The organism is Streptomyces sp. BK022 (genome assembly GCF_004217355.1).
GTDB lineage: Bacteria > Actinomycetota > Actinomycetes > Streptomycetales > Streptomycetaceae > Streptomyces > Streptomyces griseoluteus.
Map to the genome: position 1 here is coordinate 113,879 of NZ_SHKU01000001.1, position 55,672 is coordinate 169,550.

The 55,672-nt window shown below is 72.9% G+C and carries 56 protein-coding genes and 1 tRNA gene (2 of these 57 cut by a window edge); 30 read left to right on the plus strand and 27 right to left on the minus strand.

Annotated elements, in window-relative coordinates:
- The 8 genes from EV284_RS00505 to EV284_RS00540 form a co-directional block, all read left to right on the plus strand.
- Positions 1-275, plus strand: the 3' portion of a protein-coding gene (locus EV284_RS00505; RefSeq protein ID WP_130329144.1) for an amino acid ABC transporter permease. Its footprint begins 730 nt before the window's first position; only the last 275 of its 1,005 coding nucleotides appear in the window; its start codon lies off the left edge, out of view; the stop codon is at positions 273-275.
- Positions 272-1,036 (plus strand): amino acid ABC transporter ATP-binding protein, encoded by a 765-nt coding sequence (locus tag EV284_RS00510; RefSeq protein ID WP_130329146.1) that lies wholly within the window; start codon positions 272-274, stop codon positions 1,034-1,036. Before EV284_RS00505 ends, EV284_RS00510 begins: the two co-directional genes overlap by 4 nt.
- A 37-nt stretch (positions 1,037-1,073) precedes the next feature.
- Positions 1,074-2,054: an ABC transporter substrate-binding protein gene (locus EV284_RS00515; protein WP_130329148.1), complete on the plus strand. Its 981-nt coding sequence runs from the start codon at positions 1,074-1,076 to the stop codon at positions 2,052-2,054.
- An 11-nt stretch (positions 2,055-2,065) separates the two neighbouring features.
- Entirely contained in the window at positions 2,066-3,058 is a 993-nt protein-coding gene (locus EV284_RS00520) for an LLM class flavin-dependent oxidoreductase (RefSeq protein WP_130329150.1), read from the plus strand.
- Positions 3,055-4,380 (plus strand): NtaA/DmoA family FMN-dependent monooxygenase, encoded by a 1,326-nt coding sequence (locus tag EV284_RS00525; protein WP_130329152.1) that lies wholly within the window; start codon positions 3,055-3,057, stop codon positions 4,378-4,380. Before EV284_RS00520 ends, EV284_RS00525 begins: the two co-directional genes overlap by 4 nt.
- On the plus strand, positions 4,377-5,444 hold the full coding sequence (locus EV284_RS00530; protein WP_130329154.1) for an LLM class flavin-dependent oxidoreductase: 1,068 nt from the start codon (positions 4,377-4,379) through the stop codon (positions 5,442-5,444). The genes EV284_RS00525 and EV284_RS00530 overlap by 4 nt, the downstream gene beginning before the upstream one ends.
- Before the next feature lie 63 nt (positions 5,445-5,507).
- Positions 5,508-6,062, plus strand: coding sequence for an NADPH-dependent FMN reductase (gene ssuE / locus EV284_RS00535; RefSeq protein WP_086693649.1), 555 nt, complete (start codon positions 5,508-5,510; stop codon positions 6,060-6,062).
- A 321-nt stretch (positions 6,063-6,383) separates the two neighbouring features.
- Entirely contained in the window at positions 6,384-6,728 is a 345-nt protein-coding gene (locus EV284_RS00540; protein WP_130329156.1) for a barstar family protein, read from the plus strand.
- A gap of 16 nt (positions 6,729-6,744) precedes the next feature.
- On the opposite strand, the gene EV284_RS00545 is transcribed toward EV284_RS00540, so the two are convergent.
- Positions 6,745-7,839: a hypothetical protein gene (locus EV284_RS00545; protein ID WP_130329158.1), complete on the minus strand. Its 1,095-nt coding sequence runs from the start codon at positions 7,837-7,839 to the stop codon at positions 6,745-6,747.
- Positions 7,840-8,168: 329 nt separating this feature from the next.
- Here EV284_RS00545 and EV284_RS00555 point away from each other — a divergent pair, with 329 nt between their 5' ends.
- The 9 genes from EV284_RS00555 to EV284_RS00595 all read left to right on the plus strand — a co-directional run bounded on the left by EV284_RS00555 (position 8,169) and on the right by EV284_RS00595 (position 16,141).
- Positions 8,169-10,292 carry an ATP-binding protein gene (locus EV284_RS00555; RefSeq protein WP_207228878.1) on the plus strand — a complete coding sequence of 708 codons (2,124 nt, stop codon included), beginning with the start codon at positions 8,169-8,171 and terminating at the stop codon, positions 10,290-10,292.
- A gap of 71 nt (positions 10,293-10,363) precedes the next feature.
- Positions 10,364-10,798, plus strand: a complete 435-nt coding sequence (locus tag EV284_RS00560) for a roadblock/LC7 domain-containing protein (protein WP_130329164.1) — start codon at positions 10,364-10,366, stop codon at positions 10,796-10,798.
- A gap of 2 nt (positions 10,799-10,800) precedes the next feature.
- Complete coding sequence (locus EV284_RS00565) at positions 10,801-11,172, plus strand: DUF742 domain-containing protein (RefSeq protein WP_130330919.1); 372 nt, start codon at positions 10,801-10,803, stop codon at positions 11,170-11,172.
- Positions 11,150-11,794 (plus strand): ATP/GTP-binding protein, encoded by a 645-nt coding sequence (locus EV284_RS00570; RefSeq protein ID WP_130329166.1) that lies wholly within the window; start codon positions 11,150-11,152, stop codon positions 11,792-11,794. Before EV284_RS00565 ends, EV284_RS00570 begins: the two co-directional genes overlap by 23 nt.
- On the plus strand, positions 11,791-12,354 hold the full coding sequence (locus tag EV284_RS00575; RefSeq protein ID WP_130329168.1) for a GAF domain-containing protein: 564 nt from the start codon (positions 11,791-11,793) through the stop codon (positions 12,352-12,354). The genes EV284_RS00570 and EV284_RS00575 overlap by 4 nt, the downstream gene beginning before the upstream one ends.
- Positions 12,355-12,547: 193 nt before the next feature.
- Positions 12,548-13,576, plus strand: a complete 1,029-nt coding sequence (tdh, locus tag EV284_RS00580; RefSeq protein ID WP_130329170.1) for an L-threonine 3-dehydrogenase — start codon at positions 12,548-12,550, stop codon at positions 13,574-13,576.
- Positions 13,577-13,605: 29 nt separating this feature from the next.
- Positions 13,606-14,805, plus strand: coding sequence for a glycine C-acetyltransferase (locus EV284_RS00585; RefSeq protein ID WP_130329172.1), 1,200 nt, complete (start codon positions 13,606-13,608; stop codon positions 14,803-14,805).
- A gap of 30 nt (positions 14,806-14,835) precedes the next feature.
- Positions 14,836-15,741, plus strand: a complete 906-nt coding sequence (locus EV284_RS00590; RefSeq protein ID WP_130329174.1) for a LysR family transcriptional regulator — start codon at positions 14,836-14,838, stop codon at positions 15,739-15,741.
- A 40-nt stretch (positions 15,742-15,781) separates the two neighbouring features.
- The gene (locus EV284_RS00595) at positions 15,782-16,141 is read left to right on the plus strand and encodes an MmcQ/YjbR family DNA-binding protein (RefSeq protein ID WP_130329176.1); all 360 of its coding nucleotides are present in this window, start codon (positions 15,782-15,784) and stop codon (positions 16,139-16,141) included.
- On the opposite strand, the gene EV284_RS00600 is transcribed toward EV284_RS00595, so the two are convergent.
- Positions 16,138-17,052 (minus strand): transketolase C-terminal domain-containing protein, encoded by a 915-nt coding sequence (locus EV284_RS00600; RefSeq protein WP_130329178.1) that lies wholly within the window; start codon positions 17,050-17,052, stop codon positions 16,138-16,140. The genes EV284_RS00595 and EV284_RS00600 overlap by 4 nt on opposite strands.
- Before the next feature lie 32 nt (positions 17,053-17,084).
- Positions 17,085-17,783, minus strand: a complete 699-nt coding sequence (locus tag EV284_RS00605; protein WP_130329180.1) for a transketolase — start codon at positions 17,781-17,783, stop codon at positions 17,085-17,087.
- Between the two features lie 124 nt (positions 17,784-17,907).
- On the opposite strand from EV284_RS00605, the gene EV284_RS00610 reads away from it, so the two are divergent.
- A tRNA-Pro gene (locus EV284_RS00610) sits at positions 17,908-17,981 on the plus strand.
- Between the two features lie 80 nt (positions 17,982-18,061).
- Here EV284_RS00610 and EV284_RS00615 read toward each other — a convergent pair.
- The 5 genes from EV284_RS00615 to ctaD all read right to left on the minus strand — a co-directional run bounded on the left by EV284_RS00615 (position 18,062) and on the right by ctaD (position 26,518).
- Positions 18,062-18,541: a hypothetical protein gene (locus tag EV284_RS00615; protein WP_130329181.1), complete on the minus strand. Its 480-nt coding sequence runs from the start codon at positions 18,539-18,541 to the stop codon at positions 18,062-18,064.
- Positions 18,542-18,587: 46 nt separating this feature from the next.
- Positions 18,588-23,258 carry a DUF6531 domain-containing protein gene (locus tag EV284_RS00620; protein ID WP_130329183.1) on the minus strand — a complete coding sequence of 1,557 codons (4,671 nt, stop codon included), beginning with the start codon at positions 23,256-23,258 and terminating at the stop codon, positions 18,588-18,590.
- A gap of 362 nt (positions 23,259-23,620) precedes the next feature.
- Positions 23,621-24,367, minus strand: coding sequence for an SDR family oxidoreductase (locus EV284_RS00625; RefSeq protein WP_130329185.1), 747 nt, complete (start codon positions 24,365-24,367; stop codon positions 23,621-23,623).
- Positions 24,368-24,455: 88 nt separating this feature from the next.
- A complete protein-coding gene (locus EV284_RS00630; protein WP_130329187.1) occupies positions 24,456-24,809 on the minus strand; it encodes a cytochrome C oxidase subunit I in 354 nt (117 codons plus the stop codon).
- A 14-nt stretch (positions 24,810-24,823) separates the two neighbouring features.
- Positions 24,824-26,518 (minus strand): cytochrome c oxidase subunit I, encoded by a 1,695-nt coding sequence (gene ctaD / locus EV284_RS00635; RefSeq protein ID WP_130329188.1) that lies wholly within the window; start codon positions 26,516-26,518, stop codon positions 24,824-24,826.
- 290 nt (positions 26,519-26,808) lie between these two features.
- Between ctaD and EV284_RS00640 the strand changes: the two genes are divergently transcribed.
- Complete coding sequence (locus tag EV284_RS00640) at positions 26,809-28,440, plus strand: alkaline phosphatase D family protein (protein WP_130329190.1); 1,632 nt, start codon at positions 26,809-26,811, stop codon at positions 28,438-28,440.
- On the opposite strand, the gene EV284_RS00645 is transcribed toward EV284_RS00640, so the two are convergent.
- The 8 genes from EV284_RS00645 to EV284_RS00680 form a co-directional block, all read right to left on the minus strand.
- Entirely contained in the window at positions 28,435-28,758 is a 324-nt protein-coding gene (locus tag EV284_RS00645; RefSeq protein ID WP_130329192.1) for a CU044_2847 family protein, read from the minus strand. The genes EV284_RS00640 and EV284_RS00645 overlap by 6 nt on opposite strands.
- A 15-nt stretch (positions 28,759-28,773) precedes the next feature.
- Positions 28,774-29,988, minus strand: coding sequence for an ABC transporter substrate-binding protein (locus EV284_RS00650; RefSeq protein WP_130329194.1), 1,215 nt, complete (start codon positions 29,986-29,988; stop codon positions 28,774-28,776).
- Positions 29,985-30,812, minus strand: coding sequence for a hypothetical protein (locus EV284_RS00655; RefSeq protein ID WP_130329196.1), 828 nt, complete (start codon positions 30,810-30,812; stop codon positions 29,985-29,987). Before EV284_RS00655 ends, EV284_RS00650 begins: the two co-directional genes overlap by 4 nt.
- A gap of 17 nt (positions 30,813-30,829) precedes the next feature.
- Positions 30,830-32,230 (minus strand): vWA domain-containing protein, encoded by a 1,401-nt coding sequence (locus EV284_RS00660; RefSeq protein ID WP_130329198.1) that lies wholly within the window; start codon positions 32,228-32,230, stop codon positions 30,830-30,832.
- 106 nt (positions 32,231-32,336) lie between these two features.
- The gene (locus EV284_RS00665) at positions 32,337-34,445 is read right to left on the minus strand and encodes a tetratricopeptide repeat protein (RefSeq protein WP_130329200.1); all 2,109 of its coding nucleotides are present in this window, start codon (positions 34,443-34,445) and stop codon (positions 32,337-32,339) included.
- A gap of 3 nt (positions 34,446-34,448) precedes the next feature.
- On the minus strand, positions 34,449-36,149 hold the full coding sequence (locus tag EV284_RS00670) for a trypsin-like peptidase domain-containing protein (protein ID WP_130329202.1): 1,701 nt from the start codon (positions 36,147-36,149) through the stop codon (positions 34,449-34,451).
- A 61-nt stretch (positions 36,150-36,210) separates the two neighbouring features.
- Positions 36,211-36,474 carry a DUF3253 domain-containing protein gene (locus EV284_RS00675; protein ID WP_278045799.1) on the minus strand — a complete coding sequence of 88 codons (264 nt, stop codon included), beginning with the start codon at positions 36,472-36,474 and terminating at the stop codon, positions 36,211-36,213.
- 18 nt (positions 36,475-36,492) lie between these two features.
- Positions 36,493-37,356, minus strand: a complete 864-nt coding sequence (locus tag EV284_RS00680; protein ID WP_130329204.1) for a LysR family transcriptional regulator — start codon at positions 37,354-37,356, stop codon at positions 36,493-36,495.
- Positions 37,357-37,449: 93 nt separating this feature from the next.
- Here EV284_RS00680 and EV284_RS00685 point away from each other — a divergent pair, with 93 nt between their 5' ends.
- The 6 genes from EV284_RS00685 (at position 37,450) to EV284_RS00710 (ending at position 41,477) form a co-directional block, all read left to right on the plus strand.
- A complete protein-coding gene (locus EV284_RS00685) occupies positions 37,450-38,187 on the plus strand; it encodes an SDR family oxidoreductase (protein ID WP_130329206.1) in 738 nt (245 codons plus the stop codon).
- Between the two features lie 363 nt (positions 38,188-38,550).
- Entirely contained in the window at positions 38,551-38,952 is a 402-nt protein-coding gene (locus tag EV284_RS00690) for a hypothetical protein (RefSeq protein ID WP_130329208.1), read from the plus strand.
- 113 nt (positions 38,953-39,065) lie between these two features.
- Positions 39,066-39,395 (plus strand): DUF3040 domain-containing protein, encoded by a 330-nt coding sequence (locus EV284_RS00695; RefSeq protein WP_130329210.1) that lies wholly within the window; start codon positions 39,066-39,068, stop codon positions 39,393-39,395.
- A 75-nt stretch (positions 39,396-39,470) separates the two neighbouring features.
- Complete coding sequence (locus tag EV284_RS00700) at positions 39,471-40,658, plus strand: PP2C family protein-serine/threonine phosphatase (protein WP_207228879.1); 1,188 nt, start codon at positions 39,471-39,473, stop codon at positions 40,656-40,658.
- A 187-nt stretch (positions 40,659-40,845) separates the two neighbouring features.
- Complete coding sequence (locus EV284_RS00705; RefSeq protein ID WP_207228880.1) at positions 40,846-41,166, plus strand: hypothetical protein; 321 nt, start codon at positions 40,846-40,848, stop codon at positions 41,164-41,166.
- 23 nt (positions 41,167-41,189) lie between these two features.
- On the plus strand, positions 41,190-41,477 hold the full coding sequence (locus tag EV284_RS00710) for a hypothetical protein (protein ID WP_207228881.1): 288 nt from the start codon (positions 41,190-41,192) through the stop codon (positions 41,475-41,477).
- Positions 41,478-41,533: 56 nt separating this feature from the next.
- Here EV284_RS00710 and EV284_RS00715 read toward each other — a convergent pair whose 3' ends face one another.
- The 3 genes from EV284_RS00715 to EV284_RS00725 all read right to left on the minus strand — a co-directional run bounded on the left by EV284_RS00715 (position 41,534) and on the right by EV284_RS00725 (position 44,322).
- Positions 41,534-41,839 (minus strand): antibiotic biosynthesis monooxygenase, encoded by a 306-nt coding sequence (locus tag EV284_RS00715; protein WP_130329212.1) that lies wholly within the window; start codon positions 41,837-41,839, stop codon positions 41,534-41,536.
- Between the two features lie 295 nt (positions 41,840-42,134).
- Positions 42,135-42,896 carry an IclR family transcriptional regulator gene (locus tag EV284_RS00720; protein ID WP_242625485.1) on the minus strand — a complete coding sequence of 254 codons (762 nt, stop codon included), beginning with the start codon at positions 42,894-42,896 and terminating at the stop codon, positions 42,135-42,137.
- A gap of 97 nt (positions 42,897-42,993) precedes the next feature.
- Entirely contained in the window at positions 42,994-44,322 is a 1,329-nt protein-coding gene (locus EV284_RS00725; protein WP_130329214.1) for an MFS transporter, read from the minus strand.
- A 74-nt stretch (positions 44,323-44,396) separates the two neighbouring features.
- On the opposite strand from EV284_RS00725, the gene EV284_RS00730 reads away from it, so the two are divergent.
- Entirely contained in the window at positions 44,397-45,347 is a 951-nt protein-coding gene (locus tag EV284_RS00730) for a 2-hydroxyacid dehydrogenase (RefSeq protein WP_130329216.1), read from the plus strand.
- Between the two features lie 24 nt (positions 45,348-45,371).
- Here EV284_RS00730 and EV284_RS00735 read toward each other — a convergent pair whose 3' ends face one another.
- On the minus strand, positions 45,372-46,196 hold the full coding sequence (locus EV284_RS00735; protein WP_130329218.1) for a DUF1684 domain-containing protein: 825 nt from the start codon (positions 46,194-46,196) through the stop codon (positions 45,372-45,374).
- A 50-nt stretch (positions 46,197-46,246) separates the two neighbouring features.
- Positions 46,247-47,170 (minus strand): LLM class F420-dependent oxidoreductase, encoded by a 924-nt coding sequence (locus tag EV284_RS00740; protein WP_130329220.1) that lies wholly within the window; start codon positions 47,168-47,170, stop codon positions 46,247-46,249.
- Between the two features lie 136 nt (positions 47,171-47,306).
- Between EV284_RS00740 and EV284_RS00745 the strand changes: the two genes are divergently transcribed.
- Together EV284_RS00745 and EV284_RS00750 are read left to right on the plus strand one after the other, a co-directional pair.
- Positions 47,307-47,771, plus strand: a complete 465-nt coding sequence (locus EV284_RS00745) for a hypothetical protein (RefSeq protein WP_130329222.1) — start codon at positions 47,307-47,309, stop codon at positions 47,769-47,771.
- Positions 47,772-47,937: 166 nt separating this feature from the next.
- Positions 47,938-48,201: a hypothetical protein gene (locus tag EV284_RS00750; protein ID WP_130329224.1), complete on the plus strand. Its 264-nt coding sequence runs from the start codon at positions 47,938-47,940 to the stop codon at positions 48,199-48,201.
- Between the two features lie 110 nt (positions 48,202-48,311).
- Here EV284_RS00750 and EV284_RS00755 read toward each other — a convergent pair whose 3' ends face one another.
- From EV284_RS00755 to EV284_RS00775, 5 genes are all read right to left on the minus strand, one after another.
- Positions 48,312-49,379, minus strand: coding sequence for an alcohol dehydrogenase catalytic domain-containing protein (locus tag EV284_RS00755; RefSeq protein WP_130329226.1), 1,068 nt, complete (start codon positions 49,377-49,379; stop codon positions 48,312-48,314).
- 212 nt (positions 49,380-49,591) lie between these two features.
- Complete coding sequence (locus EV284_RS00760) at positions 49,592-50,449, minus strand: universal stress protein (protein ID WP_130329228.1); 858 nt, start codon at positions 50,447-50,449, stop codon at positions 49,592-49,594.
- Between the two features lie 17 nt (positions 50,450-50,466).
- The gene (locus EV284_RS00765) at positions 50,467-51,393 is read right to left on the minus strand and encodes a universal stress protein (RefSeq protein WP_130329230.1); all 927 of its coding nucleotides are present in this window, start codon (positions 51,391-51,393) and stop codon (positions 50,467-50,469) included.
- A gap of 347 nt (positions 51,394-51,740) precedes the next feature.
- On the minus strand, positions 51,741-52,268 hold the full coding sequence (locus EV284_RS00770) for an NUDIX hydrolase family protein (RefSeq protein WP_165425462.1): 528 nt from the start codon (positions 52,266-52,268) through the stop codon (positions 51,741-51,743).
- A gap of 92 nt (positions 52,269-52,360) precedes the next feature.
- On the minus strand, positions 52,361-53,173 hold the full coding sequence (locus EV284_RS00775) for an SAM-dependent methyltransferase (RefSeq protein ID WP_130330927.1): 813 nt from the start codon (positions 53,171-53,173) through the stop codon (positions 52,361-52,363).
- Between the two features lie 202 nt (positions 53,174-53,375).
- On the opposite strand from EV284_RS00775, the gene EV284_RS00780 reads away from it, so the two are divergent.
- Positions 53,376-54,236 (plus strand): Cof-type HAD-IIB family hydrolase, encoded by an 861-nt coding sequence (locus tag EV284_RS00780; protein WP_130329234.1) that lies wholly within the window; start codon positions 53,376-53,378, stop codon positions 54,234-54,236.
- Here EV284_RS00780 and EV284_RS00785 read toward each other — a convergent pair.
- Complete coding sequence (locus EV284_RS00785) at positions 54,233-55,039, minus strand: alpha/beta hydrolase (protein ID WP_130329236.1); 807 nt, start codon at positions 55,037-55,039, stop codon at positions 54,233-54,235. The genes EV284_RS00780 and EV284_RS00785 overlap by 4 nt on opposite strands.
- Positions 55,040-55,213: 174 nt before the next feature.
- Between EV284_RS00785 and EV284_RS00790 the strand changes: the two genes are divergently transcribed.
- Positions 55,214-55,672, plus strand: the beginning of a protein-coding gene (locus EV284_RS00790; RefSeq protein WP_130329238.1) for a thiolase family protein. The gene runs 729 nt beyond the window's last position; the window shows 459 of its 1,188 coding nt (coding positions 1-459); it begins with the start codon at positions 55,214-55,216; its stop codon lies off the right edge, out of view.

Here is a 55,672-nt window from a genome sequence, read left to right on the forward strand (position 1 = left end):
TCGGCGAGCTGTTCTACCAGGTCCAGGTCGTCTACGGCCGCAACGGCCGGGTCATCCCGCTGCTGCTCGTCGCCACCGCCTGGTACGTCCTGCTGACCTCGCTGCTGTCCATCGCCCAGTACTACGTGGAGCGCCGCTACGCCCGCGGTGCCGACCGCACCCCGCCGCCCACCCCGCTCCAGCGGGCCCGCCGCCTCCTGCGGGAGCTCCGCGCGGCCGCCGCCCGGCGCGAGGCACCCGTCACCGCACTTCACCTCGGGGGAGAGAGCCGATGAACGACGTCATGGTGGACGTGCGCGGCGTCCACAAGAGCTTCGGCCCGCTGGAAGTCCTGCGGGGCGTCGACCTGACCGTACGGGCGGGCGAGGTCACCGTGATCCTCGGTCCCTCCGGCTCCGGCAAGTCCACCCTGCTGCGGACCATCAACCATCTGGAGAAGGTCGACAGCGGCTGGATCAGCATCGACGGCGAACTCGTCGGCTACCGCCGCGCCGGGAACAAGCTGCACGAACTGAAGGAACGTGACGTCCTCAAGCAGCGCACCCACATCGGGTTCGTGTTCCAGAACTTCAACCTGTTCCCGCACCTCACCGTCCTGGACAACCTCCTCGAAGCCCCCGTCTCCGCGCTGCGCCGCCCCAGGAAGGAGGCCGAGGCCACCGCGCGCCGCCTGCTGGACCGGGTCGGCCTCGCCGACAAGGCCGACGCCTACCCGCGCCAGCTCTCCGGCGGCCAGCAGCAGCGCGTCGCCATCGCCCGCGCCCTCGCCCTGGAGCCCAAGGTGCTCCTCTTCGACGAACCCACCTCCGCGCTCGACCCCGAGCTGGTCGGCGAGGTCCTGGACGTCATCAAGGACCTGGCCCGCACCGGCACCACCATGATCGTCGTCACTCACGAGATCGGCTTCGCCCGCGAGGTCGCCGACACCGTGGTCTTCATGGACGACGGCACCGTGGTCGAACAGGGGCCGCCCGCGGCCGTCCTGGACGACCCGCGGCGCGAACGCACCCGCGCCTTCCTCGCCAAGGTGCTCTGACCCTCCCGACTCCGCACCACCCCTAGGAGACTTCCGCGTGTCCACCACCGCCCGCCGTATCGCCGTCCCCGCACTCGGCCTCGCCTCCGCCCTCGTCCTGGCCGCCTGCGCCAACCCCACCGACGGCGGCACGGCCGAGGTCGCGGCCGGCAAGGGCACCACCACGAAGATCAACCTCGGCCCGGACCAGCACCGGATCACCACCGGCCGGGTCGCCTCCATCGCCGCCGAGGTCCCGGAGAAGATCCGCAAGAGAGGCACCCTGGAGATCGTCGACTCCTCCAACTCGGCCGCGCCCCTGGGCTTCCACGCCACCGACAACAAGACCGTCATCGGCGTCGAACCCGACATCGCCTACCTGGTCGCCGGGGTGCTCGGGCTCAAGCCGCACCTCAACACCGTCTCCTGGGAGAACATCTTCGTCGGCCTGGACAGCGCCAAGTACGACGTGGGCTTCAGCAACATCACGGTCACCGAGGAGCGCAAGGAGAAGTACGACTTCGCCACCTACCGCGAGGACAACCTCGGGTTCGCGGCGAAGAAGGGCAGCGGCCTGAAGGTCACCGGCCCCGCCGACCTCGCCGGGCGGAACGTCGCCGTCTCCAGCGGCACCAACCAGGAGAAGCTCCTGGTCGAGTGGAGCAAGGAGAACGAGAAGGCGGGCCGCGAGCCGATCCACATCAAGTACTACCAGGACGAGAGCGACACCTACCTCGCGCTCCGCTCCGGGCGCATCGACCTCTACGTCGGCCCCAACCCGACCGCCGCCTACCACGCGGCGACCACCGGCCAGACCGAGGTCGTCGGCACCTACTCCGGCGCCGGCGCCACCCTCCAGGGCCTCATCGCGGCCACCACCAAGAAGGACAGCGGCCTCGCCAAGCCGCTCGCCGACGCCCTCGACCACGTCATCGAGAACGGCACCTACGCGAAGGTGCTGAAGCGCTGGGGGCTGTCCGACGAGGCCGTGACCACGTCCGAGATCAACCCGCCCGGCCTGCCCAAGGCCGGGAAGTAGGCGAGGACAGCATGACCCGCGAACTCCATCTCTCCGTCGCCCTCGGCAGCGCCGGGCCGCGCTCCGCCGCCCACTGGACCGGCCTGGTCCAGCTCGCCGAACTCGGCGCCCTCGACTTCGTCACCCTCGACGACTCCCTGGACCCCGCCGACGGGGACGGCCGCCTCGACGCCGTCGCCGTACTGGCCCACGCCGCCGCCCGCACCAGCCGCATCGGCCTGGTCCCCACGGTCACCACCACCCACACCGAGCCCTTCCACACCTCCAGCGCCCTCGCCACCCTGGACTTCGTCAGCGAGGGCCGGGCCGGCTGGCTGGTCGACGTCTCCACCACCGGGGAGGCGGCCCGCGCCGTCGGCCGGCGTGATCCCGCGCCCGACGCCGAGCTGTGGGCGGAGGCGGCCGACGCCGCCGAGGTCGCCGCCCGGCTCTGGGACAGCTGGGAGGACGACGCCGAGATACGGGACGCCGGTACCGGCCGCTTCATCGACCGCGACAAGCTGCACCACATCGACTTCGACGGGCCGCACTTCTCGGTCCGGGGCCCGTCCATCGTGCCCAGGCCACCGCAGGGGCGGCCACCTGTCGCGGTCGCACTCGACGCCCAAGGCCGTGACGCCCGCTGGGAGTTGGCCGCACAGCACGCCGAGATCGTCCTGCTGGACGCGGGCGGCCCGGCCACCGCCCGCGAGGCCCGCACCGAACTGCTGGCCCGGGCCGGCCGGGACGACCTGCGCGTACTGATACGCGTCGGCGTCTCCGAGACCCCGGGCTCCCTGCCCGAGTTGCTCGCCGACTGGCACGCCGAGGCCGGCACGGACGGCTTCCACCTCGTCACCACCGACCCCACGGAGGAACTGCCCGCCGTGATCCACGACGTCGTACCCGCCCTGCGCGCCCGCGGCCTCTTCCGCGCCACCCACACCGGCCGCACCCTGCGCGACCATCTCGGCCTGACCCGGCCCGGCAGCCGCTACGCCGTACGGACGGAGGCCGCGCGGTGAGCGCCCCGACTCCGCGAGGACGCAAGCAGGTCCACCTCGCCGCACACTTCCCCGGCGTCAACAGCACCACCGTGTGGCGCGACCCCGACTCCCGCAGCCAGATCGACTTCTCCTCCTTCAAGCACCTGGCCCGCACCGCGGAGCGCGGCCGGTTCGACTTCTTCTTCCTCGCCGAGGGCCTGCGGCTGCGCGAACGCAAGGGCCGCATCCACGACTTGGACGTGGTGGGCCGTCCCGAGTCGCTGACGGTGCTCAACGCGCTCGCCGCCGTCACCGAGCATCTCGGACTGGCCGCCACCGTCAACGCCACCTTCAACGAGCCCTACGAACTCGCGCGCAGATTCGCCTCGCTGGACCACCTCTCCGGCGGCCGGGCGGCGTGGAACATCGTGACCTCCTCCGACGCGTTCACCGGCGAGAACTTCCGGCGCGGCGGCTACCTCGACCGGGCCGACCGCTACACGCGTGCCGCCGAGTTCGTGGAGGTCGCCCGCGCCCTCTGGGACTCCTGGCCCGGCGGCGGCACCCCGCGCACCGTCCGGCACAGCGGGCCCCAGTTCGACATCACCGCCCGCGCCACGCTGCCCCACTCGCCCCAGGTGCACCCCGTCCTCATCCAGGCCGGTGACTCCGACGAGGGCCGGGAGTTCGCCGCGCGCACCGCCGACATCGTCTTCAGCCGGCACGGCACCCTGGAAGCGGGCCGCGCCTTCCACGCCGACGTCAAGGGCCGCCTGGCCCGGTACGGGCGCACCCCGGACCAGCTCAAGATCCTGCCCGCCGCGACCGTCGTCCTCGGGGACAGCGAGGCAGACGCACAGGAGCGCGCCGCGCACATCCGGCGCCAGCAGGTCAGCCCGCAGACCGCCATCGCCACCCTGGAGAACGTCTGGGGCCGCGACCTCACCGGCTACGACCCCGACGGACCGCTCCCGGACGTCGACCCGGTACCGGACGGCGAACTCGCCCAGGGCTGGGCGCACATGAGCGACCGATTCGGCGTCGCGGCCCGCTGGCGCGCCCTCGCCGAGGAGAAGCACCTCTCCATCCGCGAACTGGCCATCGAACTCACCGCCCGCCAGTCCTTCATCGGCACCCCCGGCTCGGTCGCCGCCGCCATGGACGAACACGTGCGGACCGACGCGGCCGACGGCTTCATCCTCGTGCCCCACCTCACCCCCGGCGGGCTCGACGAGTTCGTCGACCGGGTCGTGCCGCTGCTCCAGGAACGCGGCGTCCTGCGCACCGAGTACGAAGGGCGCACCCTGCGCGACCACCTCGGCCTCGGCCGCCCCGCACCGCGCCAGGGGGAGTTTGCATGAGGTTCCAGGTCCTCACCATCGGCGGCCACGCCCCGCACCCCCTCACCGGCGAACAGGTGCCCGCGGCCGACCGGTTGACCGAGATCGTGGAGACCGGGGTGGCCGCCGAGGAGCTGGGCTTCGACGCGTACGCGATCGGGGAGCGGCACGCCGGGCCCTTCCTCTCCTCCAGCCCCACCGTGCTGCTCGGCGCGCTCGCCGCCCGCACCTTCCGCATCCGGCTGCTCACCGGCGTCACGGTCCTCGCCGTCCTCGACCCCGTCCGGGTCGCGGAGGACTACGCCACTCTCCACCAACTCTCCCGCGGCCGCCTCGAACTCGTCGTCGGCAAGGGCGCCGAGGCCGGCCACTTCGACCTCTTCGGCCTGGAAGAGGGCCTCCAGTGGGACTACCAGGCCGAGAAGTACGAGCTGCTGCGCCGGCTCTGGCGTGAGGAGGACGTCACCTGGCAGGGCAAGTTCCGCCCGCCCCTGACCGGCGTCACCACGCTGCCGCGCCCCTACGAGGGCCGCCCGCCCCGCGTCTGGCACGGCTCCGCCACCAGCCTCAACTCCCCGGAGCTGGCCGCCCGGCACGGCGACCCGCTGTTCAGCGCCAACGCCATCCAGCCCCGCGAGGCGTACACCCGGCTCATCGACCACTACCGGGAACGCTTCGCCGCCCACGGCCACGACCCGGACGGAGCCTACGTCGGGGCCGGCTCCGGCGGCCTGTTCATCGCCCGCACCAGCCAGCAGGCAGTCGCCGAGTTCAAGGACTTCTACGAGGCCCGCGTCCGCCAGTCGTACAAGCCGCACCTGGCCGGCAGGCCGGGCTACAACACACCGTTCCGCACGGTGGAGGAGGCCATCGCGGACGGGCCCCACCTGATCGGCAGCCCGCAGCAGGTCATCGACAAGATCCTCGGCTTCCACGCGGCCTACCGGCACGACCTGCAGTCCGTCACCGTCGACGGCTCCGGCCTCTCCCTGCCCCGGCAGATCGACCAGCTCCGCTGGTTCGCCGAGGAGATCGCACCCGTGGTGCGGACGGAAGCGCCCACCACCCTGTGGCAGCAGGCGTAAGGGGGGAATCGCCCAGACACCCCCCGGCTCCCGCCCATCGAACCCCGCCTGAAAGGTCCCCCCATGGCAACCGTCCTGTCCATCTCCGGCAGCCCCTCCGCCACCTCCCGCACCGGCCGTCTGCTGCGCCACCTGGACGAGCGGCTGAGCCGCCAGGGGCACCAGGTGGTCCCGCTGGACGTGCGCGGGCTGCCCGCCGACGCCCTGCTCGGCGCCGATGTCAGGCACCCGGCCATCGCGGCCGCCGCCGAACTGGTCGACCGGGCCGACGGCGTCGTGATCGGCACCCCCGTGTACAAGGCCGCGTACTCCGGGCTGCTCAAGTCCTTCCTCGACCTGCTCCCGCAGTACGCCCTCACGGGGAAGACGGTGCTGCCGCTCGCCACCGGCGGTACCACGGCACATGTCCTCGCCATCGACTACGCCCTGCGGCCGGTGCTCAGCTCCATGGGCGCGGCCCATATAGTCCAGGGCTGGTTCACCCTCGACAAGGACATAGTGGTGCGCGAGGACGGCACCCTGGCCGTCGCTCCCGGCACCGCAGAGGCGCTGGCCCAGATCACCGACCAGTTCTCCGTCGCCCTCGGCGGCCGCACCCTGCTGGCCGCGACCGGGTGAGGGGTCCGCGCCGGAGCGGGCCGGCGCGCGCTCAGCACCCTGCCCGCCGGCTCGCCGGTCAGGGTGCCGTGCGGGCGGGCGCCGCGCTCGTCCAGGCCGGTGACCCCGACCGTCGCGCCGTGCCCGGCGCACCGCGCCTCCACGGCGTCCCGCGCGGCCCCGGACGAGGTGGAGAACAGGCTGCCGGTCACCCGGTACACCACCTTCGAGCCGTCCGGGTGGCGGTCCTCCGGGCCCGGCCGGGCTGACCTGCGGATCCGCTCCGGCCGGGGCATCATGGGTGGACCGAGGCAGTCTCCGGACCCCGAAGGCGGTGCCGACATGCCCGCAGCCACCCTCGCCGAGGTCGTCCACCAGGCCGGCTGGAAGGTCATCCCGCTCGACCTCGCCGGCGTCACCGACCAGGCCGGATTCATGGACCGCGCCACCAAGGCCCTCGACCTGCCCGAGTTCGCCGGACGCAACTGGCAGGCGTTCCAGGACGCCTGCGGCGACATCGGCTGGGGCCCCGAGGTGCCGGGCCGCCTCCTGGTCGTCGTCGGCTGGCGGGACTACGCGAAGGCCCAGCCCGAGCAGTGGGAGAGCGCCCAGCAGGTCCTCGAATCGGTCGCGGGACGGCAGCAGAAGTACGACTCGACGCTCGCGGTGGTCCTGACCCTCCTCTGAGTCACTGGTCTTCGAGTCACTGGTCTTCGGCCGGCACGGGACCGGCCGTCAGCCGCAGCGTCACCGCGGCCAGCGCCCCCGCGACCAGCCCCCACAGCAGCGCGGCCGCGAGACCGGCGCCCAGATTGCCGACGATGTACCGCACGCCCCACTTCATGCCGCCCCCGACCGTCACCACCCGCAGCAGTTGCCCGGCCACCAGGCCGAGGACCGTGGCACACACCGCGCCGACCGCCATCGCCGGGACCGTGGCCCGGGTGAGCAGTCCGGGCAGCAGCCGGAGCGCCCACCACACCACCACGAGCACCAGCACGTCGGACAGCCGGGCGAGCAGCCAGTCGACGACCGGCGTGCCCGAGGGACCCGACCAGAAGCCGAGCAGCAGCAACTCGCGCAGCAGATCACCCGGCTCGGAGAAGAACCCACCGCCGTACGGCGCCGTCTGGATCGCGGCGGCGACCCGCTGGTACGACAGCACCACCAGCGACAGCGCGATCACCGCCGTGCCGGCCGTGGCCGCCAGCCGCGCGGGCCGCGCGGGCACCTCCCGCCGGGGCAGCGGGCCCGCGCCCTTGGCGGTGGCCCGTCCCACCAGCACCGTCGCGGCCGCCGCGACCAGTCCGACCACCACCACGAGCTGGCGTCCCCCGGCCATCACGCCCGCCAGATCGGGCAGGAAGCGATAGCTGCCGTGCCCGTACGCGGCGATCTGCCACGGCGCCGACACCGTCACCGCGAGCATGGCGGACACCAGCGCCCAGGCCCACGACGCGAGCAGCGCGGCGGTCACGCGCCCCGCGACCGGCGGCAGCCATCGCATGAGGAACAGCGCCCCGACGGTGAAGGACACGAAGAGTGCCCCGAACCGGATCTGCCTCCCGGTGTGGAACAGGTCCAGGTAGTGCGCGCTGTCACCGTCCGGCGCGAACTGCGGCGGGTCGTACGCCCACGGGCCGAGCCACTGCTGCAGATCGGACACCGCCTCGCCGCCCAGCAGATCGGTGCTCCCCGTCAGGTGCAGCGCGTCCGCACTCGCCCCCGCCCACCACAGCAACGCCGTGAGCAGCAGCCCGCCGACCAGCGCCGGTATCGCCGCACGTCCCCAAGTCATCCTGCGTCCCCCGTAGTTGTCGGGTGCTCGTGCACGCCCACCAGGCGGGAGCGTACGGGATGTCGATCACGTACGGATCACGGGAAATGATTTCTTCTGATCGTGGCGGACCGTTTTCTTTTCCCTATGGCGCGGAAATCCATCGGCTTTATCGATCGAATGTGCGACGCCTCATACCAGAGCGGGACGCAGGCCGGGAGAGTTTGTCAACTGCCCGCCGCACCTACCGCACAGGCAACTACCGTGAATTCCCGTCGGACAACTCAGGGCCCTTTTCTTTTCCCTTTTCTTTCCGACGTCAGGCCCGACGGACCAGTACGAGGACGCAGATGTCTCACCTCCGCGCACCGGTCGCCCGTGTCGACCGCCGAGAGGGCGGCAGGCACGGGCGACCGGTCGCCCGACCCGCTCCCGCACTGCCCGAGACGCTCATTCGGCCCCAGCTCATGCGGCTCGCCGTACTCCCACCCGTCGCGGTCGCCCTCGCCGCCACCGCGGCCGTCGTCTTCACCGTCCGCTCCAGCGGCGCGCACACCGGCCTCGCCCTGTGGGCGGTGCTCGCCCTCACCGTCGTGGTCGCCGGAGCCGCCGTCGCCATCGCCGCCGTCGCCGCCGACCGCGCCGCCCGCTCCGTCGGCGACCGCGTCGGCGCCCTGCGTCGCAACGCCGCCCGCGGCGAGGCCGATCTCCGCGCCCTGGTCGACGCGCTGCGCCGGGGCGAGCCGCCGCCCCGCGGCAAACCCCGTCGCCGGCCGCCCGAGGACGCCGACGACTTCGAACTTCTCGCCGCCGACCTGGCCCGCGCGCACGACGGCGCCGTCACCGCCGTCGTCCGCGCGGCCCAGCTCTCCAGCCAGGCCGCCAACGAACAGAAACTCGAGGTGTTCGTCAACCTCGCCCGGCGCCTCCAGTCCCTGGTGCACCGTGAGATCTCCATCCTCGACGAGCTGGAGAACGAGATCGAGGACCCCGATCTGCTCAAGGGGCTCTTCCACGTCGACCACCTCGCCACCCGCATCCGCCGCCACGCCGAGAACCTCGCCGTGCTCGGTGGTGCCGTCTCCCGGCGGCAGTGGAGCAACCCCGTCGACATGACCGAGGTGCTGCGCTCCGCCATCGCGGAGGTCGAACAGTACTCACGGGTCAAGCTCGTTCCGCCGGTCGAGGGCGAGCTGCGCGGGCACGCCGTCGCCGACGTCATCCATCTCCTTGCCGAACTCGTGGAGAACGCCACGGTGTTCTCCGCCCCGCAGACCCAAGTCCTGCTCCGCGCCAACCTGGTGACCTCCGGACTGGCCATCGAGGTCGAGGACCGGGGACTCGGGATGCCGGTCGAGGAACAGCACCGGATGAACGCCCTTCTCGCCGACCCCGACCAGGTCAACGTCGCCAGCCTGCTGGCCGACGGCCGCATCGGGCTGTACGTGGTCTCCCAACTGGCCCGTCGGCACGGGATCTCGGTACGCCTCCAGACCAACATCTACGGGGGCGTGCAGGCGGTGCTGGTGGTACCGCAAGGGTTGTTGGGGGCGTCGGCGGGAGTGGTGCCGGAGGTCGAGGGGGCTGCGGCTGGGCCCGGTCAGGAGGCTGCTGGTCAAGGGGCCGGGGCGGTGGGGGCAGCCGCTCCCGGTGCGTCGAGCGTTCCGGCCACCGGGCGGCATCGGCAGGTGGCTCGGCGGGGGAACGGTGCCACCGCGCCGCCTCCCTTGCCCCTGCGCGGGGCGCAGGAGCAGCGGGCCAACCCCGCCGAGGCGGTGCCCGGCATCGGCGCCGGGGAGCGGGCGTTGGCGGAGGCCGGTGCGGGGGTGCTGCCGGCCCCGCGAGTCGGTGCGGCGCCCCCGGCCGCGGAGCGGCCCTCGCTGCCCCGCCGCCGTGCCCAGGAGCACATCGTTCCGCAGCTCCGGGGCGGCCCCGTACCGCGTCAGGACAACGATGTTGTGGTGGGCCACGACCCCGGCCTGATGGCCGCCTTCCAGCGCGGGATCGGGCTGGCTGAGTCCCAGCAGAGCCTGGAGACGGCGGGGGAGGAGTTCGCGGAGGTGCCGCCCGGTGAGGGGGAGCCCTCGGAGACGGCGTACCCCTCGGAGACGGCGTACAGGGAGGGCGCGCATACGGAGCCCCGCCACATGGGCGACGAGGACATGGTTGCCGCGCACACGGGAGCCGGGCCACTGGAGGCGCCGCACGTGGAGGCGCCGCACCTGGAGGCGTCACACCTGGAGGTCCCGCCTATGGAGGCCGGCGACATGGAGCTTGGGCACATGGCGCTTGGACACATGGCGCCGTCCCCCATGGAGCCCGACCACACGGCACTGCCCTCCACGGCGCCGGACCACATGGCTCCCGCCCCCACGGAGCCCGACCACACCGTGCCGCCCCCTCAGGAGCCGAACCACCTGGAGCCGGACCACATGCCCCCCGGCCCCTTCGACAGGAGCGCGCCCCCCGCATGACGCACACCCCCACCGCCCCCACACCCCTCACCGCTCCCGCAGCCCCCCGTACCCCAAGGAGTCGATCCACCATGGCGAGCGATGCGCCGACCGCCCACGCATCCGACCTCGACTGGCTGCTGAGCGGCCTCGTGCAGCGCGTGCCGCACACCGGCAGCGCGGTGCTGCTGTCCTGCGACGGGCTGGTGAAGTCCGTGCACGGGCTGGACCCGGACAGCGCCGACCACATGGCCGCGCTCGCCTCCGGCCTGTACTCGCTGGGCCGCAGCGCGGGTGTCCGGTTCGGGGACGGCGGGGAGGTCCGGCAGGTCGTGGTCGAGCTGGACTCCACGCTGCTGTTCGTCACCACCGCCGGCTCCGGCACCTGTCTCGCCGTGCTCGCCGGGCGTGAGGCCGACGCCGCCGTGCTCGGCTACGAGATGGCGATGCTGGTCAAGAGCGTCCGCCCGTACCTCGTCACCGCGCCCCGCCAGGCCGCCGCCGACCCCACGGCGATGAGGCCGTGAGCGTGACCGCCGTGGGCGACGGGCCCTGGCTCGACGACGCGGCCGGACGGCTGGTGCGGCCGTTCACCGTCAGCAACGGCCGTACCGAACCCAGCGTGGCGCTGGACCTGATCTCCCAGGTGATGGCCACCGGGGTCTCCCCGCTCGGCTATCTCGGCCCCGAGCACGCGCAGGCGCTCGACCTGACCCGCGCGCCCGTGTCGGTGGCCGAGGTCGCCGCGCACCTGAGGCTGCCCGCCGTGGTCACCAAAGTGCTGCTCTCGGACCTCGTCGACTGCGGGGCGCTGACCACCAAGCCCCCCGCGTTCCACCACAACCCCACTGACCGGTCTCTGCTGGAGGCAGTGCTCGATGGACTACGACGACAGCTCTGACCCGTACAGCCCCGATCCGTTCCCCACCGCGCTCAAGATCCTGGTGGCGGGCGGATTCGGGGTGGGCAAGACGACCTTCGTGGGCGCGGTCAGCGAGATCGCGCCGCTCAGCACGGAGGAGCTGCTCACCACGGTCGGCGCGGCCACCGACAACCTGGACGGCGTCGAGAACAAGGTCGAGACGACCGTCGCCATGGACTTCGGCCGGATCACCCTCGACCCCCGGCACGTCCTGTACCTGTTCGGCACGCCCGGCCAGGAACGGTTCTGGTTCATGTGGGACGAGCTGTCCGAGGGCGCGCTCGGCGCGGTCATCCTCGCCGACACCCGCCGCCTGGAGGAGTGCTTCGCCGCCGTCGACTTCTTCGAGGAACGCGGCGTCGCCTTCATCGTGGCCGTCAACGAGTTCGACGGCGCCTTCCGCTACGCCCCCGACGAGGTACGCGCCGCCCTCGACCTGAGCCCCGCCGTCCCGGTCGTCCCCTGCGACGCCCGTATCTCCAGTTCAGGCGTGCAGACCCTGCTCACCCTCGTACGCCACCTCCTCGCCCACGTCCCGGCGGCCGCGCCCGTGCAGGGAGCCCCGGTCCAGGGAGCCCCCGTCCAGGGAGCGCGGTCATGATGTACGAACCGGTCCGCCGGGTCCGGGGCCTGCTGCTCACCCCGGAGGACAAGGAGGCACCGGCCCGCACCTCCCGGCTGCGCCGCCTCGGCCTCGGAGAGCGCGCCGAACCCGCACTGGACGCCTTCGCCGACCACCTCGCCCAGGTCACGGGCGCGCCGTACGCCATGGTCAACTTCATCGGCGAGCGGCGACAGTTCTTCGCCGGCCTCAGCGCTCCGCCCACCGCCCCGCTCACCCGCGAGGACGGCACCGGACGGGTACTGCCCCGCGAACACGGGTTCTGCCCCCATGTGGTCGTCCGCCACAAAGCCCTGGTGCTGGAGGACGTCCGGGACTACCCCCGCTTCGCCGGGAACCCGATCGTCGACGACCTCGGGATCCGCTCCTATATGGGCGCCCCACTCATCGACAGCTCCGGCATGGTGCTCGGCACCGTGTGCGCCGCCGACACCGAGCCGCGCACCTGGGGCAGGTCCGGGCTTGAGGCCATCAAGGGGATGGCCGCCGAACTCGCCGTACGCATCGAACGGGCCGCCGACGACGGTCTGCCCATCTGAACGAACGCCAATAGGACTGGAGTTGAGCCGAAGCCCCCGACGCGTGAAGGAAACCTGTGGCGCCGGTTAAGAAAAGCTCGATGGATTCCGGTCGGCGCATACGGCAGATTGCGGGGTGATTCCACCCCTCGGACCCGGTGCGGACGCCTCGGCGAGCCCGTACGGCCGGGCCTCACCCACAGGAGCCGTAGCGTTGAAGGCGCTGGTCAAGGAGAAGGCGGAGCCCGGTCTCCGGCTCACGGACGTGCCCGAGCCCGAAGTGGGTCCCGGTGACGTGCTCATCAAGGTCATGCGGACCGGTATCTGCGGCACCGACCTGCACATCCGGGCCTGGGACGGCTGGGCGCAGCAGGCCATCCGCACCCCGCTGATCGTGGGCCACGAGTTCGTCGGGCAGGTCGTGTCCACCGGCCGCGACGTCACCGACATCCGGGTGGGCGACCGGGTCAGCGGCGAGGGCCACCTGGTGTGCGGCAAGTGCCGCAACTGCCTCGCCGGCCGCCGCCACCTGTGCCGCTCCACCATCGGCCTGGGCGTGGGCCGTGACGGCGCGTTCGCCGAGTACGTGGCGCTGCCCGCGTCCAACGTGTGGGTGCACCGGGTCCCCGTGGACCTGGACATCGCCGCCGTGTTCGACCCGTTCGGCAACGCCGTGCACACCGCGCTGTCCTTCCCGCTGGTCGGCGAGGACGTGCTGATCACCGGCGCGGGCCCGATCGGCCTGATGGCCGCGGCCGTCGCCCGGCACGCGGGCGCCCGCAACGTCGTCGTCACCGACGTCAGCGAGGAGCGCCTCGAACTGGCCCGCAAGATAGGAGTGAGCCTGGCGCTGAACGTCTCGGACTCCACCATCGCGGACGGTCAGCGGGAGCTGGGCCTGCGTGAGGGCTTCGACATCGGCCTGGAGATGTCCGGCCGCCCCGAGGCCATGCGCGACATGATCGCCAACATGACGCACGGCGGCCGCATCGCCATGCTGGGCCTGCCGTCGCAGGAGTTCCCGGTGGACTGGTCCCGGATCGTCACCTCGATGATCACCATCAAGGGCATCTACGGCCGGGAGATGTTCGAGACCTGGTACGCCATGTCGGTCCTCCTGGAGGGCGGCCTCGACCTCGCCCCCGTGATCACCGGCCGGTACGACTACCGCGACTACGAGGCGGCCTTCGAGGACGCGGCCAGCGGCAAGGGCGGCAAAGTCATCCTGGACTGGACCGCGTAACCCCCGTCAGCACCTTCGAAGGAGCCCCCATGTTCGACACCGTCCGCGACGACCTCCGCGCCACCCTCGACGAGATCCGCGCCGCCGGACTGCACAAGCCCGAGCGCGTCATCAGCACCCCGCAGTCCGCGACCGTCGAGGTCACCCAGGGCGGCCGCCCCGGTGAGGTCCTCAACTTCTGCGCCAACAACTACCTGGGCCTGGCCGACCACCCCGAGGTGATCGCCGCCGCCCACGAGGCGCTCGACCGCTGGGGCTACGGCATGGCCTCCGTGCGCTTCATCTGCGGCACCCAGGAGGTCCACAAGGAGCTGGAGGCACGCCTCGCGGCGTTCCTCGGCCAGGAGGACACGATCCTCTACTCCTCCTGCTTCGACGCCAACGGCGGCGTCTTCGAGACCCTGCTCGGGGCGGAGGACGCGGTGATCTCCGACGCCCTCAACCACGCCTCCATCATCGACGGCATCCGCCTGTCCAAGGCCCGCCGCTTCAGGTACGCCAACCGTGACCTCGCCGACCTGGAGACCCAGCTCAAGGAGGCGAACGCGGGCGGCGCCCGGCGCAAGCTGATCGTCACCGACGGCGTCTTCTCCATGGACGGCTACGTCGCCCCGCTCGCCGAGATCTGCGACCTGGCCGACCGCTACGACGCGATGGTCATGGTCGACGACTCGCACGCCACCGGCTTCGTCGGCGCCGGCGGCCGCGGCACGGCCGAGCTGCACGGCGTCATGGACCGCGTCGACATCATCACCGGCACCCTCGGCAAGGCCCTCGGCGGCGCCTCCGGCGGCTTTGCCGCGGCCCGCGCCGAGATCGTCGCCCTGCTGCGCCAGCGCTCGCGCCCGTACCTGTTCTCCAACACCCTCGCGCCGGTGATCGCCGCCGCCTCCCTGAAGGTCCTCGACCTGCTGGAGTCCGCCGACGACCTGCGGGTGCGGCTCGCCGAGAACACCGCGCTGTTCCGCTCCCGCATGACCGAGGCCGGCTTCGACATCCTCCCCGGCGACCACGCCATCGCCCCGGTGATGATCGGCGACGCCTCCGAGGCGGCCCGGATGGCGGAACTGCTCCTGGAGCGCGGGGTGTACGTGATCGGCTTCTCGTACCCGGTGGTCCCGCAGGGCAAGGCGCGCATCCGCGTCCAGCTCTCCGCCGCGCACTCCACCGAGGACGTGAACCGCGCCGTGGACGCCTTCATCGCGGCCCGCGCCGAGCTGGCGGGCTGACCCGCACGGCCGCCTTGCGATAATGGCGGAATGATCGAGGCGCGGCGGCTCCACATCCTCCGTGCGGTGGCCGACCACCGCACGGTCACGGCGGCGGCCGCCGCGCTCTACCTCACCCCCTCCGCCGTCTCCCAGCAGCTCACCTCGCTGGAGCAGGAGACCGGCCACCGCCTGGTCGAGCGCGGCGCGAGGGGCGTACGGCTCACCCCGGCCGGCGAGATCCTGCTCAGCCACACCAACGCCGTCCTCGCCCAGCTGGAGCGGGCCGAGGCGGAGCTGGCGGCCTACGGCAAGGGCGAGGCCGGGACGGTCACCGTCGCCGCCTTCGCCACCGGCATCGCCCAGGTCGTGGCGCCCGCCCTGGCCCGGCTCGGCCGGTCGGCGCCCGGCATAGGAATCCGGGTCCAGGACGCGGAGGGCGACGCGAGCCTCAGGATGCTGCTGGACCGCCAGGTCGATGTGGCGGTGGCCGTCGAGTACCGGGGCGCGCCGCCCGCCGATGACCCCCGGCTGACCCATCTCCCGCTGTACGCCGAGCCGTTCGACGCCGTGGTCCCGCTCGGGCACCGGCTCGCCGGCGACGCCGAGGTGCCGCTCGCGGAGCTGTCCAAGGACCCGTGGATCGGCCCGTACCCCGGCAACCCCTGTCACGACGTGGTCGTGCTGGCCTGCGAGAGCGCGGGGTTCCAGCCGCGCCTGGAGCACTCCTCCGACGACTTCCGCGCGGTGGTCGCGCTGGCCTCGGCCGACGCGGGCGTGGCCCTCGTACCCCGCTCCGCGCTGCGCGGCATGGACCTGACGGGCGTGGTCGTGCGGCCGGTGGACGGGGTGGCCCCCACCCGGCGCGTGTTCGCGGCCGTGCGCCGGGGCGCGGAGGGGCATCCGCTCATCCGGCCGGTGCTGGAGGCGCTGGGCGAGGCCGCGGCCGAGGGCTGAGCCGGGGACGTTGTCAGTGCCGGGGGTTACGGTGCGTCGCATGCCGCACGCAGAAGACGTACGCCGTATCGCCCTGTCCCTGCCGGACACGACCGAGAAGACGGCCTGGAGCATGCCCACCTTCCGGGTGGCCGGGAAGATGTTCGCCACGCTCCCCGAGGAGGAGACCTCCCTCGCGGTGCGCTGCCCCAAGGAGGAGCGGGACGAACTGGTGCTGGCCGAGCCGGAGAAGTTCTGGATCGCGGACCACGAGGCGAACTTCGCCTGGGTGCGGGCGAGACTCGCGGCGCTGGACGGCGAGGACGAACTGCGGGACATCCTCGCCGACTCCTGGCGCCAGGCGGCCCCCGTACGGCTGCTGGAGGAGCATCCGGAGCTGGGGGTGCCGCAGGAGCGCTAGGCGCTGACCGCCCGGGCCCCGACGAAGGCGTCGATCCGTTCCCTCAGGCCGCGGGCGTCCAGCCCGTGTGCGGCGAGGTGCTCCTCCAGCGTGCCGTACCGGCGCAGCTCGCGGCGGCCCACGCCGAGACCGAGCACGCGGTGCGGCACGTCGGCAAGGGCCTTTGTGGCGGCGCGGGCCGAGGTGCCGGCGAGGTAGGGCTCGACGAGGACCACGTCGGTGCCGGCCGCCTCGGTGGCCCGGCGCAGGGCCGCCGCGTCGAAGGGGCGGACGGTCGTCGCGTAGAGCACCGTCACGTCCAGGCCCTCGGTCGCGGCGAGCACGGCGTCCAGCATCGGGCCGACCGCGACGACGACCCCGGCGCGGCCCTCGCGCACGGTGTGGAAGCGGGCGCCGTCGACCGGGAGCGGGAGCCGGTTGCGCTGGAGGGAGAGGCGTACGTACACCTTGTCGTCGCCGGCCGCGACGGCGTGCCGGAGCAGGGTCTCGGCCTCGTCGGGGTGGCCGGGGACGTGCACGGTCCAGCCGTCCAGGGTGTCCAGGAGAGCGACGTCACCGGGCGACATGTGGGTCTGCCCGCCGGCCGGCCAGTCGAAGGAGGCGCCCGCGCTGACCAGCACCGCGCCGGTGTCCTGGTGGCCGAGGTCCAGCTTGACCTGCTCGAAGGGGCGCTCCACGAGGAACGCGGCGAAGGTGTGCACGAGGGGCCGCATCCCGGTGAGCGACAGCCCGGCGGCGGCGCCGACGAGGAGCTGCTCGCGGATGCCGACGTTGATCAGCCGGTCGGGGTGGCGGCGGGCGGCGTCCGTGAACGCGTCCCGGCCGATCTCGGCGAGGACGACCGCGACCCGCGGGTCCTCGTCCAGCAGCCGGGAGGCGACGGCGCCGAACCGGTCACGCATGGTTTCCATGATTTCCACGAAGGTGGGCCTTTCTGATCCGGTCAGCGGGCGTTCTTGGGTTCCACCCGGGCGACGACCGCGTGCGGGCGGCCGGGGTGCGGGGCGGTGAAGGCTTCGTACAGCGCGGCGTGGTCGCGTCCGTCGACGGTGGCGGTGGACCAGTTCGCGGCCTCGAACCGGGCGGCGATGCCGCCGGGCAGCGCGTGGCTTGCGGAGGCGTTGTCCACGACGACGGTGTGCAGCCGGTCCAGGCCGGCCGCCCCGGCGTAGGCGATGGCCTCGTGGTTGCTGCCCTCGTCCAGCTCGGCGTCCCCGATCAGCACCCACACGGCCGGCTCGGTGAGCCCCTGCGCCCGCAGCCCGAGCGCGCTGCCGACGGCGAGCGGCAGCCCGTGCCCGAGCGACCCGCTGCCGATCTCGGCTCCCGGCACGAGCACCCGGTCCGGGTGGTGCCCGAGCGGCGAGTCGTACGACCCGAAGCCCGGCAGCCACTCCTCGGGCACGAACCCCTTCGCCGCGAGCACGGCGTAGTACGCCATCGGCCCGTGCCCCTTGCTCAGCAGGAACCGGTCCCGGTCCGGCGCCTCCGCCCGCCCGGGGGTGACATCGAGCACCCGGTCGTAGAGCACCCACAGCACGTCGAGCGTGGAGGTCGCGGCGAAGTCGTGCTTCTCGTCGCCGGTCATCAGGCTCATCAGCCGGGGCAGATCGTCGTAGCCGTGGTCCGCTGTGATCGTCATGTCGACGATCCTGCAACCTCAAGCCCGGTTGAGGTCAACAACCGAGCGGTGCGCGAGCACCGACCTGAGTGCGGTAGAGTTTCCCTGCGCGTTTCGACCAGGGAAACCCCAGGTCAAACAGCATCGGGACGTGGCGCAGCTTGGTAGCGCACTTGACTGGGGGTCAAGGGGTCGCAGGTTCAAATCCTGTCGTCCCGACTGGAGACAGTCGCAGATCAGGGCCGGTTTCGGAGCTATCCGAAACCGGCCCTGATCTTGTTCTGTCCTGTGCCGACCGCTCACGTCTGCTTCGGGTCGTAGAGCAGGACGTAGTCGTAGTAGAGCGGGTCGCCCTCTTCGTCGGTGGGATATTCGAAGCTGCTGTTGTTGGCGAAGCGAAGGCCGAGGGCGGGGACCTCGTCGAAGCCGTAGTCGCTCTCCACGACCTCGTGCCCCCGCGACTCCAGGAGCTGGGCGAGCTCCTCCGACGGTGTGCGGAAGACGTCGACGCCGTCGAGGAGGACCCGGAGGTCCGCGCTCTCCTCGCGGAAGCGCCACACCTCGATGCCGGTCAGCTCCTCATGCCGCTCGGACTCGAAGAGGAGGACGAACTCGAAGTCGTAGGGCTCGTTGACCACGACCCATTTGCCCGGTGGGCGTCCTCCGGCGGGCGCGTGTTCGACGTGTCCCCAGGCGGCTGCCTCGGTCATCGCCTGGTCGAACGGCATTCCGAGCCGGAACGAGGCGGTGCCGACGTGGGGGATCAGCTCGACGTCCATTCCGTCTTCCTCTCTGTCCTCAGTGGGTGCGGTGGTGTGGCCGGCATCATGCCAGCAGCGCGGCCTTGTCGATGGTCCAGCCGCGCTTCTTCAGCATCGCCTGGAGCGGCTTGTTGTGCTCCAGACTCTCCACCATGTCCTTGATGTGCTGGTCGTAGGTGCCGGGGAACTTGGCCTTGATGTCGTCGATGTCCATGCGCATCGCCTCGGTGATCCGGCCCTGGTTGATCAGCGCACGCTGGGTGGCGTGCCAGTTGATGGCCGTGTTGCTCGACCCCGTGCTGTTGAGCTGGGCGTGATGGGCCTTCTCCATGCGGATTGCCGGGCCGTTGTTGACCTTCTGCTTCTTGTGCGGCCGGTTGGCGATGTAGAGCCCCGGTTCCACGATGTCCTTCCAGGACGCCTTGGCCGGGATGTGGTTGACCTCCATCTTCTGGGGATACGGCCTGCCGTTGGCCATCTCGTTCGCCGGCAGCAGGCCGCCGTACCAGCCGCCGATCTGGGTACAGCCCTTGGCTATGAGGCCCTCGGGGTCCATCCACGTGAGCGGGTTGACGACGTACGCGGCAGGGTTCGGGGCCGGGACCAGCCCGTAGGGGTCCTGCGTGATGTAGCGGGCGGAACCAGGGTCGTAGTGCCGGAACAGGTTGTAGTTCAGGTCCGTCTCCTGGTCGGCGTACTGGCCGGGGAAGCGCAGTGGGGTGTACGCCTGCGCGTCGCGGTTCCAGGCAGTCAGGCCCCAGATCGTGGACCGGGCGTACCAGGCGGTCGCCCCGTCCTCGCCGACCAGCTCGACCGGGGTGCCGATGACGTCCGTCACAATCGCGAAGAAACGGCTGGCCGCCTCGTGGGGGCCGACTTCTCCGGTGAGCCTGCGTTCGAGCTGGCAGACCGGCCGCGTCCCCTCGTACTCCCAGGTCAGGGTGACGCCGGTCGTCGAGTCGGACTCCTCGGCGAGCAGCGTGCCGTCCCAGGCGAAGCGGACCGTGCCGGCGATCGTACGGCCGTCCTCACTCATCCGATGCTTGGCGGTACGGCGTCCCAGCGCGTCGTAGGTGTAGCGCCATACGGTGCCGTCCGGGGTGGTGCATGACTTCAGGCGGTCCTCGGCGTCCCAGACATAGCGCCAGGTGTCGGTGGCGCCGGACAGGCGTCGCTTCCGGCGCAGCACTACGCGTCCGGCCGCGTCGTAGTCGTACCGCATGCCGTCCCCGCCCGTCAGGCGGGTGCCGTCGTAACTGCGCTCGCCCCGGCTGTCCGTGTGCCCGGCCTGGTCGGGCCACCAAGCGCCGGTCTGGTTTCCGGCCGGGTCGTAGGTGTACCGCTCGCTCCAAGAGCCGGCGGTGACACCCCGAGGGCGGCCGACGGGGTCGAGGTCGAAGCGGCGCTCCTGTCCGGGCCCGTCCGCGACGGCGGACAGGAAGCCGTCGGCGCGGTAGGTGTAGCTCCGGGACCGCGACGCGCCGCAGGGTCCCGCCACCGACTGCCCGGAGAGACGGCCGTTCGCGTCCCACTGCGACGCGACGGTTACCGGCCCCCAGGCGCGGCGGGTCTCCCTGCCGAGCACGTCGCGGTCGAAGTCGATGGCCCGGCCGCCGCACTCGACCCGCGTCCGGTTGCCCGCGCCGTCGTGGGTGTACGACGTGAGGGCCGCCGTCGGTGTGGTGCGCGAGATCAGCTCGCCGCTCGGGTCGTAGCCGTAGCGCATAGTGCGGCCGTCGACCGTCTCCGCCAACAGCCGTCCCGTCGCGTCCCGTTCGACGGTGAGGGAGGAGGCAGGCGACACGGCCGAGACGAGCCGGTCGGCGTGGTCGTAGGAGTACCGGGTGAGCACACCGGCCGCGTCCTTCTCCAGGACGTTGCCGACGGGGTCGTAGGCGAAGCGGATGTGTTGTCCCAGGGGGGTCGTCCGCGCGACGAGCCGGCCCGCCGCGTCGTACGCGTACGACGCGGTGCGGCCGTCGAAGTCGGTCTGCGACTCGGTGAGGCCGGACGGGCCATACCGGTAAGTCCACTGCCTGCCCTGTGGGTTGCCCACCGAACTGAGGCGCAGCTCGGTGTCGTAGGCGAACGTGTGGCGGGCGCCGTCGGGGTCGGTGCGTGCTGCCAGCTCGTCGAACCACGTGTACGCGAAGCGGGTGACACCGCCCAACTCGTCGGTGTGAGTGAGGCAGTTACCCTCGTCGTCGTACGTCCACCGCTCGCCGGTGCCGTCGGGGGCACCGCGGCGGGTGAGCAGGCCGTCCGGCGTCCAGTCCAGGCGGATGACCGCACCGGCGGGGTCGACGGTCTCGCGGGGCCGACCGAAAGCATCGCGGCGCACCGTGTACACCGCGCCGTGTCCGTCCGCGACCGACAAGGGAAGCCCCAGGGGGTCGTTGACGCGGAACTCCGTCTCACCACCGGGGAAGACGACAGTGACCAGGGCGCCGGCGGCGTCGTGGGTGAACGTGGTGGTCGTGCCGTCGGGGGCCTCGACGCCGGTGCGGTTGCCGCGCTCGTCGAAGGTCTGCCGCCAGACCGTGCCGTCCGGGCCGGTCAGCGCGATGGGCTGGCGCATGGCGTTGTACTCGGTGGAGGCGTGGCGGCCGTCCGGGTAGTGGACACGTACCAGGTCGCCCGCGTGGTCGTAGTCGAATCTGGACACGTGGCCCAGCTCGTCCGTGCGGGCGAGGAGACGGTCGTGGCGGTCCCACTCGAAACGCACCGTGTGGCCGAGGGGATCGGTCTCGGCGACCGTTTGACCGAGCGAGTTGAGCCGGATGACCGTGACGGCGCCCGCGGAGTCGGTGAAGCGGGTCTCGAGCGCGGCCGTGTCGTAGGCGAACCGCGAGGACAGGGCGCCGTCCGGGCCGACCGTCCGCACGACGCGGCCCGCGCTGTCGTAGGCGTAGTGGTAGGCGTGGCCGTTGCGGTCGGTCCAAGAGGTGACGCGGTGCTCGGCGTCGTAGGTGAAGCGCAGCGGTACGCCCGCCGCGCCCGACACTGCGTCCAGGTCGTGGGTGGTGTCGTAGCCGAAGGAGGCGACACGGACGGGGCCTTCGGGTGTGGCCAGGTCGTAGGCGGTTATCCGGCCCAGGTCCGGGTCCCCAGTGATCTGCACCCGGTAGCCACCCTCGTGCACTACCGAGACGGGGAAGCCGTGCTCGTCCCGGTTGAACCGCAAGGCGTTGCCGTTGCGGTCCTCGATCTCGTCGAGCCAGTACAGGCTGCTGGAGGCGTACGGGCTGCCGGTGAACCGCCGGGTCAACCCCGCGGCCACGTCAGTCGTCGCGTACGTGACGGCGCCGAGGTCTGTGCGCTCCACGAAGCTGAGGGCGATCTGCTCACCCTCCAGGGGCAGCACCTCCTCGGCGGGCTCGTGCGGCAGTTGGGGGTAGACCAGCAGGGAGCCGTCCTCCCGGGCCCAGACCGCGCCGTTGCCGATCAGTTCCAGGCGCTCGTCCAGGGGCGACGCCCAACTCGGTCCGAAGCAGCCGCCGTAGTGGTAGCCGGATACATGGCAGCGCCCCAGCACCAGAGCGAGCGCGCCGGGCAGCGCCAGGTCAGTCTGGGTGAGCACCATCTCCCCGCTGGCGACGTCCACCGGGTCGGACTTGCACCGACGTGACTCCATGGCGACGGCCTTCGCGCGGGCGTCGCCGAGGACGTCCTTCATCGAGCCCGGCGGTCGCCGCACGCTGTCGGTACGGGTCCGGGCGCCAGAGCCGTCACGGTCCTCATGGCCCTTGCCGAGAGCCTTGAGCCGGTCTCGGACACCGAGATCCGTCTCCTTCTGTAGCCGAGAGGTCGCTTTGACCCCTTCGGGCAGGGTCTCGGTGATGTGCTTGGCCACCTTGCCGAGCGCCTTCTCCGAGCCTTTCAGCGCGCCGTGCAGAACGCTGTCGAAGGCTCTCGTGAACGGGTCGCGGCCCTTGCTGCGACCGAACGCGCCCTTGGCCCTGCCCAGCGGCGAGGAGGACGCGAGGTGCAACTCGCTGCCGTGCCGGGAGACTTTGCCCGCGCCGCCCTCGAACTCGGTGTGGTCGATGCTCGTGACGCGGGGAGCGCCGTCGGCGGAACCGCCCGCCGAGGCCAGCCGCATGCCCCCGGCATCGCCGTGCCGACCGACTGAGCCGCCGCCCTTGCCGTCGGCGGGCATCGAGAACGCGTCCTCGGCCAGGTCGAACACCATGTCCTCGACCATTGCCTCCAGCTTGGCGTTGATCGGCTCGGTGATCTTCGCCAGCACCTCGTCCACGATGCGGTCGACGGCCTCGTCGATGATCCGCTTGACGACCTGCCGCATCGCCGCGACCTCGGCGGCGCCGATCAGGGCGGACAGACCGCCGGTGACCACGGCCAGACCGGCGGTGATGCCCAACGACCCCGCCATGACGGCGAGCTCGATCTCGGCCTTGGTCTTCATCCCCCAGATGATCTCCGCGAGGACATCACAGGCATCGGCGAACAGCCTTGCCAGTTGCGGCAGTTTCTCGAGCTGACCGGCCTTGACCCGGTCCCAGTGCTTTTCGATGGCCTCGACCGCCAGGCCCTCGGACGAGGCCAGGATGCGGGAGACGGCCTTGTGCGCGTCCGCACCGTGTCCCTCAAAGGCGTCGGCGAAATCCCGCATGGCGTTCGCCATTTCGCGGTAGTCGTCCTCGTCCACATTGGGGAAGTTGATCCCGATGAAATCGAGGACCTCGTCCAGCCAGCCCGGGATCGTGTACCCCATCCGCGCCTCTCCCCGTGAGCGTCGCCCCTGCGATCAAATGCGATGCACGTGCGAGCAAGAACTCTAACGGGTGGGGCTGACAGCAGTGGTCACGTGAGAGCGAGCGTGGCTTCGGCCTCCGCCGGTCGGTCCGTGCGAGGGGCGCGGCGGTGACTCCGCCGCGTCCGCTTCCTATCGGTGACGAGTGAGAGCAGGGGCTTGCCCGGTTCGCAGATCAGGGTGGCCAGGAAGCGTAGCGGGGTGCGGGGTTGCCGGGAGCGTGGTCGGCTCGGGCGGTGACGACTTGGGCAGCCCTCGGGGAATATGGGGGGAGTGGCTTCGCCGAGTACGGTTACGGCCGCTTCCATGCCTCGGAAATGGGCTCAGGCATGGTGCCCCCGCCGGAGCCACTGCGCGTACGACGTAGTCCCCACGCGGGCGTCCGGGGGCGCGATGATGGCGTCGTGGGGGACCTGGCCGAAGAGGCCCGCGTTCTCGTCGACGGTCACCTCGCGGCCGTCGGGGTGGGCGCGGAGGGTGAGGCGGCCCAGGTCGGCCAGGGAGAAGACGTCCGGGCCCGCGACGTTGACGATGCCGTCGCGGGGAGGGGTGGTGGCGGCCTCGGCGAGGGTGTCGACCACGTCTTCGACGGCGACCGGCTGGAGGCGCGTGGTGGGGAGGCGCACGGTGTCGCCCGATGTCGTCCAGGACATGATCGGCTGGACGAAGTCCATGAACTGGGTCGCCCGCACGATCGTGTACGGGACGGGGCCCGCCTCCACCAGACGCTCCTGCTCCAGCTTCGCCCGGTAGTATGCGACGTCCGGCACCTGGTCGATGCCGACGATGGACAGGAGCACCACGTTCCCCACCCCGGCCTGTTCCGCCGCGGTCAGCAGCGTCTCGGTGGTGGTGCGGAAGAACGGGACGGCGGTCTCGTCGAAGCCGGGGGCGTTGATGGTGTTGACGACGGTGTCGGCCCCGGCCAGCGCCTCCGGGACGCCCTCGCCCGTCAGCAGGTCGACCCCGGTGGAACGGTCGTGCGCGGTGACCTCGTGGCCCTCCGACCGCAGCTTCCTCACCAGGCGTGATCCGACGAATCCGCCCGCTCCGACGACGGCGATCTTCATACGAGGGTCCTCTCCGGTCGGTGAAGAAGCGGCAAGAGCCTCAGCGGCAGGCGCTCAGCGGCTCGGCGCGCTCAGCAACTCGGCGCGCTCAGCGGCTCAGCGCCAGCGCGGCGGCCGCCGCCGAGGTGAGACCGGCCGCCGCGCCCAGCGTGTATCCGACACAGCGCAGCCGCAACACGCGATAGCGCTCCTCGTACTCGCTCCGCAGCGACCGGCAGCGGGCCGCGACGCGCTCCAGGTCCTGCTTGGCGCGGCGCAGGCTGTCGGAGACGTAGAGCTGCTCGATCTCCTCGCGCTGCGCCGTGGTGAGCCACTCCATGCGCTCGGCGAAGTCCCGTGCCCGCTGCTCGGCCACCGCGATCGTGGCCTGCCACAGCAGGTACCCCTCGACCTCGTTGCCGAGGCCGGCGCCTTCGGCTTCCTGCCCCGGCAGTCTGGTCATGGTGGTCTCCGGACTCAGTGCCCGATGGCGTACGCCTCGCGCTCCGCCCGGGCGATGTCCGGGTGGTGGAGGTCGAACGCCGGGGACTCGCTGCGGATACGGGGCAGGGTGACGAAGTTGTGCCGCGGCGGCGGGCAGGAGGTCGCCCACTCCAGCGAACGGCCGTAGCCCCACGGGTCGTCCACCTCGATCGGCTTGCCGTACTTCGCCGTCTTCCAGACGTTGTAGAAGAACGGGAGCATCGACAGGCCGAGCAGGAACGAGGCGATCGAGGAGACCGTGTTCAGGGCCGTGAAGCCGTCGGCCGCCAGGTAGTCGGCGTAGCGGCGGGGCATGCCCTCGGCGCCCAGCCAGTGCTGGACCAGGAAGGTGCCGTGGAAGCCGATGAACAGCGTCCAGAAGGTGATCTTGCCGAGCCGCTCGTCCAGCATCTTGCCGGTGAACTTGGGCCACCAGAAGTGGAAGCCGGCGAACATCGCGAAGACGACCGTGCCGAACACCACGTAGTGGAAGTGCGCCACCACGAAGTACGAGTCGGAGACGTGGAAGTCCATCGGGGGCGAGGCGAGGATGACACCGGTCAGGCCGCCGAAGAGGAACGTCACGAGGAAGCCGGTCGTCCAGAGCATCGGTGTCTCGAAGGAGACCGAGCCCTTCCACATCGTGCCGATCCAGTTGAAGAACTTGACGCCTGTGGGGACCGCGATGAGGAACGTCATGAAGGAGAAGAACGGCAGCAGCACACCGCCGGTGACGTACATGTGGTGCGCCCACACGGTCACGGACAGACCGGCGATGCCGATCGTGGCCGCGATGAGGCCCATGTAGCCGAAGATCGGCTTGCGCGAGAACACCGGGATGATCTCGGTGACGATGCCGAAGAACGGCAGCGCGATGATGTACACCTCGGGATGGCCGAAGAACCAGAAGAGGTGCTGCCACAGCAGGGGCCCGCCGTTGGCCGCTTCGAAGACGTGGGCGCCGAACTTGCGGTCCGCCTCCAGCGCCAGCAGCGCCGCCGCGAGCACGGGGAAGGCGAACAGCACCAGCACGCTGGTCAGCAGCACGTTCCACACGAAGATCGGCATCCGGAACATCGTCATGCCCGGCGCGCGCATGCAGATGATCGTGGTGATGAAGTTGACCGAGCCGAGGATCGTGCCGAAGCCGGAGAAGGCCAGGCCCATGATCCACAGGTCACCGCCGACCCCGGGGGAGCGGACCGCGTCCGTCAGCGGGGAGTAGGCGAACCAGCCGAAGTCGGCCGCGCCCTGCGGAGTGATGAAGCCGCTGACCGCGATGAGGGAGCCGAACAGGTACAGCCAGTAGGCCAGCATGTTCAGCCGGGGGAACGCCACGTCGGGCGCGCCGATCTGCAGCGGCATGATCCAGTTCGTGAATCCCGCGAACAGCGGGGTGGCGAACATCAGCAGCATCACGGTGCCGTGCATCGTGAACGCCTGGTTGAACTGCTCGTTGGACACGATCTGCATGCCCGGCCGCGCCAGCTCCGCCCGCATGACCAGCGCCATCACGCCGCCGAACAGGAAGAACGCGAAGGACGTCGTCAGATACAACGAGCCGATCGTCTTGTGGTCGGTGGTCGTCAGCCATTTGACGACGACATTGCCGGGCTGCCTGCGGTGGATGAGAAGCTCGTTCTCGCTCGAGTCCTCAGCCGCCGGCTCGGGCTGATTGATGATTGTCACAGGTCCCGCTTCTCCTGGTGCTCGAGTTCCACCCGCGCCGTGGCGTCAGTGACGGCCATCCTCGCGGCTCGGGCCCGACCCCGGCTCCCAGAGCGGCCGACACGCCGCCGATCGGGGGGTTTTGACACCCGCATGGAGTAGTGGGGGCGCCCGGTGCTGCCGACACGGCCGCGCGGCACGCCGGCCGGCGGTCACGGCCCGCCCCGGAGGGGGACTGTCGGCCCCGGTTCCTCGTTGACTACCGTACGGTCCGCCCCGCCCGCACCGGCCGGGGCGGGACGGAGGACATCTTGCCGAGCCTGATCCTGGGCCCACTGCTGCGTTACGTCGACGGCTCGTCCGCGACCGTCTGGGTCGAGACGAGCGGCCCCTGCACCGCGGAGGTGCGGTGCTCCGACGGCGCCAAGGGCGCCGCGCGCACCTTCCGGATAGCGGGCCACCACTACGCCCTGATACCGGTCACCGGCCTCACCCCCGGCACCGACGCGGAGTACGAGGTGCTGCTGGAGAGCGAGTCCGTGTGGCCGCCGGCCGACTCGCCCTTCCCCCCGTCCCGCATCCGGGTACCCGGTCCCGACGACGGTCTGAAGGTCGCCTTCGGCTCCTGCCGCTGGGCCGCGCCGCCCGCCGACGGCGGCCACGACCCGGCCGGCCCGGACGCCCTGGACACTCTCGCCACCCGGCTCGTCGCGGGTGGCGAGCGCCCCGACGTCCTCCTGCTGCTCGGTGACCAGGTCTACGCCGACGAGACCTCCGAGGCCACCCAGAAGCGGATCGCCGCCCGCCGTGACCTGGACGAGCCGCCCGGTTCGCAGGTGGCGGACTACGAGGAGTACTCCGGGCTGTACCGCGAGTCCTGGCTCGACCCCGAGGTGCGGTGGCTGCTGTCCACCGTGCCGAGCTGCATGATCTTCGACGACCACGACGTCATCGACGACTGGAACACCTCCGCCTCCTGGCTGGCCGACATGCGGTCCACCCCCTGGTGGCGCGAGCGGCTGCTGAGCGGCCTGATGTCCTACTGGGTCTACCAGCACATCGGCAACCTCGCCCCGGACGACCTGGCCGCCGACCCGCTGTACACCGCCGTCACCCAGGCCGCCGACGGCACCGACGCGCTGCGCGCCTTCGCCGCCGAGGCCGACGCCGACCCCGCCTCGACCCGCTGGAGCTACCGCCGCGACTTCGGCCGGGTACGCGTGCTGATCGTGGACTCACGGGCGGCGCGGGTGCTGGCCGAGGACGAGCGGGCGATGCTCGACCCGGACGAGGAGCGCTGGCTGCGCGACCAGGCGCTCGCCGACCGGGAGACGGTGGACCACCTGCTGATCGGGACCTCGCTGCCCTGGCTGATGCCCCACCTCGTGCACGACGCCGAGGCGTGGGACGCGGCGCTGTGCCGGGGCGAGCGGGGCCCGCGCTGGGCCAGGTTCGGGGAGTGGCTGCGCCGGGCGGCCGACCTGGAGCACTGGGCGGCGTTCCCGGCGTCGTTCACCGCGCTCGCGGACCTGATCGCCGAGGCCGGCTCGGGCCCCCAGGCACCGGCGACGATCAGCGTCCTGTCCGGCGACGTCCATCACGCCTATGTCGCCGAGCCGGCCTGGCGGTCCGCGAAGGTCGACTCCCGCGTCACTCAGCTCACCTGCTCGCCCGTGCACAACTCGGTACCCCGGTCGATGCGGTTCGGCTTCCGCTTCGGCTGGAGCCGGACGGCACGCGCGCTGGGACGCCTGCTCGCCCGGCACGGACGCTGCGCTCAACTCCCCGTCGTCTGGCGGCACACGGGTGGCCCCTGGTTCGGCAACCAGCTCATGACCCTGAACCTGCACGGCCGTTCCGCCCGGCTGCTGCTGGAGCAGGCGCAGTCGGCCAAGGGGGAGCGGGCCCGCCTGGAGAAAGTGGCGGAGCGGCAACTGTCATAGTGCGGGCCCGGAGCCGCTCCAGCGGAGCGTGACGTCCAGGTGGGCGCTGGTGCCCGCGCTGGTCAGGACCGCGCCGAGCTTGGCGTCCAGGGTGACACCGAAGGTGACCTCCACCTCGTCGGGCCGCTGCGCGACCTCACGGAACTGGCCGATCACCTCGGAGGCGGCGGCGGTGATCGGCCGCAGGGCCTCCCGCAGGCTCTCGCCCGCGCTCTCCAGCCGGGTGCCCAGGCCCACGGCCCCGGTTCCGGTGCGGGTGGGCGGGGCGACGAGAACGCGGGTTCCGTCGTCGAGGGTGAACTGGATGGCGTCCGCCACGGGGTCTCCTGGAGGTCAGCGGGGTTTCGGTGTGCTGCACAGCGGTGCGGGCGCGGACCCCGGCGAGGGATAACCGAGTTGCTGCTGGACCTTGTCGAGGGCGGCCAGCAGCGGCCCCGGCTCCTTGCCGTTCGCGTAGTCCAGCACCGCCCGGTAGAACGCGGCGGACACATCGGGGTCCATCGCGTCGGCGGCGCTGAAGCAGAGCGCGAAGTCGGGGGAGCGGAGTATCCCGGCGATCCGGCCCTGGACCGCGTTGTCGTACTCCGTCACCCTCCGGTCGGCGGAGACCGCGAAGCCGGGTTCGTTCACCCAGGTCCGCTGGGCCTCGGTGCTCGCCAGGTAGGTGATGAAGGCGTCGGCACCTTCGTTCCGGGTGAACTTGCCGACGAAGTCCGCCGAGACCTCCAGCGCGTCGCGCGAGGACGGTACGTAGGTGTACTGGTCGTCGCTCACCCGGGCCGAGTCGAACGGCATCGCGGAGAGGGAGCCGTGGCTCAGCGCACACCCCCGCGCGTCCTTGCCGCCCGCGGCCTGGCGGAAGTTCCGCGCGGTCGCGCCCTTCAGGGCGGCGCCCACCATGTGCCCCCACGCGGTCCACGCGTCCCTGACCGGTCCCTCGGCCCACGCCGCGTTGCCCGAGGCCCAGTCGGTGTAGGTGTCGACGCCCGCGTCGGAGAGCAGCAGGTCCGCGATCCAGTCGGCGCCCGGCCAGCCGGAGGTCGGCCCTGACTCCAGCCCGAGGCACCAGCGGTACCGGCCCGGCCGACCGGGTGAAGGCGGTTCGGTGGAGCGGGCGTCGTACCAGATCAGGCTCTTGAGGTCGGCCTTCACCGGGACCGCGTACACATCGCGGCCGTGCATGCCGAGCGCGCGGAAGGGCTCGGCGTACGCACCCGTGTCGACGTCCAGTTTCCGGAGCGCGCCCGCGGTCCGGTACTTGGTGATCGCGCCGACGCTGGGCAGCACGGCCAGATCGGGCTCGGCGCCGGCCCCCACCGCCGCGTCGAGCTGCTGGGTGAGAGCGCGGGTGATCTGGGGTTCGACGTCGATGCCGGGGTGGCCGCGCTCGAAGTCCTTGACGACCGCGTAGAACGCCTGGAACTCGGTGCCGGACCAGGGCACCATGATCGTCACCTTGCTGTGCTCCGGTCCGCCGCACGAGACGGACGCCAGGAGCAGCCCGAGGATCAGGGCGCAGCGCAGGAGGGGTGCCGTGGGCCGCCTCATGGGCGCGGGAACCTGTACTCGGCGAGTCGGGGACGGTAGGCCAGGTAGCCGAGCGCACCGGCCGCGGCGAGCACGGGCAGCGCGATCGCCACGTCCGGCGGATTGATCGTGCACATGGGAATGCCGATCGCCGCGGTGGCCAGCGGCGCCAGTACGAGGGCCGGGCCGGGGTAGCGCCGGAAGCGGTGGACCACGAGGCGGCCGGTGACGCCGGCCAGCAGCAGCATGACCGCCAGCGGGCCGAGGAACAGCGGCCGGAGGAGGGCGGGGTCCCGCCAGCCCGAGTGGCGCTGGCGGTCGCGGGCGTCGGCCTCCAGTGCCTTCAGGTCCATGAGCGACTGCTTGAGGCCGCCCGTGAAGGGGACCGGGTCCCCGTCGTCGTACTCCGGCTCGTCGTCCAGGGCGTCGCGGGCCCGGTCCAGCCCCGGTCTGCCGTCCAGGACCGCCGTGTTGGCCGACTGTACGCAGGTGGTCAACTGGCCCTGGACGAACTGGATGTGGCTGAGCCCCTGTTCCCCGGCCGCGTTGCCCTCGGTGGCCGAGGTGAGGTGGGAGCTGACGCGGGCGGTGGCGTTGGCGAAGTCGCCGCTGGTGCCGATCAGGTCGATCGCGCCGGTCCGGGAGACGGCCTTCAGCGCGGTGTCGGCGGCCCCGGCCTGGTCGTACGCCGCGCCGATGTGCCAGATGGCCGTCGTCGTACGGTCGGCGGCGGCGATCTGCTCCTCGGCCCCGTTCGCCACCACCAGGTACAGCAGCGCCGTCACCGCCACCATGGTCAGCAGGCCCGCGCGCAGCCACCGCAGCAGCACGACCGTATGGGGCACGCGCGGCCCTCCGCCGGTCACCACGCGTCCACCGGGCCCCCGGCCCCGAACGGGTGGCCGCACTCCTCGCAGAACCTGGCGGTGGGGGAGGCCGCCGTCGTGTCGCACCTGGGGCACACCCGGGGCAGACCGGTGTCCCGCAAGGGGAGTTCCCGCGACTCGGCCGGGTGGCTCACGGTCTTGGTGGAGTCGACACCGATGCGGAGCATCTGTCCACGGGAGGCGTCCCGCCGCAGCCGCGGCCGGCCGTCGGGGCCGGTGGTCGCCACCGCGCGCAGCAGCCGCAGGCGTGCCGTGTCCCCTAGGGACTCCGCGAGGCCCGTCGCCAGGCGCAGTTCACGGTCCGCGCGGTCGAGGTCGCCGCGCAACCCGGCGTCCGCGCAGGCGCGCATGGCCATGCCGAGTTCGCGCTCGTTCTCGACGCGGGTCAGGTCGGGGGAGCGGACGACGCCGAAACCGGGGGTCGCCCGGCGGCGGACGGCCATGGCCTCGGTCCCGGAGCACGGGCGGCGGGTGCCGTCGGGGAACTCGGCGTGCAGGGTGACACGGGCGGCGCGCATCAGCTCGTCGACGGTCAGGCTCTCGGGATCGAAGCGGAGGGAGACCTGGTACTGGCGGGATTCGGCGGGCCACGAGCCCAGCGGGACATGGGTTTCGCCGTCCAGAACCTGACGTACCGTCAAGTCGGCCTCGGTCGGGCGGGTCTGCCGTACGAACGCGAGCCGGAAGCGGCTGTTGAGGCGCAGGCCCAGATACAGCCGGGGGACCACGATGCGCCGGGCCTCCCGCATCAGGTGGGTGAAGTCCTCGGTGAGGTCCGCGATGGTGACGACCGCCTCGGCGGTGCCGTGCAACGCCTGCGTGATGCGCAGGAGTTCGTCGTGATGCCAGTCCTCGCCCAGGCCCCGCGCGTGGCAGATGAACCGGTCGGCGCACGAGGCGAGGATCTCCGCGAGCTGCTCGGGTGTCTCGTGCTCGTCCTTGCCGTCCGTGTAGAGCACGGCGTGGCGCACCGTGCCGGGGGAGTGGACCGAGGCGAAGAGATCACGGGCGCGGGCGAGCCACTGGCCGATCGCCGTGCCGCCCTCGGCGAGCTGACCTGCCACCCGGAGTTTGGCGTCCTCGCGGGACCGGGCGTCCACGACGGCCAGACCCTCCGTCGGCGGGAAGATCACCTCGGCCTGATGGTTGCCCGCGACGACGCCCAGCAGGGTGCCGTCGCGCAGGGTGTCGATGGCCGCGCACATCGCGCGCTTCGCCTCGTCGAGTTTGTGCCGGGACATCGACAGCGAACGGTCCATGATGAGCACTTGAGCGCTCTGGACCTGCGGTGACGGGCCGGCGGCGGAGTGTGCGGTGACGGTGATCAGCGCGTCCGCGCGCTGCTCGTCGTAGGCCAGGTCCGCGGGCGAGTCCACTTCCAGGGCAAAGCTGAGCCCCAAGGGTGTCCTGTCCCCCACCGGCACCACCCGATCTGTCGCTGCGCTTCGTTGCGGAGCGTGCTCCCGTCATCGACGGAACGTCTTACAAGCTTAACGGTCCGGGTGCGGCTCCGGAACGGGTGTGACCCGATCTGTCGCGCTTTCCCCACCACCCCCAACTCAGTCCAGGGCGGAGCTTGTTCGCCAGATCCACCAGGGCGACGTACTCACGTTCGGCGGGGGCGTGCGGGCCGAGGGCGCGGACGGCGCCGGACAGCTCCAGCCGGTCGCGGGTGCGCAGGAACTCCGCGTACTGGATCTCGGCGCGGAGCGCGGCGGCCGCCGCGTCGGTCACGTCGAGGCCGGGCAGTGCCGCCCGGGCCCGTTCCACGTCGTCCTCGGTGGGAGGCGGAAGGTCCGGGCGGACCATGACGCGCAGCCGCACGGCGGCCACGCGCGCCTCCCGCTCGTAGCGGAACTCCCCGGCCAGCTTCTCGGCGACCTCGACCGCCTTGGCGCGCTCACCGGCCAGCAGCAGTACGCGGGCCAGCCCGAACCCGGCCGCGCCGAGGGCGGGGGAGGTGTCGAAGACGGTGCCGTAGTGCGACCGGGCCGCGGTGCGGTCGCCGCGGAGTTCGGCGCACAGGCCGAGGGCGAGGCCCGGTATCAGCTCACCCGGCAGCGCCCTGCGCACCTCGGTGAAGGCGACGGCGGCCCGCCGCGGGTCCCCGTCGGCCAGGGCGATCAGGCCGCGGTACCAGCCGGTGAGCCAGTGCCAGTCGGGCAGGCCCGCCGCCGCGAGCCGCTCGGCCGCGCCCTCGGCGTCCCTGCGGCGCAGGGCCAGCCGGCTCTCGGTGAGCGCGCCTCCGGCGTCCGGGTCGTCGGGGTCGGACAGCGGGGCCGGGAGGGCGGCCGCCACATCGCGGGGGTCCGGTGTGCGGAACGGGGCGGCCATCTCCAGCAGCGCCTCCCGGTCCGGCCGCGCCTCGGCCCAGTGGGCGAGGGGGCGGGCGGTGCCCAGGCCGCCGTGCAGGGGCTCGGGTGCGGGGCCGAACAGGGCCGAGAGCCGCGTGACTTGGCGGCAGGTGGGAGGGGCGGCCACCACTTGCCGTACGACACCGCTGAGCTGCTCCGCGAACTGGCGGGCCGATCCGAACCGCCGCCACGGCTCGGGGTGGGTGGCGCGCTCCAGCAGCAGATGGAGGGAGTCGACGCCGGGAGCGGAGCGGTCGGTCCCGTAGGAGCGGCAGACCTCGCGGAGGGTCATGCCGAGTCCGTAGAGGTCGAAGCCCGGAGTCGGGCGCTGATGCTCGGGGTCGGACTCCGGGGGAGCGTACGCCCTGGTGAACGCCACCACCGGGCCGGTGTCCGTGGTCTGGCTGCGCACCGCGCCGAAGTCGATGAGCCGCACCCGGTCGAGCGCGCCCGCCGGGTTCTCCTCGCGGAAGCGGATGATGTTCAGCGGTTTGACGTCACAGTGCAACAGGCCGCGAGCGTGCAGGTAGTCGAGCGCCTGGAGGACGCGCACGCCGTGCGCCAGCAGGGTTTCGAGACGGTCACCCGGGCGGGCCGCGAGCGGTTCGCCCGGGACGTACTCGAGGACCAGGTGCGGGCCTTCGGCCTCGTAGCCGAGGATGCGGACGATGCTGTCGTGCCGCAGCTCGACCAGGATGTCCCGCTCGTGCAGCGCGGTCTTGGCCACCGACTTGTGCAGCGCCTTGAGGACGACGTCGGTCGCCAGGTTGCGGTCGTGGGCGAGGTAGGCGGCGCCGTACGCCCCCGAACCGAGGGTGCGCCGCACCTCGTAGCGGTCGGCGATGGTGAAGCCGCCCGGCTGGGTGAAGTCGAAGCCCGTGCCGCACTGCGGGCAGAACCCGGCGGTCCGGCCCGGCCCGCCGTCATGGCCGCGGCCGACCGGCTGCCCGCACACCGGGTTGGGGCAGAAGCGGTGCTGCTCGGCCACCGGCTCCAACGGCACGTCCGGGGGCGCGAGCGCCTCGGGTGCCTGGACGGGGTCGACCAGGCCGAGGCCGTACCAGGGGTCCGGGCGGACCTGCGCCACGCCCGCGCCCGCGCCGGTCCGCGCCGGGGGCTCGGGCACCGTGCCGTCAGCCGGCAGGGGCAGCCGGTCGCACCGGTCGCAGAACCCCTGTTCGTCGATGGCGCCGCGCCCGCAGTCGGGGCGGTTGCACTGTCGGCGGCTCGTCGTCACCCGTCACCTCTCCTCGAACCGGCGGTTCACCTCGTCGGCGTAGCGCCGCACCAGTTCGCGGGCGGCCGCCAGGTCGATCGGCTCGGTCTGGAGGGCGCGGGCGGCCGGGGCGTGGCGCTCGGCGAGCGGGCGGTCCTCGTCGCCGAAGTGCCGGGCGGCCCGGACGCGGTGCAGTTCCAGGGAGACGGTGAGGTCCTCGTGGGCCGTGACCATGCGGCGCAGGCCGTGCTCGAACCGGGTCAGGGCGGCGCGGGCGTCGGCGGCCCGGTCGAGGATCGCGCCGAGTTCGGGGTTGAGCTCGGTCGCCCGGGCCACGGCCAGCCGGACCCGTAGACGGGGCGCGACCAGCGGCGGCAGCCGGGGCGGGGCGAAGAACCTCAATCCCCAGTCCAGCTGGAGCGCCGAGGCGGCCTCCTCCTGGGCGGCGAGCCGGCCGACGGCCGCCTGGACCTCGGCCGCGCTCACACTGCGAGCGGGGTCTCCGCGCAGCGGTTCGGGGTCCAGGGAGACGTCGTAGGCCAGGCCGGGCGGGGGTGTGCCCTCGAAGCCGAGGACGAGGCGGAGGCCGCGCGGGCGGGCGCGGGCGGCCAGCCGCCCCAGCAACCGGTCCATGAGGGCCTCGGGGTCCTGGGCCCGGTCGACGCCGCCCACCACCAGGCACGCCGGTGGCCTGCGGCGCAGCAGCTGCCCCCGTACCTCGTGCGGGTCGCCGCCGGGGAGCCCGAAGCGGCGGGTGAGGTAGCCGGCGAAGTCGCCGACCGACCTGCCGCGGGCGTCGTAGGCCGCGTCGATGGTGCCGAGCCCGAGGACCGTGTCGCCGGGGGAGCCGGTCAGTTCGGCGTCCGTGACACCGACGCGGGCCGCCGGGTCGGCCGTGCGCACCAGCCGGACGAGCCAGGAGTCGCCCACGGCGGTCGTGCCGCCGGTGCCGACGACGGCGGTGCCCGACCAGCCGCTGTCGAGCAGCCGGGTGAGCTCCTGGGTCAGTGCGAGCCGCAGCGGGTCGCCGAGTACGTCCGCGGGCAACTCGCCGCGTGCGGGACCCAGTTCGTCGTTGCGGTCGCCGCCGGTGAATTCCTCGATCGCGGGGAGGTACCGGAGAATCGTCTCGGTCGGCAGCATCCATGCCGCCTTCTCGTCGCCGTTGACGTAGTCGGCCACCACGATGCCGATCACATGGCCGTCGAACTCCCCGCCCACCGCCATCGCACCGGCGCCCGAATACCCCGGCTCGATCCACGGAACGCCCTCGCGCATCCGGCTCAGCAGGCCCCACTCGCCCTGCCGGTGCCCCGACCCCGCCAGCCGGGCGTCGGCGCCCATGCCGTACCGCGCGTGCCGCGGGAAGCCGTACACCTGGACCGTGCCGCCGGAGATGGGCGCCTTCCACAGCCTGGTCCGGATGCCGCACCCGGCCGGCTCGTCGAGTACGAGCAGGGCCACGTCCCCGCGCTGCGTGCCCTCCTCGTGCACCCAGGTGCCCGGCGCCACGTGCGCGGTACGGCTCCACTCCGGGCGGCACGCCACGCTGGTGATCCGCAGGCGGGACGTGGTGCCGCCGGGTGCCGCCCCGGCGTCGCGCACCACATGGGCGCAGGTCAGCACGTGCCGGTCGTCCAGCAGCACGCCGGCGCCACAGGGCGTGCGCTCCTCGTCGTCCACTCGCACACGCCACGGCCGGTCACTGTGGTGATGCAGCGCCATGCGCCAACGGTATGGCAACCGGCGGGAGTTTGACCCCGGGCCGTCGGGAGGAGGGGGCGCGCTACCGGCGTGCGCGGCGGATGCGGACGGGTCCGCGCGCCTCGGACTCCTCGACCGGCCGCCCGGCCCGGGTCACCTCGACCTCGCCGGCCGCGACCAGCCGCCAGGCCGCCCGGCGGGCCGGTTCCATCAGGTCCCGCCAGCCGTCGTCGTCACCCTCGTAGGCCGCGCGGGCCGCGTCGGAGGGGCAGATCGAGGACGTGTCCGCACGCTGTTCCAGCAGGCGCATGATGGTCTGCTCGAGCCGCTGGTCCGGGTCCGTCACCCGACCAGTCTGGCACCGTCAGAGCCGGATCGCCGTACGGACCAGACCGGCCAGGGCGGCCGAGCGGCTGTGCGCGGGCCACGCGATGTGGGTGACGACCGGGGGCGCGTCGGTGAGGGGTACGGCGGCGTGCTCGGACCACAGCCAGGCGCGGGCGGACTCCGGGAAGACGGCCATCGTGCGGCCCAGCGCGATCAGTTGGGCCAACTGGGTCTGGTCGTGGATCTCGGGGCCCGGCCCCGGCGGATACGAGCCGTCGCGGGGCCAGCGGGCGTGCGGCAGGCCGGGCACACCGGTGATGTCGGCCAGGGTGAGGGTGTCGCGGGCGGCGAGCGGGTGCCCGGCGGGCAGCACGGCGATCTGGCCCTCGCTCATCAGCTCCTCGTGGTCGAACCCGGCGAGGGAGTTGAAGGGGGCGTGCATCAGCGCCACGTCGGCGCGGCCGTCGCGCAGCATCTCCTCCTGCTCGCACATCCCGCTGGGCAGCACCTCGATCTCGGCGGCGCCGGGCTCGGCCGCGTAGGCGGCGAGGAGCTTCTGCAGCAGGTCGTGGGAGGCCGCGGCCTTCACGGCCAGCACCAGGCGGTCACGGGCGCCGCCCGCACCGTCCGCGTCGCCCGCGCGGCGGGTGCGGCGGGCGGCGGCGGTGGCCGCGTCGAGCGCCACCCGGCCCTCGTGCAGCAGCACCTCACCGGCGCCGGTCAGGGAGACGCCCCGCCGGTCGCGGGCCAGCAGCAGCACCCCGAGGCGCCGCTCCAGCCGCTGGATCGCCCGCGACAGCGGCGGCTGGGCCATGCCGAGCCGCTCCGCGGCGCGGCCGAAGTGCAGCTCCTCCGCGACGGCCACGAAGTACCGCAGTTCACGCGTCTCCAATGCCTCCATGTCCTGAGCGTAGCCCCGGTGATACCCACCGGGTATCACAGGTCACCGAGTCGGTGTTGGCACCACCCCCGCCCGGCGAGCGAGCATCGGTACATGAGCGAAGCGAAGACCGCGCTGGTCACCGGCGCGAACAAGGGAATCGGGTACGAGATCGCGGCCGGCCTCGGCGGCCTCGGCTTCCGGGTGGGCGTCGGCGCCCGCGACGACGCGCGGCGCGAGGCGGCCGTGGAGAAGCTGCGCGCCGCCGGGGTGGACGCCTTCGGGGTGCCGCTGGACGTGACCGACGACCGGAGCGTGGCCGAGGCGGCGGCGCTGATCGAGCGGCAGGCGGGAGGCCTGGACGTCCTGGTCAACAACGCGGGCATCTCCGGCGACATGGGACCGGACTGGACCCAGGACCCGACCACGATCGACCTCGACCAGATCCGCACCGTCGTGGACACCAACGTCCTCGGCGTCGTCCGGGTCACCAACGCGATGCTGCCCCTGCTGCGCCGCTCGTCCGCGCCGCGCGTCGTCAACGTCTCCAGTTCCGTCGGCTCCCTGACCCGGCAGGCGGACCCGGACATCGAGGTCGGGCCGGTCATGGCGGCGTACGCCCCGTCGAAGACGTTCCTCAACGGCATGACCGTGCAGTACGCCCGGCAACTCGCCGGTACCGGCGTCCTGATCAACGCCATGTGCCCCGGCCTCGTGGCCACCGACTTCAACGGCCACGCGGGCTCGCGCACTCCCGAGCAGGGCGCGGCCACGGCGATCCGGCTCGCCACCCTGCCCGACGACGGGCCGAGCGGGTCGTTCTTCGAGGACGCGGGCGTCGTCCCCTGGTGACCCGAGGCCCCAACCCGCCCAGCGTGGTGGCTCACTCCCGCTCGGGTGCACCCGGCGGCCCCGACCGCCCTCGGATTCGGCCATTCCGTATCCGCCCCTGCCTCGCACGGCGTCATGACACGGACAGCCCGTGGCGCGCCCTCGGCCCCGGCGGAGGACGCGACCGCACGGGCGGTCAGCAGCCCTGACACGTGTCTCACGGGCCGGTGCGCCCCGTCCTCTCCCGCCGATCCGAACGCGTGGCCGAATCGCTGCGCCGGCCGGAGGACGGCAGTGGCCGCGGACCTTCTCCGGGTACTCGTGCCGCATCCCAAGTCCCTTACAAGACAAGGGACTTGACGTTCTACGAGAGGGAGTCGAACGATGAACCGCAAGCTCTTCGGGACCGCGCTGCCGCTGATGGGCGCCGTCGCGCTCGCCGCCGTTCCGGCGGTGACCGCGCAGGCCGCGCCCGCGCAGGCGGAGTCCTGTGTCCAGAAGGTCGCGGTGGTGAACAACTCGGGGTTCGTGCTCTCCTGGGCCGCGACCACCCGCACCGGCGAGCAGTCGCCGTCGACGGACGCGTACCCCGTGAACCAGACCCGGACCATCGACCTGACGACCACCTCGTTCCCCGAGGGCACCGACCTGCGCCCGTACGTCGACGCCGTCGCCGGCACCAAGAACTACGGCAACCGGTACGTGTCGTACTGCGACAACGGCCAGACGGCGACGTACTCCGTCACCGGGACCACGCTGGACTACTCGGTCACGCTGCTCGACTAGCAGGGCCGTACCGACCAGGGGGCCGCGTCCGACGGGCGCGGCCCCCTCGCCGCATCCGGGGGTGCGCCGGGGGCGGAAGCACAGGTGACGGCTCCCGGCAGGAGGTGCTCGCCATGAAGGACGTCCGGCTGTCTTCGCGCGAGAGGCGTGTACTGGCCGAGATGGAACGCACGCTCGGCCGCGATCCGGCGCTCGTCCGGCGGCTCCAGGAGATGCGTGCCCCGCTCGCCGTCCCGGCCGGGCGGCGGTCGCGCGCGCTCACCACCGCCGTGATCGCCTTCGCCGCGGTCTCGCTCACCCTGCTCGCCGTGGCGGTCGCCTACGCGCACCCCGCCCTGCTCTGGGTCTTCGCGGGTACCTGGCTGCTCACGCTGGCGGGGCTGATCCGGCTGACGCTGCGCTGGAGCCGGGGTGTGCGGTCGACACCGCCGGCCGTCGAGTGAGGGGGCCCACATGGGCCATGCTCGTGTGCCGGTCCGGCCGACGGGAAGGAGAATGGTCGACCAAGGGAGGCTCATGTGAGGCGCGACAGGATCGGACTGGCCGAGGTGCTGGAGGCGGCGGAGGCCGCTGCACCGGTGGCCTCACTCGACGTGGTCGCAGGCATCCTGCGCGAGCGGTTCGGCGCGCAGTACGTCTCGTTCCTGTTCGTCGACGTCGTCGGGCGCCGCGTGGTGCGGGTCACCGAGGGGACGTCCGCCCAGGAGGGGCGCCGCGCCGACCACATCCCGCTGGCCGGCAGCATCTACGACGAGGTCCTGCGCACCCAGAAGCTGGTGCGGGCGGCGGACGGCGGCGAGGGGCAGCGCGTCCTCGCCCCGGTCACCAACCGCGGCGACACCATCGGGGTGCTCGAACTGTGGCTGCCCGAGGTCACCGAAGAGGTGCTGGAGCAGGTCGAGGAGGCCGCGCACGCCCTGGCGTACATCGTGGTCACCGACCGCCGCTTCACCGACCTCTACCACTGGGGGCAGCGCACCACCCCGGTGAGCCTCGCCGCGGAGATCCAGCGTCAGCTCCTGCCCTCCGCCCCCTCCTGCGAGGCAGCCGAGTTCGCCCTCGCCGGTGCCCTGGTCCTGGCGGACAGCAGCGCCGGTGACACCTACGACTACGCCCTCGACCACGACACCCTGCACCTGTCCATCACGGACGCGATGGGCCACGACGTCGACGCCGCCCTCATGGCCACCCTGCTGGTCAACGCCTCGCGCGGCGCCCGCCGGGCCGGGGCCGCTCTCGGGGAGCAGGCCCACCACGTCCACCAGGCCCTGCTCGACCACGGGCGGCGCACCTTCGCCACCGGCCAACTGCTGCGCATCGCCCTCGACGGGAGCAGCGCCCAGTTCGTCAACGCCGGACACCTCTGGCCGCTGCGGCTGCGCGACGGCGTGGTCGAACAGATCCCGCTGGACATCAACCTGCCCTTCGGCGTGGCCGGACAGCGGGGCCCGTACGAGGTGCAGGACCTCGACCTGCGGCCCGGCGACCGCCTGCTGCTCTACACCGACGGCATGCAGGAACGCCGGGCGGAGTCCGTGGACCTCCCCGGGCTGCTGCGCGCCACCGCCACGGAGCACCCACGCGAGGTCGTGCGCACCATGGTCGCCGCGGTCGTCGCGGCCTGCGGCGACCGCGTCGACGACGACGCCACCGTGCTCTGCCTGGACTGGTACGGCCCCAACCCCGGCGGTGGCGCGCACCTCTGACCCTCCTCGGTCAGGACGGAGGCGCGGGTACGGGGTGCGCGGGCAGCGCCTGTGCCGTGGGGAACGGGCTGGCTCTGGCTGACGCCGGGCGTTGACCCACCTCCGTGCACCCTGTTGCGGGCATGTCAATTCACGCTACGGTCTACCCGCGTCAACCCACACCTCCCCCACGAGGAGTCGATGCGCCGTGCCCCTGCTCCGACGAGCCCTCGCTCTCGCCGCCCCCGCGCTGGCCACCGCCGCGCTGCTCCAGATGCCGGCCCCGGCCCAGGCGGCCGTCGTCCCGGACCATGCGGTGATCATCTGCCAGAGCGCCAGCTTCTACGCCAACTACAACAGCTCCTCCGGCCCCACCGGCCTGGTCCGCACGCTGTACTACGGCGACAAGGTCGGTCACACCCGAGGCGCGCACCCCGTCTACAACGGCTGGGCCGCCACCTTCGACTTCGGCCCCAACGACTGGGGCTATGTGCGCGACGAATGCATCGGCGGCTACGGCTCATGGTGAGCCGGGACCCGGGAGGCAAAGGCATGTCCACACCCCGTACCGTCCGCTTCGCGGCGTTCGCGGCCGCCGTCGGCGCCGTCCTGCTGCTGGGTTCCGGACCCGCGCGGGCCGCCGACGGCACCGTCGGCACCCGCGAGACCGTCTGCGCGCAGGACCTGTTCGTGCGGACCGAGCCGGTGGGCGCCTGGATGGGCACGCTCTACAAGGGACAGACGTTCCTGGTGGAGAGCAAGCGGTCCGGCTGGGCGTACGGCTTCGCCTACGGCGACATCAACCGCCGGGGCTGGGTCCAGGACGGCTGGTTCTGCTAGGTCCTGTCGTCGCATTCCCGTCGCCGCCCTGAGGACCGCCCCGCCGCGGCCGGTCCTCAGGGGAGTTTGTGGGCGAGGACGTCGAGTCGCTCGACAGAAGGCGGCTCTGAGAACAGATCGCTGGCTCGTTCCATCAGGGCGCTGCCCAGCCGGCCGCTGAGATGGGTCTGACGTGCGGAGTCGGTGGGGAAGGCGTCGAAGATCGCGAAGGTGGTCGCGCTCAGCCGCACGGCGAACCACGCCACGGTGTCGGGTTCCTCCCGCACGAGGTCAAGGCCGCCGCGGAGGAAGTCGGCGACCTCGTCCTCCTTGCCGGGCCTGGCCTCCATGCGCACGTACAGCCCGACCTTGACGTCTGCCATGAGGGGACTCCTATCGGTGCTCGGCCGCCGGTGAGCGCCCGCGCGCGTCCGTGACCGGTTTGGGCTGGAACGCGCTCATTATGGCTGGAATGCCACGCCTTCGCGTGCATTCGCCTCCCGCTGGCAGGTCGAACCACCGGGACGCTCCGCAGGGAAGGCCGCCGGGTCCCGGTCGCCGTGCGCGGTCCCCGACACCTCGTCACGGCCATGCCGGTGCGCACTCGCTCGCCGCCCGGTCGGCCGCCAGGGGATCTCCCCGGCTCGTGAACCGTGATCACGCACGGTCCGGGACCCGTCAGGGCGACATGCGCGCCGCGACCTCCTCCGCGCACTCCCGCAACGCGGGTGCGTGTGCGCGGAGTTGGTCCGCGTCCGTCAGGATGACCGTCGCCGCCAGGGACAGCGCCAGTGGCGGGGTGCCCTCCGGGGCGTCGGGCAGTGCCACCGCGATCGAACGGACGCCGATCTCGTTCTCCTCGTCGACCTCCGCCCAGCCCCGCTCCCGCACGAGCGCCAACTCCTCGCGCAGCACGGCGGGATCGGTGATCGTGCGGGGAGTCACCGCCGGGAGCGGGCCGGTGAGCAGGCGTTCGCGTTCCGCCTCGGGCAGCCAGGCGGCCAGCGCCTTGCCCAGCGAGGTGGCGTGCCAGGGGTTCCGGGTGCCCTCGGCGTTGCGCAGCTGGAGATGCTGGGTGCCCTGCACGGAGAGGACGAGCAGTACCTCGCTGTCGTTCAGGATGCCCGCGATGACCGGCAGTCCGGTGCGCGCGCCGAGCCTGCGCATCGGCGCGGCCGCCGCCGAGTAGCCCGCCGGGGAGCGCTGGAAGCCGCGGGACAGTTCCAGCACGCGGGAGCCCAGCGCGTACCGCCGGGCCTCCTCGTCGTACGTCGCGAACCGTTCCTCGACCAGGCGGCCGAGGATGCGGTGGGCGCTGCTCACCGGCAGCTTCGCCGCGCGGGCGGCGGCGCTGACGCCGAGGCCGGCGGGGTGCTCGGCCAGTACGGTGAGCAGCCGCAGCCCCCGGCCCAGCATGTCGTCGCCGGATGGTGTCGTCACCGTGCGCGCCTTTCGTCGTTCGCCGCCGCTTGTCGTGGCCGGGGAGGGGGTGCGGCGGCCGTTCCCGGGCATGCCGGGGCGGCCGCCGCCTCGACGGTCACCGTACCGGGACCGGTCCGGCGCTCCTCGCGGGCTCGGGTGCCGCCAGGGTCAGCGCGGCGGCGACCAGGGTGCACACCGCCATCAGGCCGAAGGCGCCCGCGTCGCCCAGCTCGGTGCCGCGCACCCAGCCGACCAGGTAGGTCCCGGCGAACGAGCCGAGCGCGCCGAAGGAGTTGACCAGCGCGACGGCCGCGCCCGCGATCCCCGGCGGCGCGAGGGTGGTGACGAGCGCGAAGTACGGGCCGTACGGCGCGTACAGGCACACGCCGGCCACGACCAGCAGGGTGAGGGCGAGCGGGAAGTCGTCACCGGCCGCGTACGAGCCGAGCAGGGCGAGACCGCCGCAGGCCAGCCAGGGCCAGACGGCCGCCCGCCGGCGCCCGCTGCGGTCGGAGAGGCGGGAGTTGACCAGCATCGCCACGGCCGCGCACGCGTACGGGATCGCGGTGAGCGCGCCGGTGGCGCCGATGCCCTCGCCGGAGCCCTTCTTGATGATGGCCGGGAGCCAGAAGACGAAGCCGTACATGCCGAAGGACCAGAAGAAATACTGCGCGGCCATGGTGAGCACGGCGGGGGAGCGCAGCACCCGGCCGTACCGCTCGCGCAGGGTGCCGGTCACCGGCGGCGCGGCGGCCTTCTCCGCCGCCAAGTCAGCCTTGAGCAGCGCGAGTTCGGGCTCGGGGAGGTTGCGGGCCTGTTCCGGGTGGTCCTTGACGAGCCAGAGGCAGCACACCCCCCACAGCACCGACGGCACGCCTTCGGCGACGAACATCACCCGCCAGTCGGAGGCCGACACCAGCCAGCCGGAGACCGCCGACAGCCACATCACCGTGACCGGGTTGCCCAGGATGAGGAAGGTGTTGGCGCGCCCGCGCTCGCCGCGCGTGAACCACCGGCCGAGCAGCATCACCATCGACGGCAGCACCGCGCCCTCCACCACGCCGAGCGCGAAGCGCACCGCGATGAGCTGGGCGGGGCTGCTGAGCATGCCCTGGAGCACGGCGAGCAGCCCCCAGGCCACGGTCGACCAGGCCACCAGGCGGCGGGCGCTGCGCTGTTCGGCGTAGATCGTGCCGGGGATCTGGAAGAAGAAGTAGCCGAGGAAGAACGAGGCGGCGATCAGGGAGTCCGCCCCCGCCGACAGTCTCAGGTCCTCGGCCATGCCGCCGGCCGAGGCGATCGCGTAGTTGGACTTGTCGAGATAGGCGAGCGAGTACGTGACGAACGCGACCGGCATCAGATACCGGGCGCGGGAGGACCGCCAGAAGCCTGTCTGCGTGGGTGCCGCCGCTGTGGTGTCGGTGGCGGGTGACGTCGCTGTCATCCCGGACCCCCTGTTTTCCGTGTGGTGGAAAGTGTTTCACTGGACGGAAAGCACCGTACGAGACGGAGGGTCCGATGACCAGAGATCCGCACCACACCGCGACCGGCGTCCTGCTGCCCTGGGCCGGTCTGGACCGGCAGCACGGCCCCTGGCCCGAGGGTGTCGAGGTCCAGGTGTGGGACGGCGTCACCCCCGGCGGCGAGCCGGCCGGCGACGCGCTCGCCCGCGTCGGCCTGTGGGTGATGCCCTACGCCGTGCCGGACGCCGTGCGCCTGCTGCCGAAGCTGACCGGCCTGCGCGCGGTTCAGTCACTCAGCGCCGGGGTCGAGAAGCTTCTCCCGCTCATGCCCGCCGGGGTCACCCTGCACAACGGGCGCGGCCTGCACGACGCCTCCACCGCCGAGCACGCCCTCGGGCTGATCCTCGCCGCCCAGCGGGACCTGCCGCGGTGGGTCGCCGACCAGGGCGCCGGACGCTGGGAGCCGCACTTCACCCGCTCCCTCGCCGACGCCCGCGTCACCATCGTCGGCTACGGCTCCATCGGCGCCGCGCTGGAGCGGCGGCTGCTCGCCTGCGAGGCGGACGTCGTCCGGGTGGCGCGGCGGGCCCGGCCGAAGGAGGGCGTCCACGCGGTGGCCGACCTGCCCGCGCTGCTGCCGGAGACGGACATCGTGGTGCTCGTCCTGCCCGAGAACCCGCACACCGTCGGCATGTTCGGCGCCGAGGAGCTCGCCGCGCTGCCCGACGGCGCGCTGGTCGTCAACGTCGGCCGGGGCCGCACGCTGGACACCGGCGCGCTGCTCGCCGAGACCCGGTCGGGCAGGCTGCGGGCCGCCCTGGACGTCACCGACCCCGAGCCGCTGCCCGCCGGCCACCCGCTGCGGCACGCGCCCGGGGTGCTGATCACCCCGCACGTCGCGGGCGGCTCGGCCACGTTCCGGCCGCGCGCGGAACGCCTCGTCGTCGAGCAGGTACGCCGGTTCGCCGCCGGGGAGCCGCTGCACCACCTCTTCCCGCGCGACTGAGCTCCTGACGGCCCCGACGTGTCGTCAGGCCCCGCCCCGCTCGCGGGGAATCCTCAGCCCCGCCTCGATCGCCACCGGCAGCCGGTTCTCCGCCGGGGGCAGCGGGCAGGTGGCGAGGTCGGTGTAGGCACAGGGCAGGTTCGCCGCCCGGTTGAAGTCCAGCACCACCGTGCCGTCGGCGGCGGGCGGGGCCAGGGAGAGCACCCGGTTCGCGGCGTACGTGGTGCGGCCGGAGGTCTCGTCGGTGAACAGCACCATCAGGCCGCCGGGGCCCTTGCCGGGGAACGCGGTCAGGGCCAGCGGGCGGCCCTCCAGCTCGAAGGTGATCCGGCCGGGCGCGTCGTACACGTGCCGCAGGTCCTCCACGGCCGCGCCCACGGTGGTCGGGCGGGGCTCGGGGAAGGGCTCGTAGCGGCCCGTCACCACCCAGCGCGGGTCCGGCGCGTAGGACGGCGTGCCCGCGAAGGCGGTGCGCAGCGGAGCGTCCGGGTGCCGGGGCCGGACGATGTCGTGGCCGCCGCGCCTGGCCACCTCGATCACCGCGTCCCCCCACACCGCCTCGACGCCGCCGCGTTCGGGGAGCACGCCGAAGTGGTGCTCACCGCGCACCGGTACTCCGGCCAGGGTGAGTTCCTCACCCTCGTCCAGGGTCACCGTGACGCCCTCGGGACCGGTGCGCCAGGCGCCGGGGGCGTCGGGGAAGCGCCGGGGGTGCTCGTCCAGCCAGTTCAGGCTGGTCACGGCGAGGAAGCCGTGCGGGTCGGCGAGGTTCTCCTCGTGCGCCCGGTACCAGTCCAGCCAGGACTCGGTGAAGGCGTGGAGGTCCGTCTCGGCGGCTCGGGTGGTCATCGGTGCTCCTTCGTCGTCGTGCCTGAGGGCCGTCGTGCCTTGAGGGGGTGTCAGTCGGCCAGTTCGCCGAGGAGGGCGTAGGTGCGCAGCCGGGACGCGTCTCCGGCGAGCTCGGTACCGGTCAGGACCACCTCCGTCGCCCCCGCGTCGCGGTAGCGGCGCACCTCGGCGGCGACCGTCTTCTCGTCACCGATCACCGCCAGGTCGGCGGCCCGGCGGGCGCCGGAGAGTTCCAGTACCCTCGCGTAGGACGGGATCTGCTCGTAGAAGGCGAGCTGCTCGGTCGCGGTCTCCCGCACGGCGTCCACGTCGTCGGTGACCACGCCGGGCACCAGGGCCACGATCCGGGGCGCGGGCCGTCCGGCGGCCTCGGCGGCCGCGTTCACCGCCGGGACGATGTCCCGCTCCAGCGCCCGAGGCCCGGCCAGGTACGGCAGGATGCCGTCGGCGAGTTCGCCGCTGACCCGGAGTGCCTGCGGTCCCATCGCGGCGACCAGTACGGGCACGCCGTCCTCGGCGCCCGGGACGCGGGCCGGGACCGGGGTGACGGCGGTGAGCAGTTCGCCGTGGAAGTCGGCCTCGCCGTGCTCGGTGAGCTGGCGCAGCGCGGTGAGGAACTCGCGCAGCCGCGCGATGGGCCGTTCGAAGGGCAGACCGAAGCCGCCCTCGGTCAGCAGCTTGGTGCCGAGCGCCAGGCCCAGGTGGTAGCGGCCGTGGGTGGCCGCCTGGGCGGTCTGGGCCTGGCTGGAGACGAGCAGGGGGTGGCGGCCGAAGACCGGGATCGCGGAGGTGCCCACCTGGAGACCGGGCACCTCGCGGCCGACGATCGCGGCGAGCTGGGGCGAGTCCGCGCCGAAGGTCTGTCCGAACCAGGCGGACCGCACTCCCGCCGCCGCGGCCTCGCGGGCCTGGAGCACGGAGGCGTCGACCTGGTTCACGGCGCCAAGCGTGTTGAGCGCTACTCCAACAGTCATGACAAGGAGAACGGCCCGCCCCCGAGGCCGCATTCCGGTCCTTGTGTGACAGGTTCTTTGCGGGTGTGTGGAGGCCCGTCACCCGTACGGCGGTGCGGCACGGTTCGCCGAGGGGGTTCAGGGAACTCGGGGGCGCATGATTCACAGCATCCTGCGCGGCGGCGCGGCGGGCGCCGCCGGGACCACCGCCCTCAACGCCACCACCTACGCCGACATGGCCCTGCGGGGCAGGTCCGCCAGTGACGTGCCCGCAGAGGCCGCCGACAGGCTCGCCGAGGACGTGGGCCTGCACGTGGGCGGGACCGGGGAGCAGCGGTCGAACCGGCTGTCCGCGCTCGGGGCGCTGAGCGGCATCGGCGTGGGCGTCGCGACCGGCGTGGTCGTCTCCCTGGCGCACCGCGCCGGTGCCCGGGTGCCGTGGTGGCTGGGCAGCCTGGCGACCGGCGTCCTCGCCATGGCGGCCACGGACGCCTCCATGACGCGGCTCGGTGTCACCGACCCCCGGACGTGGTCCCCCACGGACTGGGTGTCCGACCTGGTGCCCCACCTGGTCTTCGGCGCCGTCACCTACGGGGTCGTGGCGGGCGACGGCCGCCGCTGACGCGCGTCACGTCCCGTGCCGGCCGTGTCCGGTCGTTCGCGCATGTGCAGAACGGCCGTGCGGCAGGCATGACCCGCAACCTCTCCCCAGGGCCTCGCTGTTAGGTGAGCCAAAGGCCCAAGGTTTCGCAACCATGACGCGGTCGCCACCGCGCTCACGGAGTGACATGAGAGACGACCGGGACGACAGGGACGACAGGGACGCGCGCGGCAACCGCCGCCCACCCCCGCGCGGCGTGGTCCACTGGCTGCCGCCGCACCGGCCCGACGACGAGTGCCCCTGGTGCCGGCTGCTCCTGCCGGCCGACGAGCCCGCCCAGCCCCCGCCCGACCGGGCCCCGCACCTCGCCGCCCGCCTCCGCACCGTGATGGTGGCCTTCTCCGCCCTGGTCACCCTCGTGGCCGCCCTGGTCACCGTCTGGCGCACCTGACCCCCGGCCCACGCCCCCTCGGGCAGCGGCACCGACCCGCACCGGCACCGCGCCGCCGCCTCCACGACCGATGCCGGGACGGCGCCCCGCCGGACGACCGAGGGGGTCGTTCACGACATCGGCACGGCCACCTCGTGCCGGTCCGCGCCCAGCACCACCTTCAACGCGCCGGTCTCGGCGGCGTGGGCGAACACCTCGTACGCCTCCGCCATGTGGTTCAGCGGGAAGGTGTGCGTGACCAGCTCCGCCGTCGGCAGCCGGCCCGCGGCCGCCATCCGCAGCAGGGTGGGGGTGGAGTACGTGTCCACCAGGCCCGTCGTGATGGTGACGTCCCTGATCCACAGGTTCTCCAGGTGCAGCATCGCCGGGGAACCGTGGACGCCGACGTTGGCCACGTGCCCGCAGGGCCGCACCACCTGGGTGCAGAGCTCGAAGCTGTCCGGCAGGCCGACCGCCTCCACGGCCACGTCCGCGCCGAGGCCGCCCGTGAGGTCGTCCACCAGCGCCCGGGGGTCCTCCCCGGCGAAGGCGACGACGTCCGCGCCCAGCCGCCGGGCCGCCTGCAGCCGGGCCCGGGCCAGGTCCACCACGATGATCCGCTCCGGGGCGTACAGCCGGGCCGCGACCACGGCCGCCAGCCCGATGGGCCCCGCGCCCACGATCACCACCGTGTCGCCCGCCCGGACCTGGCCGTTGAGCACGCCCACCTCGTACGCGGTCGGGAAGATGTCCGCCAGCAGCACCGCGACCTCGCTCGGCACGGCGGCCGGCAGCGGGTGCACGGAGAGGTCGGCGAACGGGACCCGGACGTACTCGGCCTGCGTGCCGTCCACGAGGTGGCCGAGGGTCCAGCCGCCCCCGCCGAGGCACTGCCCGTACCGGCCCTCCCGGCAGAAGCGGCACCGGCCGCACGACGTGATGCAGGAGACCAGCACCCGGTCACCCGGCCGGACCGTGCGCACGTCGCTGCCCACGTCGACGATCTCGCCGACCGCCTCGTGACCCAGCACGGTGCCGGGCGGCACCTCGGGCACGTCGCCCCTGAGGATGTGCAGGTCGGTTCCGCAGATGGACACCATGCCGACCTTGACGATCACGTCGGTCGGTTCCTTGATGCCGGGATCCGGTAGGTCCTCCCAGGACGCCTGGCCCGGTCCGTGAAAGACGAAGCCCTTCATGACGCTCCTCATCTCCTCGGCCGGCCCGCTGCTGGCCCCGCGCCTGCCGTCACGGTCAGGAACCGGCCCCTGCTTCCAGCTTCGCCGCCCCGGCGCCTTCGCGCATGGGCCGCCCGGCCCACGTCCGGGGGCCGGACCGCACGGGTACCCAGGGCGGGGCGGGTCGCCCCTGCCCGGTACGGCGCCCTGCGGGCCCGACGGCTGACGGGCGGTTACGCCGGTTCCGGTACCACCGCGACCGGGCACGGGGCGCGGTGGAGCACGCCGTGAGCGACCCGGCCGAGCTGGAGGCCGAAGCCACCGCGCCGGGGATGGCCGCCGACCACCAGGAGGGTGGCGCCCCGCGCGGCCTCGACCAGGGCGTCCCTGGTGGGTCCCTCCGGGGTACGGACGACCGTCGCCACCCCCTCCGGCACGTCCCGCAGAGCCTCGGCCACCACCTCCCGCGCGGCCTCCTCCGGGTCGCCCTCGCCCGCGTCGTGGCCGGTGAAGGGGCCCGAGGGTCGCCGCCAGGCGCGTACCGCCTCCAGCGGAAGCCCGCGCAGCTCGGCCTCCTGGACCGCGAACCGGACGGCGGTCGCGTCCCGGGGCTTGTCGCCGACCGCCAGCACGATCCGCGGTGAACCGGCGCCCACCTCGTCCTCCGGGCCGTCGCGCAGCACGAACACCGGGCAGTGCGCGTGCCCGGCGACCGTCAGACTGACCGAACCCAGCAGCGCCTCGGTGAATCCGCTGCGGCCCCGGCTGCCCAGCACCACCGCGCGGGCGGTACGGCTCTCCCGGACGAGGGCGTACTCCGGTTCGCCGGCCAGTACGTCCGTCGTCACCTCCACGCCGGGGCGGCGCGACCGGGCCCGCGCCTCGGCGGTGCCCACCACGTCCCGCGCCATGACCTCCTCGACGGGGCGGTTCAGCTCCTGGGCGATCAGCTCGCCCTCGTAGCGCTCCCAGAGCGAGGCGTACACCAGGCGCAGCGGCGCCCCGCGCAGGGCGGCCTCCTCCACGCCCCAGTCCACGGCGCGCAGGCTGGGCGCGGAACCGTCCACACCGACCACGATCGGCTCGTCCATCGGGTTCTCCACTTCGGTCAGGCGTGCGGGACGACGGCGACGGGGGCGGGGGAGTGGTGCAGCACGGCGTGCGCGACATGTCCGAGGCGGGTGCCGAGCCGGCCCGTGCGCACCCGGCGCCCGACCACGACCAGGCAGGCGTCGCGGGAGGCGTCCACCAGCACCGACCCGGCGCTGCCCTCCACCGCCGCCTCGGTCACGTCGACGTCCGGGAACGACTTCCGCCAGGGCTCGACCGCCCGGCCGAGCATGAACGCGTTGCGCGGCTCCAGCGCCTCCTCGGCGACCGGGGGCGCCTCCGCCTCGTAGGCGTAACCCGGACTGCCGTACGAGGGCGTGGGCTGCGGCGCCCAGGCGTACACCACCCGCAGCGGGGCGCCGCGCAGCGCGGCCGTGCCGAAGGCGAACTCCAGCAGGGCCGCGTCGGGCGCGGTGATGTCCAGGCCCAGCACCACCGGCCGGAACGAGGTCGCGGCCGAAGGGATGCCCGCGGGGTCCGCCCGGTGCTCGTCGGCGGCCTGCTCACCCGCCCGGACCAGCACCACCGGGCAGTCGGCGTGGCCGGAGACCGCCAGGCCGACCGAGCCCACCACGAACCCGTGCAGCCCACCCAGGCCGCGCGAGCCGAGCGCCAGCAGCTCACCGGTCCCGGCGGCCTCGCACAGCACGTCCACCGGGTCGCCGGTGCGCCGTTCGGGGATCACCTCCAGGCCGGGATGGCGCAGCCGCAGCCCCTCCGCGCTCTCGTCCGGGGCCCGCTCGATCCAGTCCTGCTCCGCCTCGGCACCCAGCAGCGGGGCCTGCGCCAGCGGGTCCGGCAGCGGCTCCCACACCTGCACGAGCCGCAGCGGCAGCCCGCGCAGCACCGCCTCGCGGGCCGCCCATTCGACGGCGGCCCGGCTCTCGGCGGAGCCGTCCAGTCCCGCGGTCACGGTTCGGGGCATCGCCTGCACCTCCCTGGCTCCTTGCGGGGCTCTCCCGGCCCGGCCCTTCGGGGGGCCGTACGGGGCCCACCCACCAGCCTGACCGCAACCGGCCCTGCGGGCCACGGCCACAGGTCCCTCCGGGGGACCTCGGGATGTCCTCGCCCTGATCGGGGACGGCCTGACCAACCGGGAGACCGGCAAGCGGCTCTACCGCTGAGAGAAGCAAGCGGCTCCACCTCTGCGAGAAGACGGTCGCACCGGCTCCCTTCGAGGCGTCCGCCCCAAGGGCCGTACCGATCCCGCCCGATACGCCACGGGCCGTTCGGCCCCGGCCGGGGACCCTTCGGCGCCCGGCCGGGCCGCCGCTAGAAGACGATGCCCACGTGGGCCAGCGCCTGCTTCAGCAGGGCGCCGTGGCCGCCGGGCATCTCGCCGTGCAGGGCAGCCGAGGCGGCCTCCTGCGGGGTGAACCAGACCAGGTCCAGCGCGTCCTGCCGGGGACGGCAGTCGCCGCTCACCGGCACGATGTAGGCCAGCGACACCGCGTGCTGGCGCGGGTCGTGGTACGGGGTGACGCCGGCCGTGGGGAAGTACTCCGCGACCGTGAACGGCTGGGTGGAGACGGGGACGCGGGGCAGCGCGACCGGGCCGAGGTCCTTCTCCAGGTGCCGCAGCAGCGCGTCGCGCACCCGCTCGTGGTGCAGGACGCGGCCGGAGACCAGGGTGCGGCTGACCGTGCCGTCCGGGCCGATGCGCAACAGCAGCCCGATACTGGTGACTTCACCGCTGTCGTCCACCCGCACGGGCACGGCCTCGACGTACAGGATCGGCATCCGGGCCCTGGCCATCTCCAGCTCGTCCGTGGTCAGCCAGCCGGGCGTGGTCTCGGTCATGTCAGACATTGCTTGATCATACTTTCCGGGTGGGTACCCGCCGCGGGCGCGGGCGGGCTCGGACACATGCGGCTTGTGTGGCTCGGGGAAGCTCACGGTTTCACGGCGACGGCCCCGAACTGCGGTACCGGGGGCGCGTCCGCCGCGTCCGGACGCCACTGCGAGCAGGGCACGAGGCCCGGCTCGACCGGCTCCAGACCGTCGAGGAAGGACGCGATCTCGGCGCGGCCCCGGCCGGTGATCGGCGGGGTGGCGTGGGCGTTCCAGAACTCCATGGCGGTCACGTTCCCCGCGCCGCCCACTTCAGCGTCGAAGGTCGGGTGGGTGAGCACCAGCACACTGCCGGACGGGACGGCGGCCATGATCCGGCGGACGATCTCCCGTGCCTCGGCGCCGTCCAGGACGAAGTTGAGGACGCCGAGCATCAGCACCGCGACCGGCCGGCCCAGGTCCAGCGTCTTCGCGGCGTGCCGCACGACGGCGTCCGGGTCCCGGACGTCGGCGTCGACGTATTCCGCGACGCCGTCGGGGGAGGAGGTGAGCAGGGCGCGGGCGTGGGTCCGCACCACCGGGTCGTTGTCGACATAGACGATCCGCGACTCGGGGGCCACCCGCTGGGCGATCTCGTGGGTGTTGTCCGCGGCGGGCAGCCCGGCGCCCAGATCGAGGAACTGCCGGATGCCGCGCTCGGCCGCCAGATGACGCACCGCGCGCACCAGGAAGTCCCGGTCCGCGCGGGCCACGTCCCGGATCACCGGGAACATCCCCGCGACCTGCCCACCCACGCGCCGGTCCACCTCGTGGTGGGCGTCGCCGCCGATCCAGAAGTTCCAGACCCGCGCGTTGTGCGCCACGGGGGTGTCCGGCCGTGCCGTCCCGGCCGTGGCGGAGTCCTGGTCGCTCAACGTGCCGCCCTTCCGCCGCCCCTTGATCACGCCGTCCCGCGTCATTGTGCCGTCCGGCGTTCCCGGTGTCCCGAAAATCGCGCACGGTACGCGAACGGGCACCGAACGGGCATCCCCGGACCGGCCGCCCCGCCCGGCGAAGGGCACGTCCGGGCCATGAGGAACACTGAGGGCGTCCCGCGACCCGACCCGGAAGCAGCACATGTCAGCGACGCCCGCCCCCCTCCTCGACGTCCCCGGCGAGCCCTCGGGACCCGCCGACATCCGCCTGGTGGTGACCGACATGGACGGCACCCTGCTGGACGACGACAAGCGGCCCCCCGCCACCCTGCGGCCCCTGCTCGCCGAACTCCGGCGCCGGGGCGTGCTGTTCAGCCCCGCGAGCGGCAGGCAGTACGCCACGCTGGCCGAGGAGTTCGCCGACGTGGCCGAGGGCATGGTGTTCATCGCGGAGAACGGCACCTACGTCGTCCGCGACGGCGTCGAACTCAGCTCCGACCCGCTGGACCACGCGACCGCCGCCGAGCTGGCCCGCACGGTCCGGGGACTGGCCGCCCGGGGTGTGGACGCGGGCGCCGTGGTCTGCGGAAAGCGGGCCGCGTACGTGGAGCGGACCGACGAGGCGTTCCTCGCGGAGGTACGCAAGTACTACCTCTCGCACCGCGTGGTCGAGGACGTGACCGCGGTGGACGACGAGATCATCAAGGTCGCGGTGTACGACTTCGGCTCCGCCGAGCAGGGTGCCGCCCCCGCCCTCGCGCCCTTCGCCGGCAGCCATCAGGTCGTGGTGTCCGGCGAGCACTGGGTGGACGTGATGAACCGCACCGCCAACAAGGGTGCCGCCCTGCGCGGCCTCCAGCGCGAGCTGGGCATCACCCCGGCCCAGACCATGGTCTTCGGCGACTACCTCAACGACCTGGAGATGCTGGACGCCGCCGACTGGTCCTTCGCCATGGCCAACGCCCACCCGGACGTCATCAGCCGCGCCCGCCACCTGGCCCCCTCCAACAACGACCACGGGGTGCCCCGGACGATCGCGCGGATACTCGGCATAACGCTCTAGCCGAGCACCGAGTCCAGGAAGCCCGTCAGCTCCGCGAAGACCTTCGCGCGGTCGATCTCGTGGAAGACCTCGTGGCGGGCGCCGGGGAAGACGCGCTCGGTGGCGCGGCCGGAGCCGAGGCGCTCCACGCCGGTACGGCTGCCCTCGATCGGCACCAGCCGGTCGTCGTCGCCGTGCAGCCAGAGCAACGGCAGGTCGCCGAGGTCGCCGCCCTCGGCCACGGCCGCCAGCCCCCGCTCGAACGCCAGGAGCGTCGGCCGTTTCATGGGGCCGTGCCACACCAGCGGGTCGGCGGCGTAGGCCGCGCCCACCGCCGGGTCGCGGGAGAGGGCGGCCGGGCCGACCGGTACGTCCGGGATCTCGTCCAGCGCGAGCAGCCGCCCGGGCAGCGCCCAGGTGCCGACCACCGGCCCGGACAGCACCAGCGCGCTCAGCTCGGACCCGTACCGCTGGGCATAACGGGCCGCGATCAGGCCGCCCATGGAGTGGCCCACCATGACCAGGGGCAGACCTGTGTGCTCGGCGCGGGCCAGGTCCGCCGCCGCGTGGAGGTCGGTCACCACGTCCTCGAAGTCCCCGATCACCGCCCGCTCGCCGGCCGACCTGCCGTGCCCGAGGTGGTCGGGGGCGTACACCGCCGCGCCGTGGCCGGTGAGCACCCCGGCGACCTCGTCGTACCGGCCCGCGTGCTCGCCGTACCCGTGCACCAGCAGGGCGAGGCAGCGGGGTGCCGGGTGCGGCCAGGCGCGTATGTGCAGCGCGCCGTGGACGCCCTGGCGGACATGGGCGCGGACGTCGGTCATGGGCCTCTCCTCCGGCGTGGTCGCGTGGGTCACTCCGGGAGGATCTTCCCAGGGGGCCGGTGCGCGGTCTATAGTCCGGTAGAGCCAAAAACTAGCAGTGCTAATTAACTCGCTCCGTCCCGGCGGGGCGTAGGTTCACGCTGATCCACAACGTCGTCGGTCAGGAGTCCCGAGTTGCGTTCCGTCCACTTCGCGGCCGCCCGCCGCACGCCCATCGGCAAGCTGCGCGGCGCCCTGTCCGCCGTGCGGCCCGACGACCTCGCGGCGGCCGTCGTCCGCGACCTGGTGAGCGGTGTGCCCGCCCTCGACCCGGCCCGGATCGACGACGTGTACTGGGGCGCCGCCAACCAGGCCGGCGAGGACAACCGCAACATCGCCCGCATGGCCGTCCTGCTCGCCGGGCTCCCCGACTCCGTGCCCGGCGCCACCGTCAACCGGCTCTGCGCCTCCGGCCTGGAGGCCGTCACCGCCGCCGCCCGCACCATCGCGGCCGGTGAGGCGGACATCGTCGTCGCGGGCGGCTCCGAGTCCATGAGCCGCGCCCCCTTCGTGCTGCCCCGCCCCGACGAGGCCCTCCCGCACCGCATGGAGACCTACGACACCCGCCTCGGCTGGCGCCTCACCAACCCGGCG

Excerpts from the sequence above, each read along its gene's own strand:
- EV284_RS00680 (WP_130329204.1), bottom strand. The coding sequence starts at position 37,356 with ATGGAGGCATTGGAGACGCGTGAACTGCGGTACTTCGTGGCCGTCGCG.
- EV284_RS00570 (WP_130329166.1), top strand. The coding sequence starts at position 11,150 with ATGGACTACGACGACAGCTCTGACCCGTACAGCCCCGATCCGTTCCCC.
- EV284_RS00685 (WP_130329206.1), top strand. The coding sequence starts at position 37,450 with ATGAGCGAAGCGAAGACCGCGCTGGTCACCGGCGCGAACAAGGGAATC.
- EV284_RS00510 (WP_130329146.1), top strand. The coding sequence starts at position 272 with ATGAACGACGTCATGGTGGACGTGCGCGGCGTCCACAAGAGCTTCGGC.
- EV284_RS00650 (WP_130329194.1), bottom strand. The coding sequence starts at position 29,988 with ATGAGGCGGCCCACGGCACCCCTCCTGCGCTGCGCCCTGATCCTCGGG.
- EV284_RS00545 (WP_130329158.1), bottom strand. The coding sequence starts at position 7,839 with ATGACTTGGGGACGTGCGGCGATACCGGCGCTGGTCGGCGGGCTGCTG.
- EV284_RS00765 (WP_130329230.1), bottom strand. The coding sequence starts at position 51,393 with ATGCCCCGAACCGTGACCGCGGGACTGGACGGCTCCGCCGAGAGCCGG.
- EV284_RS00785 (WP_130329236.1), bottom strand. The coding sequence starts at position 55,039 with ATGACCGACGTCCGCGCCCATGTCCGCCAGGGCGTCCACGGCGCGCTG.
- EV284_RS00590 (WP_130329174.1), top strand. The coding sequence starts at position 14,836 with ATGATCGAGGCGCGGCGGCTCCACATCCTCCGTGCGGTGGCCGACCAC.
- EV284_RS00725 (WP_130329214.1), bottom strand. The coding sequence starts at position 44,322 with ATGACAGCGACGTCACCCGCCACCGACACCACAGCGGCGGCACCCACG.
- EV284_RS00770 (WP_165425462.1), bottom strand. The coding sequence starts at position 52,268 with ATGACCGAGACCACGCCCGGCTGGCTGACCACGGACGAGCTGGAGATG.
- EV284_RS00520 (WP_130329150.1), top strand. The coding sequence starts at position 2,066 with ATGACCCGCGAACTCCATCTCTCCGTCGCCCTCGGCAGCGCCGGGCCG.
- EV284_RS00755 (WP_130329226.1), bottom strand. The coding sequence starts at position 49,379 with ATGAAGGGCTTCGTCTTTCACGGACCGGGCCAGGCGTCCTGGGAGGAC.
- EV284_RS00690 (WP_130329208.1), top strand. The coding sequence starts at position 38,551 with ATGAACCGCAAGCTCTTCGGGACCGCGCTGCCGCTGATGGGCGCCGTC.
- EV284_RS00760 (WP_130329228.1), bottom strand. The coding sequence starts at position 50,449 with ATGGACGAGCCGATCGTGGTCGGTGTGGACGGTTCCGCGCCCAGCCTG.
- EV284_RS00750 (WP_130329224.1), top strand. The coding sequence starts at position 47,938 with ATGAGAGACGACCGGGACGACAGGGACGACAGGGACGCGCGCGGCAAC.
- EV284_RS00605 (WP_130329180.1), bottom strand. The coding sequence starts at position 17,783 with ATGACGATCACAGCGGACCACGGCTACGACGATCTGCCCCGGCTGATG.
- EV284_RS00575 (WP_130329168.1), top strand. The coding sequence starts at position 11,791 with ATGATGTACGAACCGGTCCGCCGGGTCCGGGGCCTGCTGCTCACCCCG.
- EV284_RS00620 (WP_130329183.1), bottom strand. The coding sequence starts at position 23,258 with ATGGGGTACACGATCCCGGGCTGGCTGGACGAGGTCCTCGATTTCATC.
- EV284_RS00710 (WP_207228881.1), top strand. The coding sequence starts at position 41,190 with ATGTCCACACCCCGTACCGTCCGCTTCGCGGCGTTCGCGGCCGCCGTC.
- EV284_RS00600 (WP_130329178.1), bottom strand. The coding sequence starts at position 17,052 with ATGGAAACCATGCGTGACCGGTTCGGCGCCGTCGCCTCCCGGCTGCTG.
- EV284_RS00530 (WP_130329154.1), top strand. The coding sequence starts at position 4,377 with ATGAGGTTCCAGGTCCTCACCATCGGCGGCCACGCCCCGCACCCCCTC.
- EV284_RS00585 (WP_130329172.1), top strand. The coding sequence starts at position 13,606 with ATGTTCGACACCGTCCGCGACGACCTCCGCGCCACCCTCGACGAGATC.
- EV284_RS00780 (WP_130329234.1), top strand. The coding sequence starts at position 53,376 with ATGTCAGCGACGCCCGCCCCCCTCCTCGACGTCCCCGGCGAGCCCTCG.
- EV284_RS00555 (WP_207228878.1), top strand. The coding sequence starts at position 8,169 with ATGTCTCACCTCCGCGCACCGGTCGCCCGTGTCGACCGCCGAGAGGGC.
- EV284_RS00595 (WP_130329176.1), top strand. The coding sequence starts at position 15,782 with ATGCCGCACGCAGAAGACGTACGCCGTATCGCCCTGTCCCTGCCGGAC.
- EV284_RS00625 (WP_130329185.1), bottom strand. The coding sequence starts at position 24,367 with ATGAAGATCGCCGTCGTCGGAGCGGGCGGATTCGTCGGATCACGCCTG.
- EV284_RS00745 (WP_130329222.1), top strand. The coding sequence starts at position 47,307 with ATGATTCACAGCATCCTGCGCGGCGGCGCGGCGGGCGCCGCCGGGACC.
- EV284_RS00540 (WP_130329156.1), top strand. The coding sequence starts at position 6,384 with ATGCCCGCAGCCACCCTCGCCGAGGTCGTCCACCAGGCCGGCTGGAAG.
- ssuE (WP_086693649.1), top strand. The coding sequence starts at position 5,508 with ATGGCAACCGTCCTGTCCATCTCCGGCAGCCCCTCCGCCACCTCCCGC.
- EV284_RS00615 (WP_130329181.1), bottom strand. The coding sequence starts at position 18,541 with ATGGACGTCGAGCTGATCCCCCACGTCGGCACCGCCTCGTTCCGGCTC.
- EV284_RS00740 (WP_130329220.1), bottom strand. The coding sequence starts at position 47,170 with ATGACTGTTGGAGTAGCGCTCAACACGCTTGGCGCCGTGAACCAGGTC.
- EV284_RS00630 (WP_130329187.1), bottom strand. The coding sequence starts at position 24,809 with ATGACCAGACTGCCGGGGCAGGAAGCCGAAGGCGCCGGCCTCGGCAAC.
- EV284_RS00735 (WP_130329218.1), bottom strand. The coding sequence starts at position 46,196 with ATGACCACCCGAGCCGCCGAGACGGACCTCCACGCCTTCACCGAGTCC.
- EV284_RS00670 (WP_130329202.1), bottom strand. The coding sequence starts at position 36,149 with ATGGCGCTGCATCACCACAGTGACCGGCCGTGGCGTGTGCGAGTGGAC.
- EV284_RS00730 (WP_130329216.1), top strand. The coding sequence starts at position 44,397 with ATGACCAGAGATCCGCACCACACCGCGACCGGCGTCCTGCTGCCCTGG.
- EV284_RS00560 (WP_130329164.1), top strand. The coding sequence starts at position 10,364 with ATGGCGAGCGATGCGCCGACCGCCCACGCATCCGACCTCGACTGGCTG.
- EV284_RS00715 (WP_130329212.1), bottom strand. The coding sequence starts at position 41,839 with ATGGCAGACGTCAAGGTCGGGCTGTACGTGCGCATGGAGGCCAGGCCC.
- EV284_RS00695 (WP_130329210.1), top strand. The coding sequence starts at position 39,066 with ATGAAGGACGTCCGGCTGTCTTCGCGCGAGAGGCGTGTACTGGCCGAG.